Annotated in this window: 56 protein-coding genes, 2 tRNA genes and 5 pseudogenes (1 of these 63 cut by a window edge); 40 read left to right on the plus strand and 23 right to left on the minus strand. The window is 53.6% G+C overall.

Going from position 1 to position 56677, the window contains the following annotated elements; translation table 11 throughout:
* Window positions 1-70 precede the first annotated feature (70 nt).
* Window positions 71-147: transfer RNA gene (locus NKJ21_RS05690), tRNA-Val, on the plus strand.
* 4 nt (window positions 148-151) lie between these two features.
* Window positions 152-228 (plus strand) — tRNA-Val (locus NKJ21_RS05695).
* On the opposite strand, the gene NKJ21_RS05700 is transcribed toward NKJ21_RS05695, so the two are convergent.
* The 10 genes and pseudogenes from NKJ21_RS05700 to NKJ21_RS05745 form a co-directional block, all read right to left on the minus strand.
* On the minus strand, window positions 217-516 hold the full coding sequence (locus tag NKJ21_RS05700) for an EF-hand domain-containing protein (RefSeq protein WP_023297743.1): 300 nt from the start codon (window positions 514-516) through the stop codon (window positions 217-219). The genes NKJ21_RS05695 and NKJ21_RS05700 overlap by 12 nt on opposite strands.
* Before the next feature lie 232 nt (window positions 517-748).
* Complete coding sequence (locus NKJ21_RS05705; protein ID WP_080928565.1) at window positions 749-1282, minus strand: hypothetical protein; 534 nt, start codon at window positions 1280-1282, stop codon at window positions 749-751.
* Between the two features lie 201 nt (window positions 1283-1483).
* Window positions 1484-3643, minus strand: a complete 2160-nt coding sequence (locus NKJ21_RS05710; protein WP_254732757.1) for a pesticin C-terminus-like muramidase — start codon at window positions 3641-3643, stop codon at window positions 1484-1486.
* Window positions 3644-3661: 18 nt separating this feature from the next.
* Window positions 3662-3727 (minus strand): annotated as a pseudogene (locus NKJ21_RS05715) (type VI secretion system Vgr family protein); the annotation flags it as partial.
* Window positions 3728-3806: 79 nt separating this feature from the next.
* Window positions 3807-4631, minus strand: coding sequence for an FG-GAP repeat protein (locus NKJ21_RS05720; protein WP_239270488.1), 825 nt, complete (start codon window positions 4629-4631; stop codon window positions 3807-3809).
* A gap of 5 nt (window positions 4632-4636) precedes the next feature.
* Window positions 4637-5710: a hypothetical protein gene (locus NKJ21_RS05725; protein WP_239270489.1), complete on the minus strand. Its 1074-nt coding sequence runs from the start codon at window positions 5708-5710 to the stop codon at window positions 4637-4639.
* A gap of 109 nt (window positions 5711-5819) precedes the next feature.
* A complete protein-coding gene (locus NKJ21_RS05730; RefSeq protein WP_239270490.1) occupies window positions 5820-6239 on the minus strand; it encodes a hypothetical protein in 420 nt (139 codons plus the stop codon).
* Window positions 6240-6381: 142 nt separating this feature from the next.
* Window positions 6382-6765, minus strand: a complete 384-nt coding sequence (locus tag NKJ21_RS05735) for a hypothetical protein (RefSeq protein WP_254732759.1) — start codon at window positions 6763-6765, stop codon at window positions 6382-6384.
* A gap of 13 nt (window positions 6766-6778) precedes the next feature.
* Window positions 6779-8374 carry a hypothetical protein gene (locus NKJ21_RS05740; protein ID WP_254732761.1) on the minus strand — a complete coding sequence of 532 codons (1596 nt, stop codon included), beginning with the start codon at window positions 8372-8374 and terminating at the stop codon, window positions 6779-6781.
* Window positions 8375-8987: 613 nt separating this feature from the next.
* Window positions 8988-9740, minus strand: a complete 753-nt coding sequence (locus NKJ21_RS05745; RefSeq protein ID WP_039103684.1) for an SDR family oxidoreductase — start codon at window positions 9738-9740, stop codon at window positions 8988-8990.
* A 98-nt stretch (window positions 9741-9838) separates the two neighbouring features.
* On the opposite strand from NKJ21_RS05745, the gene NKJ21_RS05750 reads away from it, so the two are divergent.
* Window positions 9839-10765, plus strand: a complete 927-nt coding sequence (locus NKJ21_RS05750; protein WP_239270494.1) for an AraC family transcriptional regulator — start codon at window positions 9839-9841, stop codon at window positions 10763-10765.
* Here the strand turns inward: NKJ21_RS05750 and NKJ21_RS05755 are convergent.
* Window positions 10762-11646, minus strand: a complete 885-nt coding sequence (locus NKJ21_RS05755; protein ID WP_049155030.1) for a LysR substrate-binding domain-containing protein — start codon at window positions 11644-11646, stop codon at window positions 10762-10764. The genes NKJ21_RS05750 and NKJ21_RS05755 overlap by 4 nt on opposite strands.
* 156 nt (window positions 11647-11802) lie before the next feature.
* On the opposite strand from NKJ21_RS05755, the gene NKJ21_RS05760 reads away from it, so the two are divergent.
* Both NKJ21_RS05760 and NKJ21_RS05765 read left to right on the plus strand, forming a co-directional pair.
* Window positions 11803-12318 (plus strand): DUF4286 family protein, encoded by a 516-nt coding sequence (locus NKJ21_RS05760; RefSeq protein WP_049155032.1) that lies wholly within the window; start codon window positions 11803-11805, stop codon window positions 12316-12318.
* A gap of 7 nt (window positions 12319-12325) precedes the next feature.
* Window positions 12326-13162 carry an MBL fold metallo-hydrolase gene (locus tag NKJ21_RS05765; RefSeq protein WP_254732763.1) on the plus strand — a complete coding sequence of 279 codons (837 nt, stop codon included), beginning with the start codon at window positions 12326-12328 and terminating at the stop codon, window positions 13160-13162.
* A gap of 71 nt (window positions 13163-13233) precedes the next feature.
* On the opposite strand, the gene NKJ21_RS05770 is transcribed toward NKJ21_RS05765, so the two are convergent.
* Window positions 13234-13383 carry a hypothetical protein gene (locus NKJ21_RS05770; protein WP_012541503.1) on the minus strand — a complete coding sequence of 50 codons (150 nt, stop codon included), beginning with the start codon at window positions 13381-13383 and terminating at the stop codon, window positions 13234-13236.
* 401 nt (window positions 13384-13784) lie between these two features.
* On the opposite strand from NKJ21_RS05770, the gene NKJ21_RS05775 reads away from it, so the two are divergent.
* The 4 genes and pseudogenes from NKJ21_RS05775 to NKJ21_RS27765 all read left to right on the plus strand — a co-directional run bounded on the left by NKJ21_RS05775 (window position 13785) and on the right by NKJ21_RS27765 (window position 16440).
* Entirely contained in the window at window positions 13785-14219 is a 435-nt protein-coding gene (locus NKJ21_RS05775) for a winged helix-turn-helix domain-containing protein (protein WP_012968028.1), read from the plus strand.
* A gap of 45 nt (window positions 14220-14264) precedes the next feature.
* A complete protein-coding gene (locus NKJ21_RS05780) occupies window positions 14265-14981 on the plus strand; it encodes a hypothetical protein (RefSeq protein ID WP_130996763.1) in 717 nt (238 codons plus the stop codon).
* An 84-nt stretch (window positions 14982-15065) separates the two neighbouring features.
* The gene (locus NKJ21_RS05785; RefSeq protein ID WP_004202908.1) at window positions 15066-15275 is read left to right on the plus strand and encodes a YdgH/BhsA/McbA-like domain containing protein; all 210 of its coding nucleotides are present in this window, start codon (window positions 15066-15068) and stop codon (window positions 15273-15275) included.
* Window positions 15276-15423: 148 nt separating this feature from the next.
* A pseudogene (locus NKJ21_RS27765) lies at window positions 15424-16440 on the plus strand (NAD(P)-dependent alcohol dehydrogenase).
* A gap of 36 nt (window positions 16441-16476) precedes the next feature.
* Here NKJ21_RS27765 and NKJ21_RS05800 read toward each other — a convergent pair.
* Window positions 16477-17112 carry a carbonic anhydrase gene (locus NKJ21_RS05800; protein ID WP_008804599.1) on the minus strand — a complete coding sequence of 212 codons (636 nt, stop codon included), beginning with the start codon at window positions 17110-17112 and terminating at the stop codon, window positions 16477-16479.
* 249 nt (window positions 17113-17361) lie between these two features.
* On the opposite strand from NKJ21_RS05800, the gene NKJ21_RS05805 reads away from it, so the two are divergent.
* Complete coding sequence (locus NKJ21_RS05805) at window positions 17362-17991, plus strand: LysE family translocator (RefSeq protein ID WP_064160450.1); 630 nt, start codon at window positions 17362-17364, stop codon at window positions 17989-17991.
* Between the two features lie 4 nt (window positions 17992-17995).
* Here NKJ21_RS05805 and NKJ21_RS05810 read toward each other — a convergent pair whose 3' ends face one another.
* Window positions 17996-18766: a DeoR/GlpR family DNA-binding transcription regulator gene (locus tag NKJ21_RS05810; RefSeq protein WP_039103693.1), complete on the minus strand. Its 771-nt coding sequence runs from the start codon at window positions 18764-18766 to the stop codon at window positions 17996-17998.
* 90 nt (window positions 18767-18856) lie between these two features.
* Between NKJ21_RS05810 and NKJ21_RS05815 the strand changes: the two genes are divergently transcribed.
* The 13 genes from NKJ21_RS05815 (at window position 18857) to NKJ21_RS05875 (ending at window position 31283) form a co-directional block, all read left to right on the plus strand.
* On the plus strand, window positions 18857-19240 hold the full coding sequence (locus NKJ21_RS05815; RefSeq protein ID WP_012541498.1) for a VOC family protein: 384 nt from the start codon (window positions 18857-18859) through the stop codon (window positions 19238-19240).
* A 31-nt stretch (window positions 19241-19271) separates the two neighbouring features.
* Window positions 19272-19955, plus strand: a complete 684-nt coding sequence (locus tag NKJ21_RS05820) for a CatA-like O-acetyltransferase, family 1 (protein ID WP_012541497.1) — start codon at window positions 19272-19274, stop codon at window positions 19953-19955.
* A gap of 270 nt (window positions 19956-20225) precedes the next feature.
* The gene (locus NKJ21_RS05825; protein ID WP_012968024.1) at window positions 20226-21452 is read left to right on the plus strand and encodes an SfnB family sulfur acquisition oxidoreductase; all 1227 of its coding nucleotides are present in this window, start codon (window positions 20226-20228) and stop codon (window positions 21450-21452) included.
* Between the two features lies 1 nt (window position 21453).
* Window positions 21454-22128: a methionine ABC transporter permease gene (locus tag NKJ21_RS05830; RefSeq protein ID WP_008804593.1), complete on the plus strand. Its 675-nt coding sequence runs from the start codon at window positions 21454-21456 to the stop codon at window positions 22126-22128.
* 31 nt (window positions 22129-22159) lie between these two features.
* Complete coding sequence (locus tag NKJ21_RS05835; RefSeq protein WP_008804592.1) at window positions 22160-22936, plus strand: MetQ/NlpA family ABC transporter substrate-binding protein; 777 nt, start codon at window positions 22160-22162, stop codon at window positions 22934-22936.
* Between the two features lie 52 nt (window positions 22937-22988).
* Window positions 22989-24032: a methionine ABC transporter ATP-binding protein gene (locus NKJ21_RS05840; protein ID WP_032733145.1), complete on the plus strand. Its 1044-nt coding sequence runs from the start codon at window positions 22989-22991 to the stop codon at window positions 24030-24032.
* A 148-nt stretch (window positions 24033-24180) separates the two neighbouring features.
* A complete protein-coding gene (locus tag NKJ21_RS05845) occupies window positions 24181-25884 on the plus strand; it encodes an ABC transporter substrate-binding protein (protein ID WP_080923441.1) in 1704 nt (567 codons plus the stop codon).
* Window positions 25885-25929: 45 nt separating this feature from the next.
* A complete protein-coding gene (locus NKJ21_RS05850) occupies window positions 25930-26889 on the plus strand; it encodes an ABC transporter permease (protein WP_110199006.1) in 960 nt (319 codons plus the stop codon).
* A complete protein-coding gene (gene opp4C, locus NKJ21_RS05855; RefSeq protein ID WP_012541495.1) occupies window positions 26886-27836 on the plus strand; it encodes an oligopeptide ABC transporter permease in 951 nt (316 codons plus the stop codon). Before NKJ21_RS05850 ends, opp4C begins: the two co-directional genes overlap by 4 nt.
* Window positions 27833-28813, plus strand: coding sequence for an ABC transporter ATP-binding protein (locus tag NKJ21_RS05860; protein WP_032754557.1), 981 nt, complete (start codon window positions 27833-27835; stop codon window positions 28811-28813). The genes opp4C and NKJ21_RS05860 overlap by 4 nt, the downstream gene beginning before the upstream one ends.
* Window positions 28810-29781, plus strand: coding sequence for an ABC transporter ATP-binding protein (locus tag NKJ21_RS05865; RefSeq protein ID WP_032754559.1), 972 nt, complete (start codon window positions 28810-28812; stop codon window positions 29779-29781). The genes NKJ21_RS05860 and NKJ21_RS05865 overlap by 4 nt, the downstream gene beginning before the upstream one ends.
* Window positions 29782-30158: 377 nt before the next feature.
* Window positions 30159-30677, plus strand: a complete 519-nt coding sequence (locus NKJ21_RS05870) for an anti-virulence regulator CigR family protein (RefSeq protein WP_008804585.1) — start codon at window positions 30159-30161, stop codon at window positions 30675-30677.
* 117 nt (window positions 30678-30794) lie between these two features.
* A complete protein-coding gene (locus tag NKJ21_RS05875; RefSeq protein WP_012968019.1) occupies window positions 30795-31283 on the plus strand; it encodes a DinB family protein in 489 nt (162 codons plus the stop codon).
* Between the two features lie 36 nt (window positions 31284-31319).
* Here NKJ21_RS05875 and NKJ21_RS05880 read toward each other — a convergent pair.
* Both NKJ21_RS05880 and NKJ21_RS05890 read right to left on the minus strand, forming a co-directional pair.
* Window positions 31320-31575, minus strand: a pseudogene (locus NKJ21_RS05880) (transcriptional regulator).
* Between the two features lie 938 nt (window positions 31576-32513).
* The gene (locus NKJ21_RS05890) at window positions 32514-34046 is read right to left on the minus strand and encodes an MFS transporter (protein WP_032754566.1); all 1533 of its coding nucleotides are present in this window, start codon (window positions 34044-34046) and stop codon (window positions 32514-32516) included.
* Window positions 34047-34162: 116 nt separating this feature from the next.
* Between NKJ21_RS05890 and NKJ21_RS05895 the strand changes: the two are divergent.
* Window positions 34163-35099, plus strand: a pseudogene (locus tag NKJ21_RS05895) (LysR family transcriptional regulator).
* Window positions 35100-35910: 811 nt separating this feature from the next.
* Here NKJ21_RS05895 and NKJ21_RS05900 read toward each other — a convergent pair.
* Window positions 35911-36870: a hypothetical protein gene (locus NKJ21_RS05900; RefSeq protein WP_117108420.1), complete on the minus strand. Its 960-nt coding sequence runs from the start codon at window positions 36868-36870 to the stop codon at window positions 35911-35913.
* 764 nt (window positions 36871-37634) lie between these two features.
* On the opposite strand from NKJ21_RS05900, the gene NKJ21_RS05905 reads away from it, so the two are divergent.
* From NKJ21_RS05905 to NKJ21_RS05925, 6 genes are all read left to right on the plus strand, one after another.
* Window positions 37635-37901 (plus strand): DUF1778 domain-containing protein, encoded by a 267-nt coding sequence (locus NKJ21_RS05905; RefSeq protein ID WP_003026799.1) that lies wholly within the window; start codon window positions 37635-37637, stop codon window positions 37899-37901.
* The gene (locus tag NKJ21_RS05910; protein WP_075253142.1) at window positions 37889-38371 is read left to right on the plus strand and encodes a GNAT family N-acetyltransferase; all 483 of its coding nucleotides are present in this window, start codon (window positions 37889-37891) and stop codon (window positions 38369-38371) included. The genes NKJ21_RS05905 and NKJ21_RS05910 overlap by 13 nt, the downstream gene beginning before the upstream one ends.
* An 88-nt stretch (window positions 38372-38459) precedes the next feature.
* Window positions 38460-38759, plus strand: a complete 300-nt coding sequence (locus tag NKJ21_RS05915) for an S-(hydroxymethyl)glutathione dehydrogenase (RefSeq protein ID WP_213935494.1) — start codon at window positions 38460-38462, stop codon at window positions 38757-38759.
* Window positions 38760-38775: 16 nt separating this feature from the next.
* The gene (locus NKJ21_RS27700) at window positions 38776-38904 is read left to right on the plus strand and encodes a hypothetical protein (protein ID WP_258219206.1); all 129 of its coding nucleotides are present in this window, start codon (window positions 38776-38778) and stop codon (window positions 38902-38904) included.
* Window positions 38904-39170, plus strand: coding sequence for an S-(hydroxymethyl)glutathione dehydrogenase (locus NKJ21_RS05920; protein ID WP_239270497.1), 267 nt, complete (start codon window positions 38904-38906; stop codon window positions 39168-39170). Before NKJ21_RS27700 ends, NKJ21_RS05920 begins: the two co-directional genes overlap by 1 nt.
* Before the next feature lie 15 nt (window positions 39171-39185).
* Window positions 39186-39872 (plus strand): hypothetical protein, encoded by a 687-nt coding sequence (locus NKJ21_RS05925; protein WP_213935496.1) that lies wholly within the window; start codon window positions 39186-39188, stop codon window positions 39870-39872.
* Between the two features lie 292 nt (window positions 39873-40164).
* Here the strand turns inward: NKJ21_RS05925 and NKJ21_RS05930 are convergent, their stop codons facing one another.
* Window positions 40165-42321, minus strand: a complete 2157-nt coding sequence (locus tag NKJ21_RS05930) for a hypothetical protein (protein WP_239270498.1) — start codon at window positions 42319-42321, stop codon at window positions 40165-40167.
* Window positions 42322-42643: 322 nt separating this feature from the next.
* Here NKJ21_RS05930 and NKJ21_RS27830 point away from each other — a divergent pair.
* Window positions 42644-42904, plus strand: a pseudogene (locus NKJ21_RS27830) (transposase); the annotation flags it as partial.
* Between the two features lie 375 nt (window positions 42905-43279).
* On the opposite strand, the gene NKJ21_RS05940 reads toward NKJ21_RS27830, so the two are convergent.
* Complete coding sequence (locus NKJ21_RS05940) at window positions 43280-44293, minus strand: NAD(P)-dependent alcohol dehydrogenase (protein ID WP_040968534.1); 1014 nt, start codon at window positions 44291-44293, stop codon at window positions 43280-43282.
* Window positions 44294-44405: 112 nt separating this feature from the next.
* On the opposite strand from NKJ21_RS05940, the gene NKJ21_RS05945 reads away from it, so the two are divergent.
* From NKJ21_RS05945 to NKJ21_RS05965, 5 genes are all read left to right on the plus strand, one after another.
* Window positions 44406-45335, plus strand: a complete 930-nt coding sequence (locus NKJ21_RS05945; RefSeq protein ID WP_254732767.1) for an AraC family transcriptional regulator — start codon at window positions 44406-44408, stop codon at window positions 45333-45335.
* Between the two features lie 87 nt (window positions 45336-45422).
* Entirely contained in the window at window positions 45423-45722 is a 300-nt protein-coding gene (locus NKJ21_RS05950; protein ID WP_087653055.1) for a putative quinol monooxygenase, read from the plus strand.
* Between the two features lie 657 nt (window positions 45723-46379).
* The gene (locus tag NKJ21_RS05955) at window positions 46380-46790 is read left to right on the plus strand and encodes a hypothetical protein (RefSeq protein WP_254732769.1); all 411 of its coding nucleotides are present in this window, start codon (window positions 46380-46382) and stop codon (window positions 46788-46790) included.
* A gap of 24 nt (window positions 46791-46814) precedes the next feature.
* Window positions 46815-47174, plus strand: coding sequence for a D-Ala-D-Ala carboxypeptidase family metallohydrolase (locus tag NKJ21_RS05960; protein WP_087653054.1), 360 nt, complete (start codon window positions 46815-46817; stop codon window positions 47172-47174).
* A gap of 169 nt (window positions 47175-47343) precedes the next feature.
* Complete coding sequence (locus NKJ21_RS05965; RefSeq protein ID WP_087653053.1) at window positions 47344-48111, plus strand: 3D domain-containing protein; 768 nt, start codon at window positions 47344-47346, stop codon at window positions 48109-48111.
* A gap of 553 nt (window positions 48112-48664) precedes the next feature.
* Here NKJ21_RS05965 and NKJ21_RS05970 read toward each other — a convergent pair.
* From NKJ21_RS05970 to NKJ21_RS05985, 4 genes are all read right to left on the minus strand, one after another.
* Complete coding sequence (locus NKJ21_RS05970) at window positions 48665-49654, minus strand: isopenicillin N synthase family oxygenase (protein ID WP_087498287.1); 990 nt, start codon at window positions 49652-49654, stop codon at window positions 48665-48667.
* Between the two features lie 20 nt (window positions 49655-49674).
* Entirely contained in the window at window positions 49675-51093 is a 1419-nt protein-coding gene (locus NKJ21_RS05975; protein WP_008804574.1) for an amidohydrolase family protein, read from the minus strand.
* A gap of 11 nt (window positions 51094-51104) precedes the next feature.
* Window positions 51105-52094, minus strand: a complete 990-nt coding sequence (locus NKJ21_RS05980; RefSeq protein WP_166715792.1) for an ABC transporter substrate-binding protein — start codon at window positions 52092-52094, stop codon at window positions 51105-51107.
* Between the two features lie 293 nt (window positions 52095-52387).
* Entirely contained in the window at window positions 52388-53287 is a 900-nt protein-coding gene (locus tag NKJ21_RS05985) for a LysR family transcriptional regulator (RefSeq protein WP_004202952.1), read from the minus strand.
* 207 nt (window positions 53288-53494) lie between these two features.
* Between NKJ21_RS05985 and NKJ21_RS05990 the strand changes: the two genes are divergently transcribed.
* The 4 genes in view from NKJ21_RS05990 to NKJ21_RS06005 are tightly spaced (at most 11 nt apart) and all read left to right on the plus strand, a layout consistent with a single transcriptional unit that may run on beyond the window.
* Entirely contained in the window at window positions 53495-54463 is a 969-nt protein-coding gene (locus NKJ21_RS05990; protein WP_038422671.1) for a PDR/VanB family oxidoreductase, read from the plus strand.
* 11 nt (window positions 54464-54474) lie between these two features.
* Entirely contained in the window at window positions 54475-55758 is a 1284-nt protein-coding gene (locus NKJ21_RS05995; protein WP_038422672.1) for an amidohydrolase family protein, read from the plus strand.
* Window positions 55748-56227 (plus strand): RidA family protein, encoded by a 480-nt coding sequence (locus NKJ21_RS06000; RefSeq protein WP_166715788.1) that lies wholly within the window; start codon window positions 55748-55750, stop codon window positions 56225-56227. Before NKJ21_RS05995 ends, NKJ21_RS06000 begins: the two co-directional genes overlap by 11 nt.
* Window positions 56224-56677, plus strand: the 5' portion of a protein-coding gene (locus NKJ21_RS06005; RefSeq protein WP_016161231.1) for a creatininase family protein. The gene runs 428 nt beyond the window's last position; the window shows 454 of its 882 coding nt (coding positions 1-454); the start codon lies at window positions 56224-56226; its stop codon lies beyond the right edge, outside the window. The genes NKJ21_RS06000 and NKJ21_RS06005 overlap by 4 nt, the downstream gene beginning before the upstream one ends.

Below are 56677 nucleotides of genomic sequence, written 5' to 3' on the forward strand. Positions count from 1 at the left end.
TCAGTTGGTTAGAGCACCACCTTGACATGGTGGGGGTCGTTGGTTCGAGTCCAATCGAACGCACCATAATGCGTTTATAGCTCAGTTGGTTAGAGCACCACCTTGACATGGTGGGGGTCGTTGGTTCGAGTCCAATTAAACGCACCATAATGCGTCTGTAGCTCAGTTGGTTAGAGCACCACCTTGACATGGTGGGGGTCGATGGTTCGAGTCCATTCAGACGCACCAAGCTGTTTTCCCTTCCTGATTACACAGCCTCGTTCTTGTCAAATAACGCGCTTTGTTTATGAACTCCAGATCAGCCTGCCATTTCTCACAGTACTTCACTTCCAGCGAGTCCAGATCCTTATAAAATCCTTCCCAGCGCCCTGTCGCACGGCCCCCATACCACTCGCTTTGTTGCTTTACTATTAACCGGTTGACCACATTCTTCACCAGCGGATCCCGTACTGCCAGCGCCTGCCTGATTTCTTCTGCCGTCACTTTCCCGTCGCGGTTGCTGTCCATCTCCGCCATCAGGTCACGATAAAACTGTGTTACCAGACCGTACTGATACCCCGCGCCCTGTTCCGCTGTTCGGCTTATCGTCCCGAACGCCTGGGGGATCCAGGGCTGTTCATCACATCATCACCGCTATCTTCCTCCAGCGCCCGGAACCCAAGTAACCCATTGATAAAGAATCTATGAGAGTCTCCTGCATTGATTCAGCTTGTTGTTCGACCCTGAACTTTCATGCGGTAGATAAAAATCATACACCATACTTAACGCGCAAAAATTTCTTTATTTTCCCCGCATTATCCAATGGGAAGTTTTGAATGTTTCCGTTACTTTTGATTTGATAACCAGATAATTGAGAATCTTTTTCCCCATCCAAATTCTTTATATACCCTCGCCCTTCGTCATGTTTATATGATTTAACCTCATAATAATACGGATATTCGACACCATTGCCTTCATAATTTACATGCCATCGAAGAAGAACAACAACATTTCTATACCCATTTATTTGCATAAAGAAAATGGTCATTAATTCCACCGGGGCATCAGAGTAATAGAAGGTATCGACTTTAGAATTATATAACTTACCATTATTAATACAGCTTAGATAAAAATATATATCCCTTTTATCAGGCGCATATTGAAAACAAATAAATCCATTAGTAAAAGAGTTATCTTCAAATGGTCCCTGAACAAGGGCGTTAGGGTTATCACCGCACGCATAAATCATGCTTGAAAAGAAGAGTAACACAAGAACCAACATTCTTGTAATGCTATTTTTCATTTTATCCTCAATAGAAAATTTCATTTTCTATTAACTTTGCTTCGCCATCTCTACGTAGCCCAAGCCCTCGCTGATGGGGCCATAAACGCTTCATACTTCTCAAACGCTCAGGAATTTTTTTATATTACCCTGCTCAAAATCATCACGAATCTCTCTCATTTCACGACGTCTATCTATTAGATCTCCTGGCTTAGGAAGTGCTCATGATGGCCCACGATTATATACTAATGATAGTATGGCTCCGGCACTGTCTGGAGGAAGAATTATTGCCTGGGGATAAATATCAACAACGATCTGACAATATCGCTCTTTTAATACCATGGCCATATCTAATGCTTTATCTTTTTCGATTGTAATGTCAAACAACTCATGGACAATTGCTCGAGCCTCGTTACCTTTCTTACCAATTGCAGAAAGTAATCTTTCAACCTGTGAATTAGAGTAATACTCAGATAGCAATGCCCTTGCCGATGAAGTAGTTTGCTGCCCCAAATCATATCCATATCCGACAGTGACGCCACTTGATTGGTCTCCTTCTGGGACATATGGTTTAGGCATATATGCCTCCCAGGATAATATGAATTCTGCTGATTTCTTTGAAATTCTATAAACACCTAAAGTTGTTTGGAATTCAATCACATCTGTAAATTTATCAATAATAGCATCTAAAAACACCACCGGATGAAAATGCCATACCGCCTCATCCTTATCAAACGGCGGCACCTTACTCATCCATTCCAGATCCGCCTGCCATTTCTCGCAGTATTTCACCTCCAGCGAGTCCAGATCCTTATAAAACCCTTCCCAGTGCCCTGTCGATCGGCCCCCATACCTTTCGCTGTGATGTTTGACTACCAGCCAGTTGACCACGTTCTTCACCAGCGGATCCCGCACTGCCAGCGCCTGTCTGATTTCCTCTGCTGTCACTTTCCCGTCGCGGTTGCTGTCCATCTCCGCCATCAGGTCACGATATAACTGTGGTACCAGACCGTACTGATACCCCGCGCCCTGTTCCGCTGTCCGGCTTATCGTCCCAAACGCCTGGGGGATCCAGCTCTCATACGGGCTGTTCATCACATCGCCCCCGCTGCTTTCCTCCAGCGCCTGAAACCCAAGTTTCTCTAAATCGTACTGGTTAACTTCCTCAACATCATTTTGTGGTAACCAGCCACTGCCGCTGACCTTATACCACCATTTTTGTGACTCATCCGCGACGGGCGTTGCCGATTCCCGGGAGAGCTGGCACTGCGCGCCCAGCTTCGCCGATGTCGGGGTAAATACCGGCTGTCCAGCGGCATCCTGTCGGGTAAACAGGGATTTTCCCTTTGGCGCCAGCACTGACTTTTTTTCACCCTTTACACACGCCGGATTGGCTAAAAATCCGGGCATTCTGCTGTCCGTACTCAACACTTCCAGATGGACAAACCACTCCCTGTCCACAAGCTGATTCCCCTCACCCGGCGACTCCATACAGCCCATAAACCCGACGGGCGTTCCGGCACTGACCTTCCATTCTTCCGTTCCATCCGTCAGTTCCACGGCGTCAAAAGCACCTTTTTGTTTTGCCTTCTGCATCCATTCCGGCATCAGCCCCTGAATTTCACCATCCGGCTCCACCAGCACCGGATCCAGCGTGACCCAGTACTGTTCTTTGCCCGGAACGCTATCTTTCAGCAAACGGACCAGACCAAAGGTTGTCAGGGTCGCGTTTCCGTTCTTCGTGACATAAAAATGCCCCGTCCGGGAAGAGACAAAACGGTCGCCTGCGCTCAGACTCTTTTTCGTTTTTGCCGGAGCAGGATATGTCCCGGCCTCACCGTTGTCTGGCTCCCCCTCCGGTAACCCGTATTGTCCGTTTTTATACTGGCGTAACAGTATGCCACTGTGACCATCCCTGACTTTATAGCAGGGAGATTTCGGGTAATCAGCGACCGGCGCCAGATGCATATACAGGCTGTAAAACTCCAGCCAGCTCTTTTCCTTTTGCGGGTCAGGCTTGCACTGTGATTTCACCAGCACAAAGCTGCTGCTGTAGCGCAGTTGTTGTCCGCAGTATGGCGCTGTCAGGTATTCGTTGTTTATCCGGTACGCCACAATAATACCGTCCGCCATAAACTGGAGAGGCACAGGCTCTCCGGTATTAATCGCATCAGGATTCAGGGCGGAAAAAGGATTAGAGATATCGCTGATATGGATCCCGCCATGCCACATGCCATTCGCGCTCAGCAGCCAGGTTCCGTGCGCCTCACCGTCGATAAGTTGCATGACCTCATCGAGCGAACGAAATTCTTTACCGTCAGTATTTCTGATGGGGTAACTCTGGCTGTTGGCCCGGGTTATCCGCTCAACGGCCGGCATCATCTCCAGCCCCGGTCCCTACGCTTTCGCCTGTTCATCCGCCGTCAGGAAAAGCCCCTTGGCCGCACGGACCGCCCCGGACTCGTCCTAAGAACAGACCTTTTATCTGGTTATCACCTGATTGAATGCATGGCGTAATGAAATTCCCCTTACGAAGGGATACTATTTAGTAAGACTCGAACCTGTCCTTTGAAATATCACCACCTTTAGAATCTTTACCTTTGTTAGATGAATAATCAAAAAATATATCATCAACCCTCACAAATTTGCCATTATCAAAGGAGTAAATAACTTTTCTGAAATTATTACAGCAATCATCTTTTGAATTAAAAACGATGTTCTTTTTATAAGGGTCGTACACTATGGTGCCATTTTCTTTTGATAAATTATTATCTTTTATAAATTCATTATTACCTGAGAGATAAATGATTTGACTACCGTTATTTGGTCGATGATCTGTTCTGACTATCAAGTCGTAAAATCCATCGCCATTAATATCTACAAAATCTAAAGATGGTGGTTCTATGGCATCAGTAACAATTATGCTTTCATTTTTATTCTTAAATATCAAATCTACTTTATAAACGCCTGAATCAGAATCATCAACCTTAACATCCTTAAGTTCACCATCTTTGAATGAATTATTGGCTTGAATTGTTACAGGCACACATTTTTTATTGCACCACTGACCAGTATAACCATTGTTTGTTCGAAAAAGAGTTATAGTAGCAGTGCCGTTATTTGTTTTTTCTTTTAACTTAACAACATTAGAATCCATCACTCCGTTTAACAAAATTTTATTTTTATATTTGTTATATATATAACTACCAGAAACATTGTCATTAGAAATAACAAGATTCATTGTAATATTGCTCTTCCCAATAGTCCCACTGTACATCGAAGAAATGGAATACTCTGTTTTCACTACGTCCGAAGCATTACAAGACAATGATAATACGCCCACTACTAATAATAAAAATAAATTTTTCATTCAACTCACTCTAGCCCAAATGCGTTTTTAGCAATAGATAATTTATTAATCCGGTCATCCATATGATTCGGCTCTCTGGCTTTGTCTGGATAATAAGGATGCTCTTGCACAGCCCATCCATTGACATAAACTGAAACCCAATAAACATCATCCCTATCAGCTGTATCGTTTAACTTAGGTTTTATATACTTCCAAAAATACCCAGATGCCAATGCTGCATACCTTGGATTTTCTGATAACTGTTTTGCTTTAGATACTGACGACGTTATGTCAAACGTTTCGTCATTAAGTTTACCTCTGAGATATCCTTGGCACTTTGTGTAATTATCACGACCAGTAATCTGTAATAAACCTCTACCTTTAAATAATGGGCCATCACCAATCTGAGTATTGCCAAGATCACTGCGACCTTCATATACATTTCCGGAAGCAGTTTCCTCTGTATCTCTGAAAAAACTCGTTTCGTGGAGGATCTGGGCCATAAAATGTGATTTACGTAAAGGTGTATTGATTTCAAATAACCTCATAGTCTCATTCAACGGCTCTAGATAAGTATTAATTTCACTCTCTCGATTAGAAGGGAGCATTAATTTCAATTGCTCGTATGTAATAAGTTGATCACCATCGGAGGATAAGGCATTCAAAAACACCACCGGATGAAAATGCCACACCGCCTCATCCTTATCAAACGGCGGCACCTTGCTCATCCACTCCAGGTCCGCCTGCCATTTCTCACAGTACTTCACTTCCAGCGAGTCCAGATCCTTATAAAACCCTTCCCAGCGCCCTGTCGAGCGGCCCCCATACCATTCGCTGTGATGTTTGACTATCACCCGGTTGACCACATTCTTCACCAGCGGATCCCGTACTGCCAGCGCCTGCCTGATTTCTTCTGCCGTCACTTTCCCGTCGCGGTTGCTGTCCATCCCCGCCATCAGGTCACGATAAAACTGTGGTACCAGACCGTACTGATACCCCGCGCCCTGTTCTGCGGTCCGGCTTATCGTCCCGAACGCCTGGGGGATCCAGCTCTCATACGGGCTGTTCATCACATCGCCCCCGCTGCTTTCCTCCTGCACCTGACCCCCTGTTTTGCTAAATCGTACTAGTTAATGTTTTCCCCGGTACTGACCTTCCATTCCTAAATTCCTTTCGTCATATAGCGGTATTCGGCGCAGCTATTTAGTATTAATGTATTTTCCTAGTGCTTTGCCAACCTTCATTTCCCCAAGGGAATAAATCACTACGAATTAATATTTTTCCTGAAGATGATTTCTTTAGAAGTATTTGCGGAGAAGATATGTCACATTCATTATCTACATTAATTTCTCTGGACCAACTCAAAGTTACATAGTCTTTTTCATTAGATATTGCATATGAACCGTCACAAGTAAACGGTGCATGCCAGGATGATATAGTCACAATGGCATGACGGTTATTTTTCACGTTAACGTTCCAGGTAATGCTTGCTCTCTTCCCATCAATCAGCTCATCACCTTTTTGCGTATAAGAGTAGGTACCTGGTGGAATTAAATTTATTGACGCGGAAAATCCTGAATTACTGAGTAAAAGCGTCAAAGCCATTAAACCACGCATAACGTTTTTCATTCATAAACCCCTTCGGAACAGTTAGCTATGACCTCATACCCCAGGGAATAATACAAATGGAATTTTTTTGGGTCAGAGTAAATATGCACACCTTCATTACTTGCACATAAGGAAATACTATATTTATGCTTGTTAGCGGTTACTAAAATGTTATCCCCCCCCCAAAGGTAACATTAACTTTCCCCGTACTAGCTTTCGGATGGACAATGGCAATATCAATATCCGTTAACGATTTATCATCTAAAATAGAATAAGTGTAAATATTTTTACCTGTAGCTACATCCTCTACAGATTCATTTGCCCCTACGACAACTAAAGACTCACTCAAGATGGATTTGCACACTCTATTTACTGGGGAGCAAATTAGGACTATATCATCTCGTAAAGATTTTTTCGTTGTCGAAATCAGCAAGCTTGAGTTATCACGAGTCACAATACCTATTGCTAAGGATGAAGTTAATTCATTTGCATGAATCAAGTGTGGGGAAAGTAATAATAAAGTTAAACCCGTTAATAAGTAATACATATTTCACCATTTTTTAGTGGCCGTCATCTGACCAATGAGGAGGATCTGAAACTAATTTATAAACACCATATGTTGCCCCTACATTATGCAATTGAGACTGTGACCTAACCAGAACTTCAGTACCGTCAGCATTTCTTAATACCTTACCCATAATACCAGTTATCGTCATATCAATAGCACGTCTCTGAGTATGCCTTGATGTAAGCACTGGTTTGTAAACAGTATGATAACCTCTGACCATATCCTGAGCGGCCGTAACTGCGGCGGCATGATTTCCCTTATGGGTCCAGTCTATATTTACGCCTTCTTTCTCCGGGACTTCTGAAGGATTTAAACCCTCTCTGGCAATCCGCCACGAATAATGCATTAAATATGCTCTTTCTACCGGCCTGTAAGTCGCGGATATTCGAACATGGCCATTAGCGTTTTCGATCGAGTTAATAAAATTTTGAACGGATGTGGAAAACACAGGAAGTAAATCACCAAGCGCTGCACTTGTTGGGAATCTGTTCACCCATTGTGCACCACTAGGTTCTTTAGATATCTCCAAAGAGTCTGGATTGCAAATACATTTATTTATATATAGTTTTCCCTCTTCCCTTAAATTATTCAGTCGAGTTAACAACTCTCTTCTTTGAATGACACCATCATTATTGCCAGTATTACCGCGCTCAGTCGAGTCCAGGCTACTGTTAGCATGGTAATAATTTACATCTTCATCCTTATCCTTTTGCCTACTATATAAAGCAAAGTCATCATTTTCCCCTACACCAGCAGGGCAAAAAATATACAAATAAATATCATCAGCACTTTTTATCTTCTTGAAAAGTGACTCATTTGATGAAAAATAGATTTTTACATAATCAAGTTGCTCTATTTCATCCATCAACGCCAGTTCTTGCTTGGTTACTGATAATCCATGAGTTCTGTTTAACTGAGTAACGGCAGGCCCAGTAAATTGAATTAACCCCACTGCATTTTGCGCAGCTATAGATGGATCTGAAATTATTTCTTGCTTTGAAATTGGTCTGTACTCTCTTATTGGCTTTCCTTTACTATTTAATATCACATCTCCCTGTGAGTTAACTTTAGGCATCAACTTAACAACTGATGATGTGAACAAACGTGAAGTTTCAACTGCCATGCAAGCCATAAGAGAATTAGCATATTCAATTTTCTTTTCTTCACCCCATAGCTCAGCACAAATTTTGACAACTTTCTTCGTGAATGCACAAGCCCTAACCGCGCCTAGCCTCTGGTTTACAACTTCACCCCAAATTAATATTGCGCAGTCCTCTCCAGTGTTTAGCGCCTCCAAAAACACCACCGGATGAAAATGCCACACCGCCTCATCCTTATCAAACGGCGGCACCTTACTCATCCATTCCAGATCCGCCTGCCATTTCTCACAGTATTTCACCTCCAGCGAGTCCAGATCCTTATAAAACCCTTCCCAGCGCCCCGTCGAGCGGCCACCACACCACTCGCTGTGATGTTTAACTACCAGCCGGTTGACCACATTCTTCACCAGCGGATCCCGCACTGCCAGCGCCTGCCTGATTTCTTCTGCCGTCACTTTCCCGTCGCGGTTGCTGTCCATCTCCGCCATCAGGTCACGATAAAACTGCGGTATCCGCGTACTGCCGGAGTACGTTCAGTTTGAATTCAGCGGCATCTCGGTTCAGATCGGGAGTGACTGCGTAATGCTGAAAAAGACGATAAGCAGAATAAAACAAATAAACTGCCAATATTTTGTCAGACGAGAGAATGAAGCCGTCTGGACGCAGGGCGGAAGCGGTGGCTTCGCAACAACAATATTCCATACTGAAAACTATTCCCTGGCGTAAAAAAGCGAGCGCGCGGTACAACAGGGAGGAAACCATGCCACAGTAGAATAAAGAAAGTCCAGCCCCGAGCGGGCCAGACTAACTTTTTAAGATTAACGCCCGAATTACATTGAGAAATTACATATAAAAGACCTGAGCCATTGATCATGTCATAATATGGCGGACGGTTCGCACATATCCAGAATAGGCGGCGAAAACGCGCCATGAAAGACATTGGTATCCTGATTTACATCAGTAAGCGCCGCCTGACCGTTATTTCGTATAACCCGCTAATATTATCCAGTCGATACTGACAGGGATAATATTCCCCCGGCCATAAAGCGCAGCGGCAGCTTGCGCACCTACCGTCTGACAGACAAAACCCGCATATTGCCTTCAGACACGGCGAAGACTGGCCTGCGCCATCGCCAGGGCATCTTCCCCTGCCGGCAGCCGCGAAGGGGCATCAGGATCGTTCACCATCCGCCAGACGGCCTGAGCCACATCGACAGCCTGCGTCACGCTGGCGTTATCCTGGATGCTGTCGAGGATCTGCTGGCCGAGCGCCGCATAGCTCTCCGGGAGCTGGCCCATCGTTCGACGAGCGTTTTCCCCGAAGCGGGTCTGCGGGGCGCGTCCCGGCAGGATTAGCCCGACGCGAATATTAAAAGCACGGAGCTCCAGCGCCAGCGACTCCGTGAAGGCATTCACCGCCGCCTTACTCGCGGTGTATACCGCCAGCAGGGGCATCGGTTGCAGGGTGACCGCCGAGGTAATGTTAACGATGGTCCCGCTTCGGCGCGCTCTGAACCGGGGGATCACCGCCTGGGTCATGGCAATCGTTCCCAGGGTATTGGTGGCAAACAGGTCTGCTATCGCCTCGCGCGACGCGCCCTCCAGGGCATTAAGCATCCCCACCCCGGCGTTGTTAACCAGCACATCAATCTCTCCGGCTTCGGCAATGGCCTCGGCGATACTCTGCGCCGAAGTGACGTCAAGACGCACCAGCCGCAGACGGTCGCTGGCGGGCAACACACCTTCCTGCGGAGCGCGCATCGTGGCAATAACCTTCCAGCCTTGCTCGAGAAAATAACGCGCCGTCTCCAGGCCAAAACCCGATGAACAGCCGGTGATCATTATCGTTTGCATATCTCTGTCTCCGAATGGCTTCTTCCTTTTGATCATAGACAGGCCGTGTCGGACGATATAGGGTCAATAATCCATCATTCTTTAGCAGGAGTCCGGAAATGAGCGATCCGTTGGCGGAGGTTATTGCCATGCTAAATCTCAGAGCGGTGCTGACCAAAACCGTTGAGGGGGCGGGAAACTGGCGAGTGATACGCTCGGACCAGGGGTTGTCATTTTATGGCGTCGTGCTGGAAGGCGGCTGTCGGCTGGAAATAGACCAGCATGAGCCGCAGATCCTGCGCGCCGGGGATTTTATTCTGATCCCGGCGGCGTACCGCTTCGCGCTAACCAGCCTGACCCCGCCCCCTTCACCGGCGCTGGAGACCATCCCGGTGCAACTGGCGGAGGGACACTTTCGGCTGGGAGCCCTCGACAAGCCTGCGCAGATGCAGGCGCTGATTGGCCACTGCGCTTCCGGTTCAACGAACGCCAGCCTGCTGGCCTCGCTGTTGCCAGCCTTTGTGGTGGTCCGCAATCAACCGCGGCTGGCCACCTTTGTCGGGCTGCTGAAAGAGGAAGCGCAGGCGGATCGCGCGGGCAAATCTTTCGTTCTGGCGCGGATGGTTGAGCTACTTTTTATCGAGGCCATCCGTTCCTCCGGCACGCTCGCCACCCCCGGTCTGATGCGCGGGCTGAGCGACCCGCGGGTCGCCCAGGCAATCCGCCTGCTGCATCAGGCCCCCGCCAGACGCTGGACGGTCAACGCCCTGGCCGCCGACTGTGCGCTGTCTCGCTCGACGTTATTTGAACGCTTTACCGACCTGACCGGGATGACCCCGATGGGCTATCTGTTAGGCTGGCGAATGACCCTGGCCATGCAGTGGCTGAGCGAGACGGGCATCAGCATTGCGGATATCGCCGAGCGCATCGGCTATGGCTCGGCCAGCGCGTTCAGCGTAGCTTTTACCCGTTATACCGGGATATCGCCGGGGAAATATGCCCGCCAGCGGGCGACGCAGCCTCCCCCCGGGCCAGCCCTGACTTAACCGGCTGCAATTTCCGTCTGCAGCCAGCGCTCAAACACCTGCAGCGCCAGCTCTCCCTCCCCGCCACCGGGTTTGATCAGGCAGAAGCGCTTAGCCAGCGTCGGGGAGCCCGGCCACGGAGCGACCAGCGTCCCGGCGCGCAGCTCGCTTTCCACATACATCTTCGGCACCAGCGCCACCCCCTGCTGGCTCAGTACCGCGGCGATGGCCATCTCATGCAGATCGTAGCGCGGCCCCTGCGCCGGATTATCCAGCGCCAGCCCGCATTCCCGGGCATAGAGCAGCCAGGCGTCAGGGTTCTGCCGCCGGTGAATGCGCGGCAATCGGTTCAGTTGCCCGGGGAGATCGCCATTCGTCAGCAACGCCGCATGACAGACCGGCAGCAGATACTCCTCGAACAAAAACGTCACATCCATGCCAGTCCACGCCGGGTGATCAAAATGGATGGCGGCATCAAAACCGCTGCCCGGGAGGATGAAGGGATCGCTGCGGGCGGCAATATTGACCACGATATGCGGATGCTGCGCTGCAAAGCGTCCAAGCCGGGGGATTAACCAGCGGCTGGCAAAGGTAGGAAGCACGGCGATCTCCAGGCTATGTCCATCGGAGGGCATCCCGCTGACATCGTGGGTATCCCGCTCCAGACGGGCGAGGATCTCGCGGACCTGGCGGGCATAGCGGGCGCCAGCCGGATTGAGCCGCACCCGGCTCCCCGTCCTGTCGAAGAGTTTACTGTCGAGGAGCGCTTCCAGACGGGCAATCTGCCGGCTGATGGCCCCTTCCGTTAACGCGAGTTCCGCCGCCGCGCGGGCAAAGTTGCCGTGACGGGCAGCGGCCTCAAAAGCCAGTAGCGCAGCGCTGCTGGGGATTTTACGACGCATAGCCAATGCTCCTTGTGCAGGCTCACCGAAAGTCAGTGACAGAATATCACTGACCATTGAATTAACATCGTTTTTCAGCGCCATTTTTAGCCGATAGGATGATGAAAAGTCACTAAAGCGCTTTGCGCGCTCAATCATCTGTCCATCGAGGTCACTATGCTCTATGTCGTCGAATGCGCCTACACCGATCCCCAAAGCGAAACAGCGTGGAATACCTTTTACAATCAGGAAAAACTGCCGGCGCTGGTCTCTGTGCCCGGTTTTTACGCCTCTCAGCGCTTCCGCGCCCTCAGCGAGGAGTGCCCCCGCTACCTGGCGCTGCACGATATCCACGATGCTACCGTCATCGACAGCGACGCCTACCGCCGCAACGGTGGCGGCCATTTTGCCGGCTGGCAATCGGCGATCACCGACTGGCACCGCCACCTCTATGTTGCAGATAGCGGCGTGCGGGAGGTCCGGTCTGATGAGGTGCTCCTGCTGAGCGATTCGCCTCAGACGCTACCCATCTCCCCGGCAATCGTCCTGCTGCCTGGCGGCCTGGCGACACAACAAACCCGGTATGCCGCCATCGTCCCGCGTGACGACCTGCATCACCTGGCCACGGCTGCCGCCGTCTTTATCTATCAGCCCATCACCGCCCGGTTACGTAACCCGGCGCAACGCGCGTGAGGTCGCCATGACGCCAGTCCCCTTTTATAAGTTGACCGCAGGCGACCTGACGGTGACCGCCGTCAGTGATGGTCAGATGTCGGCGCCACTGTCCTTACTCTCGGGTATCACGCCTGAGGAGGCGGAGCGCCTGCAGCGGAACGCCGGGTTAGCCTCACCGGAGGCCATTGCGATCGGCGCCTATCTTATCCGCGGACGCGGGCACACCGTACTGGTGGATACCGGCGCCGGGGGAGTCAATGGCGTCGGCGGTGCGCTTATCGCCAATCTGGCGCTGCTCGGCGTACGCCCTGAGGAGATTGACACCATCCTCCTCACCCACGCGCACCCGGATCACATCGGCGGGTTGCTGACGGCAACCGGCGCCCCGGCGTATCCCAACGCCACGGTGTTCCTGCCTTCGCGGGAACGCGCTTACTGGCTGGCAGCATCCACACTGGACAACGCCAGCGATCGCGGCCGGCGCAACGTGCTGCTCGTCCACCGCGTACTGGCGATCTGCGCGGCGCAAATTCGCGAAGTTGATGGTGAAGAGACGGTCGCCGGGATCCACCCGTGCCCTCTGCCCGGCCATACGCCCGGCCATACCGGGTATCGTCTCGAGGCGGGCGATACCTCGCTGCTCATCTGGGGGGATATTGTCCATTTCCCGACCATTCAGACCACCCGGCCGTCGGTGTCGGTCGCCTTCGACGTCGATCCTGAACAGGCCCGACAAACCCGGGAATTTCTGCTGCGCCAGGCCGCCAGCGAACAATGGCTGATCGCCGGCATGCATCTTGGTTTACCCGGCTTTGCCAGGGTGGTGGAGACGTCTTATGGTTATCTGTTGCAGTCGGTGTAAAGGTCGCAGAGGTAAGCCCTGCTTGTCCGCAGGGACAAGCAGGGCTTTATGTCAGGGGGTTGGGCAGGCCGCTAACTGCGGCTTTTCCAGGCTTTTTTGCTTTTGCAGCTGGCTTTGGTGGCGACCCACGGGTGGCGTAGCTGAGTCAACTGAAGATCCTGGGAGGCCGGGCTGGCCGACCAGCGTTTGTTACACAGAGGCTTACGAGTTGCAATGACCATAAAAACGCTCCTGAAAAGTAATGAACAATTCCCTGGGTAGTTCCATAAGTTCAGAATCAGCTTATCATCGCGTAACGGAAGTTATTTCAATCTTTGTTTTACTATGTAAATGGTGAAAGCCTCCTGAAATGAGCAAAATTGATCTAGATCAATATAAGTGCATTTAGTTTTTCCTGACACCTATATATTCAACCGCTTACCAGCGGCTGACGTTTGTTTAAGACTTTTCCTATACCATACAATCCTGCAGAGCAATAATCATTTATCAGATTTTTATTCTACTTATGTATACAAACATGGTTATTTGTTTTGATTATTCTAACAAATAAAATTCACTTGGTCAGTCAGCAGCAGGCAGGTACTCTGCACCGGCAATAACTGGATTTGTCAGGGAGTGGTGGATGACTAAGGGCTATAAACTGCTTGGCTATAAGTTAGCAGATAATATTTTCTACTGCCTGCATCATCGGGAAATTATCGCGCTGCGAGGGACGCGAACGCAAGTTCAGCTACGCAGTACCATGGCCTGTTTACTGGAATATCTGTTGGCGCATGGCAGAGAACGGGTGGTCAGCGATGAAGAGTTGATGATTAACGTCTGGGAAAAAAATAACCTTCGCCCGTCTGCGCAGCGATTATGGCAGGTTATTCAGACGTTAAAATCCCGTCTTAGCCAGGCAGGCGTTGAAAGCGCATTAATTATTCGGGTCAAGTGCGCCGGGTATTATATTAACAATGCTGTCGTAGCCGAAATTTACTCATTCAAACCACCGGGCATGATGAATTATATTAATGCCTCGCCTGCTGATATGAATAAACTTCTGGTACGCAGCTAATCCCCTCTCCGCGCCGTTTACATCGCTTCTAACAGGGTTTATCCGTTGAATATTTTAATTCACAGCAATAATCTTTTTTTTAATATCGGCCTCGCCCAGTGTTTCAGAGATATTCAGGAGACCCTGCCCGGGCTGAACATTATTCATTCGCTGCCACTCAGCCATTTTCCCGATCCGGCTGGGCTGGATGTGATTATTTTATCGCTGGAAAACTTTCACGATTATCAGGCCGCCGCTGAATTAGCCCTGCGTTATCAGAGTCTGGTGATCGGCTTTACCTCGGCCGGCAACGTGAGGCGCGGACGCGCCTTTTTCGCGGATACCCTCCTGTGGGTTAGCCAGCGGGAAAGCGTTCCGGAGGTTGGCCGCCTTTTGCGCAGGCTGGCCGATCGTCGCTGGCCTCTGGTGCCGCGTCATCAGCGTCAGAGTACCTCTTCCCGTCAGCGAGCGCCCCTCAACCTTCTGGAAAGGCGGATAATCGCCGCCACCATGAAGGGACAGTCGGTGAATCAACTGGCGGCCACGTTGGGGATCAATCGCAAGCGAGTCTATAACGGACTGGAACGGATTAAGGTTAATTTTCACCTGGTCAGCCATGCTCATTTTCATCATTTTATGATCTCCGGGCCAACGTTTAACCCGCTCTCACCCGACCTTGCCAGTTATACGCCATGGGCAAAGCCTGCCCGACAGCGGCAGGCCGCGTTGCACACGGCGGAAAAACATTCATATTATTTGAACAAGATTCGCAAATTGTTTTGATTTTAGCCTGCAACATTCAAGCGTATTCTTTACCACATCAGGGCGAAAAGCCCTTTATCAGACACCAGATTAAGGAATACGACCATGAAATCCATCAAAACTTTCGTTGCAGTTGCGGCACTGTCTCTGTTCTCTTCTGTCAGCTTCGCCCAGAGCGTCAGCGCTACCGCCTCGACCCTGGACCGGGCTGAAGCAAAAATCGCCGCCCAGGCCGCGGAACAGGGTGCATCCTATAAAATCACCAGCGCCCAGTTTAATAATCGCGTCCACATGACGGCTGAACTGAGCAAATAATCCCTTTAGCCGTTAGCAATAAAAAAGCGCCGTTAAAAACGGCGCTTTTTTTACCCCTTCCCCTTTCTTTGTTTTGCCGACAGGCATGCTGTGGCGCTCGCTCCATTCCCGACCAATACTGACTGTATCCTCCAGAAAAGAGAGCCTGATGATGAAAGCCTGGACAGTCAAAAAACCCGGTTCGCTTGAGAACCTGCAGCTTGTCGATCTTGCTGACCCCGGGGCGCCCGCTGCAGGAGAGATCCGGGTGGCGCTGCACGCCACCTCGCTGAACTACCATGATTTGCTGGTCGCAACGGGGGTAATTCCCACCGCCGATCGGCGGATCCTGATGGCGGATGGCGCCGGCGTGGTGGAAGCGGTTGGCGCCGGAGTGAACGAATTTCAGCCGGGTGACCGGGTGGTCGCTGGCTTTTTCCCGCAGTGGCTGGATGGCCGCCCCGGTCCGCTGGTGAGCGACTTCAGTTAGACCCCGGGCGATGGCGCGGAGGGGTTCGCCTGCCAGTATGTCGTCAGGCCGGCCAGCCATTTTACCCATGCGCCTGAGGGGTGGAGTTTCAGGGAGGCGGCAACCATCACCACCTCCGGTCTTACCGCCTGGCGCGCGCTGGTCGTCGAAGGACGGTTAAAAGCAGGCGATACGGTGCTGACGCTTGGTACCGGCGGCGTGTCGATAACCGCCCTGCAGCTGGCGAAAAGTATGGGCGCACAGGTGATCGTCACCTCATCGTCAGATGAAAAACTCGCCCGCGCTCGCGCCCTGGGGGCCGATCATCTCATCAATTACCGCACCACCCCGGCATGGGGCGCCGCGGTGCAGGATATCACCGGCCATCGCGGGGCCGATCTCATTCTGGAGCTGGGCGGTCCGGGCACCCTGGGGCAGTCGTTCGAGGCGGTCAGTGTTGGCGGACACATCGCCCTGATCGGCGTCCTGACCGGCTTCGAGGGCCATGTCCCCACCCATCTGCTGATGAGTAAACAGGCCCGACTGCAGGGGCTGGTGGTGGGTAATAGACGGCAACAGCAGGACTACGTCAACGCCCTGAACCTGCAGGCGTCGCGGCCGGTTATCGATAAAGTGTTTGATTTTACAGCCTTACCGGATGCCTTTCGCTATCTGCAAAGCGGCGCCCATTTTGGCAAAATTTGCGTGGAGTGGTGAGGGGATGAACAGGGCCTCCGTGCCCTGAGAACGGCTTTATTCGAAGAAGACGTCCGGATTTTCCGACAGCGAAACAAAGGATTTCGTGTTTTTATCCAGCGCCTGAATGTCGCCGCTTTCAATGTCGTAGAACCAGCCGTGCAGGCGCAGGGTATGGTCGCGCAGACCGACCGCCACCGACGGATGGGTTTTGATGTTGTTCAACTGAGCGATGACGTTTTCCTGCACCATGCCGTTGACCTTATCGGTTTCGCTGGCCCAGGTTTTCTTTTCCACCACTGCTTTCGCGGCATCAGCATAGCGCAGCCAGTGGGACACCGCCGGCATCGGCTCAAGGCACTGGCAGGTGGCGATCGCTTTCATCGCGCCGCAGTTGGAGTGGCCGCAGATCACGATATCCGTCACGCCCAGCGCAACGACGGCATATTCGATGGTAGCAGAAACGCCACCTGGCTCCGGCCCGAAAGACGGCACGATATTCCCGGCGTTACGAATGACAAAGAGCTGTCCCGGCTCCTGCTGGGTTACCAGTTCAGGCACCAGACGGCTGTCTGAACAGGAGATGAAAAGCGCTTTGGGATTCTGGCTGGAGGCCAGGCTACGGAAGAGCTCTTTACGCTGGGGGAAGATCTCTTTCTGGAAGTTGAGGAAGCCCTCAATGATATGTTGCATAGCAGTGTCTCTTCTCTGTAGTTATTACGGTATGACAAAGATCACAGTTATTCAGTTTACCATTGATGACAAGAATGGGAATCGTTATTCAAACAGTTGCGCAGAAAACGCGCGCCGCCACCGCCCGCGCCGCCCTGCCTTATCCACACCTTTTTGACGTGATTTCCTGAACCAGTTTGCTACTCTGTCTACCCCAACCGTTCACAGGTTACCGACCGCCTGCCGGCGGCGGACATCACAGGAGTCGCTATGTTCTTATCCAGCCTGATGGCCATTGCCGCGGTGCTGATCATGGGCGTGATCAGTCCCGGCCCAAGCTTTATCTTTGTCGCGCGCAATGCCGTCGCTCGCTCACGCGTGCACGGTCTGGTGACCGCCCTCGGTACCGGCGCCGGTGCCGCCATTTTTTCCATTATGGCGATGCTGGGCCTGCAGAAGGTGCTCACCGCGGTGCCGGAGCTGTTTATTGGGCTGAAGGTGGCGGGCGGGATCTATCTGCTTTGGCTTGGTTATAAAATTTTCCGCGGGTCGGCGCAGCCGATGGACTTTTCCGCCAGCGGCATGGCTGACAACCATTCACTGCTGAAGACCTTCCGCGATGGGCTGTATACCCAGCTGAGCAATCCCAAAACCGCGCTGGTGTTCGCCTCAATTTTTACCGCCCTGCTGCCAGCGCAGATCCCCACCGCCTTTTACTACATCGTGCCGCTGATGAGCTTTCTGATTGACGTCAGCTGGTATTCGCTGGTGGCGCTGGTGCTGTCTGCCGATCGACCGCGGCGCGTCTACCTGCGGCTGAAGCGGCGGATCGACATCGCCACCGCGACGGTGCTGGGGGCGCTGGGCCTGCGGCTTATCGCCACCTCCCTCACCCGCTAACGGGTTACACGGTATGGATGCGAATATCGTGCTGCTGAAAGGCAACGCGATATTCGCGACTGATGTTCTCTTCCACCACCAGCACATCGATATCGCTGCTCGCGGCCACCACAAACCGTGCCACTGCCGGAATTTTATCCGAGGTCAGGCCGACGATAATTTCGCTGCACTGCTTAATCACCGCTTTCTTGAACTCGCAGTCGGCGTAGTCAAAACCGGTCAGGCCCGACTCTGGCGCCATGGCGCAGCCGCCGATAAAACCCTGGTCGAATAACATGCCCTGCACCTGAGCCACCGCCGCGGCGCCGACGCAGCCGCCGCTCGCCCGCTGCACCTGGCCGCCGAGGATCACCACGTCATACAACGGTTTTTTCACCAGTACCGCGGCGATCTCCGGGGAGTTCGTTACCACCGTCAGCGCCAGCTCAGCGGGTAGCGCCTCGGCCATCGCCAGATTGGTGGTCCCGGTATCGACGAAAATCGTGCCGCCGGGCTTCACCAGCCTGGCACACTGTTGCGCGATCCTGAGTTTTGTTGCTCGATTTTTATCTTTCCGTTCACTGTAGTCCCCGGCTTCCGGCAGGCTCAGCACCGCCCCGCCATACACCTTTTTACAGAACCCTTCGCGACTGAGTTCATGCAGATCGCGGCGGATGGTGTGCTCCGACACCTGAAGCCGCGCCGCCAGCTCCGCGCACACCACTCTGCCATTTTCCTGCAGGATCTGGCAAATCAACGCTTGTCGCTGTTGGGGAAAAGCAGCATAATCGAGCACGAAAACTCCTTAAATTATCAAAAACGAGCAACAGCAAGCATGATCGTCTGCGCTGCTTTGATTGTCAATGTTCCTGCCCGGAGGTTTACCATGAAAATTGCCCATTTCGCCCTGTGGACCCAACAGCTCGACGTCCAGGCCCGCTTCTGGGTGGAGTTCTTTGCCGCGAGCATCAATGAAAAATACCTCAGCCAGACCAACCCCGGCTTTGCCTCCTATTTTGTCACCATCGACGACGAGGTGGTGATCGAGCTGATGACCAAGCCTGGCCTGCAGCCGGCCAGCGCGGATAATAACCATACCGGCTGGGCGCATCTGGCCCTCTCGGTAGGCGGGGCGGAACAGGTCGATGCCCTCGCCCAACGCGCCGAGGATGCGGGGATACTGGTTTCGCCGCCGCGTACCACCGGCGACGGCTATTATGAGGCGGTGATCGCCGATCCCGATGGCAACCTGATTGAAATCGTCGCATAGTCAGCAGACCGCCAGTATTCAGGAGGCATTCATGGCACGTTACCGAATTATCGACACCGCGACCTGGCCCCGCCGGGACCATTTCACCTTTTACCGACAATTTGCCAACCCCAGCTTTAACCTCTGTGTCCCGATAGCGGCGCAGCGCCTGTACGAATGTGCGAAGGACCGTCGGGTCTCGTTTTTTCAGCTCGCGCTCTATGCGCTGCTGCGCGCGGCAAACGGAGTACCGCAGCTACGGCAGCGCGTGCGCAATGATGAGGTGATTGAATATGACAGCCTGGCGGTAATGACGCCGGTGATGACCGTCGAGGAAGGATTCCGCCAGGTATGGTGCGACAACGCCCCCGAGTTCACCACCTTCAGCGATGCGGCAACGCCGAAGATCGTCGCGGCAAGAGAGACAACGCCGGCGCCGCTCATCGTCGATGGCGAGCATTTTATCTGCGCCAGTTGTCTGCCGTGGCTCCACTTCACCTCGATGACCCATGCGGAATATGCCGTAGGCGCGGCGGTGCCCGCGCTTACCTGGGGGAAACTACAGAACGGCGTGATCCCGGTGGCCGGGCGGTTTAACCATGCCTTCGTCGACGGTCTCCACGCCAGCCGCTTTTTTGCTCTCGTGGAAGAGGGATTTAGCGACCCCGAGCGGCTCTGGCAACCGTTAACCGAGACCGCACCCTCACTGCTCGCCCCTGCGGCAAAGAAACGCTGAGGCCCTCGCCACGCTCACCGCCTGACTTCCTTCCTTCGGTCCGGCGGTCGCTTTCCTCTCCTGTTGCCTTTGCAACAGCCGGCGCAAAACGGCGCTGCATTTGCAGCAGTCCGCTCCATCAGCTGACATAGCCAACCCGCTTCCTATCACGACTGCGCCTTCCTCTCTCACTGGCACGTGTTTTGCTTACTCACACATATAACCCACAGGCATTATGAATTATTTATTTATCTAATTTGTGCATAAGCTATTCACTGAATAAGAGAGAAGATGATGTCAGCCAGTTCACCCGCACAGCCTTACACCCAGTCCACGCCGCAGGCGCATATTATTGCCAGCGATGCGGAAGCCCTCGCCATCGCCCATGAGATCGCCGCCGTGCTCAAACCCGGCGCCGCCGAGCGCGACCGGACGGGCATTGTCCCGGCGGAGATCGTCAACACCTATTCCAACAGCGGACTGTGGGGCATCACGGTGCCGCGCCGCTTTGGCGGCGCCGAGGTCTCGGCCGCGACCCTCGCGCAGGTTATCGCCATTCTCTCTGCAGCGGATCCGTCGTTAGGCCAGATACCCCAGAACCACTACTGCCTGCTGGAGGATATTCGTCTGCAGGGTAGCGACGACCAGCAGGCGTTCTTTTTCGCCCAGGTATTACAGGGCTATCGCTTCGCCAATGCCCTGTCGGAAACCGGGGGGAAAACGGTCCTTGATATTCGTACCCGTATCGAGGAAGGCGCAGACGGTCTGCGGATCAATGGCCGTAAAGGCTACTGCACCGGCTCGCTGTACGCCCACTGGATTGGCATTCTGGCGCTGGACGCCGACGACCGCGCCCAGCTCGCTTTCGTCCCCCAGAACAGCCCGGGGCTGACGGTGGTCAACGACTGGGCGTGCCTCGGTCAGCGCACCACCGCCAGCGGCACCGTGCTGGCCGATAATCTTCCGGTTAATCCTTTCCACCTTTTCCCAACCTGGAAGTCCTACGCCAGCCCGACTCTTGCCGGCCCCTTCGCCCAGTTGACCACCGCGGCAATAGATGCCGGGATCGCCCGCGCGGCGCTGGACGATACCGTGGCGTTTGTGCGCCACAGCGCCCGGCCGTGGATCGACGCCGGTGTGGCGCGGGCGAGCGACGATCCGCTGACTATCTACCATATCGGTCAACTGGACAGCCGCCTTGCGGCAGCCGACGCGCTGCTGGAGCGGGCGGGACGGGTGCTCGACCGCTATAAAAATGACCTCAGCGAGGAGCATGTCGCCGAGGCGTCGCTGGCCGTCGCCCGCGCCAAAATCTGGACCACCGAAGTGGCGCTGGAGTCCGCCAGCCGCCTGTTCGAGCTGGGGGGCACTCGCGCCACCGGTGAGTCGCTCAACCTCGACCGCCACTGGCGCAATGCCCGGGTGCACACCCTGCACGACCCGGTTCGCTGGAAGTATCAGCTGCTTGGCAACTGGGTGCTGAACGGCATTCGCCCGCAACGACATGACTGGAACTGATATGACGAGTCTGCTGGCGTTTTTCGCGGAAATCGACTGGAACGATGTGGCCCAGGCCGCCCTCGATACCCTTACCATGCTGGCCTGGTCGCTGGGATGGACCGTACTGCTGGGGCTTCCGCTGGGGATTGTGCTCTATCTCACCGGCGAGCCGCGTTTGCTGTACGCCCCGCGCCTTTACCGCCTGCTGTCATTGTGCGTCAACGTACTGCGATCCCTGCCGTTCATCATTTTGCTCATCGTGATGATCCCGGTGACCACGTTGCTGACCGGCACCTCGCTGGGGGTGGAAGGAACCATTCCGCCGCTGGTCGCCGGCTGCGCCCCGTTCTTCGCCCGGCTGGTGGAAACCGCCCTGCGCGAAGTGGAGCACGGCCTGGTGGAGGCCAGCTGGTCGATGGGCGGCAGCACCTGGCAGCTTATCTGGCACACGCTGCTGCCGGAGTCGCGGGCCGGGCTGATCGCCGCCGTGACCGTGACGGCCATTTTGCTGGTCGACTACACCTCGATGGCGGGGGTGATCGGCGGCGGCGGGCTGGGCGATCTGGCCATTCGTTTTGGTTATCAGCGCTTTCAGACTGACGTGATGGTGGTCACCGTCCTGATGCTGATTGCGCTGGTACAGCTTCTGCAAATGAGCGGCGACCGCCTGGTGCGCTACGTCAGCCGCAAATAACTTACCCTTCTCTGCTCAGGAAACCCTTATCATGAAAAAATCCATTATTGCCGCCGGACTGCTGGCCCTCTTCTCCACCGCAGCGCTGGCTAACGAGACGCTGATCGTCGGCGCCACGCCGGTGCCGCATGCGGAAATCCTTGAATTTGTGAAGCCGGTGCTGGCAAAGGAAGGCGTCGATTTACAGGTCAAGGTGTTTAACGATTTTATTCAGCCTAACCAGCAGCTGGCGGAGAAACACCTCGACGCCAACTACTACCAGTACCGGCCATTCCTCGATAACTACAACCAGACCCGCCACACCAACCTTGTACCGGTGGTGGGAGTGCATATCGAGCCCTTCGGCGCCTACTCCAGCAAATACACGACCCTCGCCGCGGTGCCTGACGGCGCCACGATCGCCATCCCTAACGATCCGGTGAACACCGGCCGCGCGCTGGTGATGTTAAGCAACGCCGGGCTGATTACCCTCAAGGATCCGCACAACCCGCAATCGGCAACCAAGGACATTACCAGCAACCCGCATCACTTTAAGATCCGCGAACTGGAGGGCGCCATGCTGGCGCGCGCGGTGAAGCAGGTCGACCTGGCCTTTATCTTTGCCAACTATGCGCTGGAGGCTGGTATCGACACCGATAAAGCGTTGCTGGTGGAAAAAGGCAGCGATCTGTACGTCGAATATCTGGTGGCGCGCCCGGACAACATTCAGGACCCGGGCATTCAGAAGCTGGCGCAAGCGCTGCATTCGGACGCGGTTCGTCAGTTCATTCTTACGCGTTATCAGGGCAAAATTTTACCTGGATTCTAATCACCGCGGGCAGCGGCGTCAGCCGCTGCCCGGGCTAACGGAGCGCATCATCGTGACGCATATCCCCGCCCCACCGACCCACATTGAGTTTGCTGGTATCAGCAAAGCCTATCCTAACGGCGTGCAGGCGCTACAGGACATTGACCTGACCATCCGTCAGGGCGAAATTTTCGGCATCATCGGCCGCAGCGGCGCCGGAAAATCCACCCTGCTGCGCCTGTTTAATCGTCTGGAAAATGCCGACAGCGGCGAGATGTTCATCCACGGCGAGTCAACCGTGCGCTACTCCACGCGCCAGCTGCGCGATCTGCGTCGGCGGGTGGCGATGATTTTTCAGCACTTTAACCTGATGGCCACCAAAACCGTGGCGCAGAACATCGCCTTGCCGCTGAAGATGGCTGGCGTCCCGGCCGGCGAACGCCAGCGTCGGGTCAGCGAGATGCTTGAGCTGGTGGGCCTCAGCGCGCTGCGCGACAGCTACCCGGCCCGCCTCTCCGGTGGCCAGAAACAGCGGACCGGCATCGCCCGGGCGCTGGTCACTCAGCCGGAAATTCTGCTGTGCGATGAGGCAACCTCGGCGCTGGATCCGGAAAACACCCTGTCGGTGCTAACCCTGCTCAAGGAGATTAACCAGCGCCTGGGCCTGACAATCGTGCTGATCACCCACGAAATGGAGGTCATTCGCACCCTCTGCGATCGGGTCAGCGTGCTTGAGGGCGGGCGCATTGTCGAACAGGGCGATGTCTGGCGCGTGTTTGGCAACCCGCAGCACCCGGTGACGCGCGCCATGCTCGGCCTGCAGCACCCCGATCGCCCGGAGGCCGGGCCAGCGCTGCGCGACGGCGAGCAGATCGTGACCTTACGTTTTGACGGCAGCAGCGGTCGCGAACCCAATCTGCAGCATATCGCCAGCCTGCTGGGAGGCGACGCCCGACTGCTGTACAGCAACTGCGAGCGCATTCAGGGCCGGGTGATCGGCCAGCTGCAGGTCCGGCTGAGCGGGCCGCTGGCCGCCAGCGCGCTGGCGCAGGATGGCTGGGTCGCAGACAGCATTCTGACCCACCATCATCAGACAGCGGAAACCACTGCTTCTTAGCCATCGAATGGGATTATATTCCCGATCCTTTGCTAAGGATAATTAGTTATAAATCATAGCGTTTCAGTGTTAGACAGGGCGAAGTGCGCCTCTTATCTTTCGTCATGAATTGTAAATAACCACGCAATTATTTGATGAGGTAGCACTTTTGTCCAGATTACAACAAGGATTAACAATCCGAAAAACCCGCTTCGCCCTGGCGCTAAAAGTGGCCCTGCTCGGCGGCGTGGTAGCATTTTCTTCTGTTGCCCATGCGGAAGGGATCCTGAAAGAAGGCATCACCCCGGCCACCGACGCCAGCCAGATCCCGGCCAGCGCCAAACTGCGGAAAGACACGGTGGTGGCCGGGATCTCCGAGCCGCAGGGGATCTTTAACCCCTACTTTTTCGTCAACGGCTGGGATGAGAACGTGACTAACGTCATTTTTTCACGCCTGATCGACTGGGACAGTCAGGGTAAACTGGTCCCGGGACTGGCGGAGAGCTGGACGGTCAGCCCGGACAGTAAAGTCTATACCATCAAATTGCGCCCTGGCCTGACCTTCAGCGATGGTTCACCGCTGACGGCGGAAGATGTCGCCTTTACCCTGACGGTCCTGCTCGACCCCAAATATGATGGCGATACCGACATCACCCTGGCCAATATCGCCGGCGGCGCGGACTACAAAGCCGGCAAGGCTGACAGCGTCAGCGGCCTGAAGGTCATCGACCCGCTCACCCTGCAGGTGACTACCACGCAGCCAGGCGCCACCACGCTGGCCAAAATTGGCGGGCCGGTGCTGTCGAAAGCCTGGTACGGCAAAGGATATCAGAGGGGAAATCTCGACTATCTGCGTTCACTGCACGGCAAGCCGCTGGGCAACGGCCCTTACGTGTACGACAAATACATTCCCGGTCAGGAAATACGCTTCCATGCCAATAGCCATTTTTACCGCGGAACGCCGCCAACACCGCGCTTTATCTACCGCGTGACCAATCCGTCGACCAACTTCCAGCTGTTCCAGACCGGGGAGACCGACTATGACGCCTTTACCTCACGCCCCGACGATATTGAGCAGCTGAAAATGCTCGGCTTCGCCAACATTAATCTTTACGGCTCCAGCGACTACAGCCAGGTGGAGTTCAACGTGCATCGCCCGGCGCTGCAGGATAAGCGCGTGCGCCAGGCGCTGATTTACGGTCTGGATCGGCAGAAGCTGATCGACGTGGTCTATCAGGGGTACGGCAAAGTCGCCATCGAGCCGATCGCCCCGATCTCCTGGGCCTTTAACGCTGAAGGCGTCAACCCTTACCCTTACGATCCGGCACAGGCCAAAAAGCTGCTGGATGAGGCCGGCTGGAAACCTGGCGCCGACGGTATCCGCGCCAAAGACGGCCAGCGCCTGGAGCTGACCCTGCTGGTGAGCAAGAAGGTGCTCAACGACGCTCTGATCCCCATCGCCAAGGAGAACTGGCGGCAGATTGGAGTACTGCTGAAGCCGCAGGTGGTGGATTTCAATGCCCTGATGGCGCAGCGTAAAGCCGGAAATTACGATCTGGCCTCCTTTAGCACCAGCACCCTCAACGACCCGCACGACGGGGTATGGGATTTTTACAGCAGCGAAGCTAAAGAGTCCGGCTACCATAACGCGGAAGTCGATAAGCTGATTAACGCCGGCAACGCGGTGCTCGACATTGAACAGCGCAAGCCGATCTACCACCAGCTGTATAAAGTGCTGGCCGACGATCCGCCGGTGATCCTGCTTGGCTATCGCAACATTCTTTCCGCCAGCAGCGCCCGCGTCAGCGGCTTTAAGCCGGATATCTACAACGGCCTGACCGGCAGCCTGCCGGATGTAAAAATCGTCAAGTAAATCCCCCTGGCCGCCGGGTTAACCGGCGGCTGATGTGAGACCATCATGAAAAATTTCATCCTGAGGCGCTTGCTGCAAACGCTGCCGATGCTGCTGCTGGCCTCCTTCATTATTTTTATGCTGTTTGCCAAAACCCCCGGCGACTTTATCGATGGCAATGTCACCCTGACCGCCGCCCGCGCCGCAGAGCTGAAGGCGATTTACGGCCTCGACCAGCCGCTGTTCACCCGCTTCCTCCACTGGCTGGGACAGCTGCTGCGCGGTGATTTAGGCTTTTCACTGCAGTATCAGATCCCGGTCAGCCAGTTGCTCAACCAGTACATCTGGAACTCTTTTCTGCTGGCCAGCGTCGCGCTGGTCTTTTACTGGGGCATTGGCCTGGCGGTCGGCGTGGTTTCTGCCCTGCGACCCGGCTCCTGGTTTGATCATCTGGTGAGCGTCGCGGTGTTTGCCGCCATGTCGTTCCCCACCTTTTTCCTCTGCCTGCTGCTGATTAAATGGTTCGCCGTCGATCTCCACTGGCTACCGGTAGGCGGGATGACCAATACCGGCAGCGACGAGAGCGGCTGGCAGTATGTGCTGCAAGTGGCCGCCCACCTGGCGCTGCCGGTGCTGGCGCTGGTGATGCTGCAGGCGGGCAGCCTGACGCGCTATGTGCGCGCCAGTATGCTCGACGTGGTGAAAATGGATTTTATCCGTACCGCCCGCGCCAAGGGATTGCAGGAGCGCACGGTGATCCTCAAGCATGCCCTGCGCAACGCCCTGCTGCCGATTATCACCCTGCTGGGCTTCGAGCTGCCGGGGCTGTTCTCCGGGGCGATCATTACCGAAAAGGTGTTCAACTGGCCAGGGGCAGGCCACATCCATATCGACTCGCTGGCCGCCCGCGACTATCCGGTGCTGATGGGGTTTACCCTGTTTCTGGCGGTGCTGACGATCGTCGGGAATTTGCTCGCCGACGTGCTGTACGCCTGGGCCGATCCGCGTATTCGGGTGAGGTCATGATGATCCTGTCTTACTTTGCTTCCCGTCGCCGCCAGCGGCAGGCGGCTATCCCGGCGCTGGCGCATATTCCCCCCTCTCCCTGGCGCCAGGGGTGGCGACAGCTGCGCCGTAACCGGCTGGCCATGTTCTGTCTGATCCTGCTGGCGGTGATGGCGGTATGGTGCGTGCTGGGGCCCGTCTGGTCGCCATGGAGAGATGATGCCACCGATGCCCTGAGCATCAACCAGCCGCCCGGGGCGGAACACTGGCTCGGGACCGATTTTCTTGGTCGCGATGTCTACACCCGCCTGCTGCTGGCCGGGCGCATCTCGCTGATTATCGGCCTGCTGACCATGGTGATGTCGGTGTGCCTCGGCTACCTGCTCGGCGCCCTCTCGGGTTATGTCGGCGGGTTAACCGACAAACTGATCATGCGGGTGGCCGACCTGGTGATGACTATCCCCGGGTTACCGCTGTTGATCGTCGCCGGGGCGATGCTTTCTGAGCTCGATTTTTCCCCGGACTCGCGCATTTATATGGTGGTGGTGATGCTCAGCCTGCTGGAGTGGCCCCGACTGGCGCGGCTGGTGCGCGGACAATGTCTCTCCCTGCGCGAACGCGATTTTATGCTGGCCACCCAGGTGCTGGGCCTGTCGGCGCGTCGCCGGCTGTTTGGCCACCTGCTGCCGAATACCATTCCGATTCTGGTGGTGATGGCGACCATGGCCGTCGCCAACGCCATTCTCAGTGAATCCGCGCTGAGCTATCTCGGCCTCGGCGTGGTACCGCCGACGCCGTCGTGGGGCAATATGATGGATGCCGCCAATAGCCTGATCGATTTCCAGCGCCGCCCCTGGCTGTGGATGCCGCCGGGCATCGCCATCTTTATCACCGTGATCGCCATCAACGTGCTGGGCGATGGCCTGCGCGATGCCATGGATCCCAATATGAAACCGAGGCTGAAATGACCACGCCGTTAGTCGCCTTTAATCATCTCTCCGTCTCTTTCGCTGGCGAACGCACCCGCGTGCGCGCGGTGCAGGAGGTCTCTTTCACCATTCAGGCCGGTCAAACCGTTGGCGTGGTGGGCGAATCCGGCTGCGGCAAAAGCGTCACCGCCATGGCGCTGATGGGTCTCCTGCCACCGCAGGCGGCGCGCATCGACGGCGGCGAGATCCGCTTCGCGGACCGCGATCTGCTGCGGCTGAAAGCCAGACAGATGGCCGACCTGCGCGGCCACCAGCTGGCCATGATCTTTCAGGAACCGATGTCGGCCCTGAACCCGGTGTTGACCATCGGGGAGCAGCTGTGCGAACCGCTGATCCGCCACCTCGGCGCCACGCCGAAAGCCGCCTGGCAGCAGGCCATCCAGCTGTTAAGCGAGGTCGGCCTGGCGCGCGGCGACAGCCTGATGACCCGCTATCCTCACCAGCTTTCCGGCGGCATGCTGCAGCGGGTAATGATCGCCATGGCGCTGAGCTGTCAGCCCAAACTGCTGATTGCCGACGAACCCACCACCGCGCTCGATGTGACCGTGCAGGCGCAAATCCTGCGCCTGCTGCGTGACCGGGCGCGGGCCAGCCAGATGGCGATGATGCTGATTACCCACGATCTGGGGGTGATCGCGCAGATGGCCGAGCAGGTAGTGGTGATGTATGCCGGACGGATCGTGGAACAGGGCGCCACCGCAGAGGTGCTACGGCATCCGCAACATCCTTACACGCGTGGGCTGATCGCCTCCCGCCCGGTGCCGGGTGAGCGGCGTCGGCGGCTGTACTCTATTCCCGGCCAGGTGCCGGATCTGGCCGCTCTGCCGGCGGGCTGCGCCTTTGCCGGGCGCTGCGAGCGGGCGACGGCGCGCTGTCGGGAGGCGATTCCGCCGCTGCTCGGTGAGCGCCAGCGGGCCGCCTGCTTTTACAGCAAATTTGCGGAGGCGACAGCATGAGCGAACGCTATGTTATTGAAGTGGATGGATTGAAAAAATATTTTCCGCTGCGCGACGGCCTGTTTGGCCAGCAGACTGGCGAGCTTCGCGCGGTGGACGGCGTCAGCTTTAACATCCGTCCGGGCACCATTTTTGGCCTGGTGGGCGAGTCCGGCAGTGGTAAAACCACCGTCGGCCGGACCCTGCTTGGCCTGTATGAGAAGAGTGCTGGCAGCGTGAAATTTCACGGTCAGGAGCTGGCCGACCTGACCGCGCCTGCCCTGCGCGCCATCCGGCCCAGAATGCAGCTGGTGTTTCAGGACCCCTATAGCTCGCTGAACCCGCGGCTGCGTATTGGCGACGCGATTGGCGAGGCCATGCTGCAGCACAAGCTGTGCACCCGCGATGAGCTGTATGACCGGGTGATCGCCGTGATGAAGATCTGTGGCCTGGCGCCGGAACACTATGCCCGCTTCCCGCATCAGTTCTCCGGCGGCCAGCGCCAGCGGATCGGTATTGCCCGGGCGCTGATCCTCAATCCGGATTTTATCGTCGCCGATGAGCCCATCTCGGCCCTTGATGTGTCGATTCAGGCGCAGATCATCAATTTGTTTTCCGACCTGCGCGACGAGCGCGGCGTCACGTTCCTGTTTATCTCCCATGACCTCGGGGTGGTGGAACATTTATGTGATGATGTGGCGGTGATGTATCTGGGACAGCTGGTGGAAAGCGCCAGCCGCGATGCGCTGTTCAGCTGCCCCCTCCATCCCTATACCCGCGCCCTGCTGGCCGCGGTGCCAACCCTCGATCCGCACAGTGAACCGCAGGCGCTGATGCAAGGTGAGATCCCGGATCCGGCCAATCCGCCCCCCGGCTGCCGCTTTTCATCCCGCTGCCCGCAGGTCAGCGAGCGGTGCAGGAGAGAAGCTCCGGCGCTGCGCGAGGTGGCCCCGGGCCATCGGGTCGCCTGCCATGGGGTCGCGTCCTGAGCACAGTCGATGGGGTTATTTATTTCTAAACAACCGTCCGATTGTGCACGGCAGCGCCAGGATTTACTATCCGCCCCGTCTTGTGAGACGCGTTATGAATGAAGCGTAATATTTTTGTTCATTTTTGCCCGATGGCTTCGGGCATATTTTTCTCTACGCCCGGGAGCGATCCTGTCGGCAACACATTTAGCGGGGCGCGGTCGCCCGTCTGTCAAAACGCAGCAATGGAATTGCCTGTCCGCGCCCCGCTATCCCTTTCCCTTTATCTTTCCCGCCGGTGATTAAAAACCGGCAAAAAATAAGAAATGATGAGATTGCCAGGGGTATAGCTTTCTCTTATGTTTTAAGCGTGTACTCCCCATTAAGGAAACAACATCATGCTTAAGCGTCGCACTCTTAAAACAGCACTGGCGGCGGTTATTTCTCTTGCCGTCATGGCCGCGCCGGCGTATGCCAACCCGGGTAATGGCAACGGTAATGGCGGTGGTAATCACGGGAACAGTGGTAACCATGGCAATAGCGGCAATCATGGCAATAATGGCGACCATGGTAATAAAGGCCAGAATAAAGGTCAGTCTGCTGACGAGCATGGCAACCGCAAAAACTATGGTAAACCCGACCACGTCGACAGCGATATTAGCTTCTCACGGGCGCGCTCCCTTGCCGTGAACTACGGTCTGGTCGGCTATCAGGCGCTGCCTCCGGGTATCGCCAAAAATGTTGCCCGCGGCAAACCGCTCCCTCCGGGTATCGCGAAAAAGACCCTGCCGGCTTCCATGATTAACGACCTGCCCTATTATCCAGGCTATGAATGGCGCGCGGTCGGCGATGACCTGGTGCTGGTCGCCCTGAGCACTGCCATCGTGACCGCCGTGATTAACGGTGTGTTTGACTAAATCACCAGCTTATTGAAAAGCCTCGCCCCGGCGAGGCTTTTTTGTGCCTGGCGCTGGAGAATGACAACTCACTGGCATAATCGCTAAGATAATGGCTCAACCAACCCGGGACAGACTATGGACAAAGACACAGTAGTGACGCTGTTGAAATACAAGCGCTGGATTGACCTTGCCACCTTACAGGCGATCCGCGCAATTGACGGTACGGTATATGGCGAAAAACGTCACCTGACCATCAGGCTGATGAACCATATCCATGTCGTTGACATGATTTTCCGGGCGAACCTGCGCGGCAGGCCGCACGGTTACACCGCGCTGAATACCCCCGAGACGCCAACCGTTGATGCGCTGGAAACGGCCATGACCGCTTGTACGGACGAATACATTCAGTACGTCAGCGCCATGACCCCCGCCGATTTCCACGAACGTATCGCCTTCAAATTTGTCGACGGCGGTGACGGCAATATGACCGCGATGGAGATGCTGAACCACATGCTCTTTCACGGCGCCTATCACCGTGGGGCGGTGGGCTGGATGATTGGCGAATGCGGCGGTGTGCCGCCGAAAGAGGTGCTGACGGTTTTTCTGCGCGACCATCATTCCTGAGGATGCGAAACCATCAGCCGTGAATCGCGCGGAGGATCAGCAGAAGTTCTGCCTGATGACGAGTATGGGTTTTCCGGTACAGGGCGCTGAGGTGGGTTCTGATGGTGGCGATGGATACGCCCAGATGTAAGGCGCATTCATCCGGGGTCATGCCCCGCACCAGCAGCTCCGCCACCGCATTCTCGGCGGGCTTGACGTTAAACAGCTCCATCAAGGCGCTGCCGGTGAGAAACGGCTCGGGAATAATCACGCAGGCGACCCCGGCAAGACGGGCCGCCGGGATCACGAGGATCGGTTTCGGCTGACGCCCGGCGGTATAGCACAGCCCTGCCTTCGGCGGCTCTGCCGTCCGGGTGGCCTGCTCGATGGCGCGTTTCAGCTTTTTACTGTCGGTATCGAGGCACAGCGTATCGCCCCCGCTATACCAGGAGAGGCGGGCGTTGGCGCGCAGGTAGCGTTCGGCATGCGCGCTGGCGTAGAGAATTTTACCGCCATGATCCACCAGCCATACCGGGTAGATCCCGTTGTCCATCACCGCGCTCTGGTATTTTATGGTGTCCCGCAGCTGTTCAAAGCGGGCGTGAAGCTGGCAGGCGGTTTTTAACGCCGGGATCAGGCGCCTGAACAGTTCAAACTGCACCGGCTGCGGATAAGCCGCCGTATTGGCCGTCATCAGTGACAGATAGGTGGCATAGCCATTGATGGTGCACAGCTTGACGCTGGTGAGATGATTCAGGTCGTTGGGGTGATGAAATTCATTGTAATAGACGCTGCCGGCAATAAACTTATCGCCTAAATATTCCCGGTCCCGATATATTTGCCCGACCGGTAACGCGGTCAATATTTTTTCGGCGGGATCGATAGCCAGAAATACATCGCGATAGGCGGTAAAGACCTTCTCCTCGAGCAGGAGTGAATCAGTCAACAGATGGGCATTGCCTTTGTCGTAAAACAGAAATGCCGCGTACTGATGGCCGGTCAGTAACGCCAGTTTCTGCAATGCCGATTTCCACAAATCGGGATCCAGGGTGGCCGTCAGCACCGTTTCCAGGATCTCGATGTAAATCAGTTCCGGATCAATCGCCATACCGCCACCTGTGAGTCACTGTTTCCGCGGCCGGGGCGGCGCATGTGGCCGCTCTAATCAGCATAGTTCCGCCAGTGAAACAATGACAGTTCAGGTTCGCTGAGCAGCCCGGGAAGCGTGACGCCACCGCGCTATCAAGGGGTTCAGGATCCACTGTCGCGGGTTTGGATAGCGCCCGCCTTCCGGCATAGCGTCCGCCAGACCATCAGGGCGCACACCAGGGTGACGACCGCCAGCCCGCTAAACAGTAGCGTATAAGCAGAGTCATAGCTCTCGCGCAGCGCCCGGAGGGAAAAGTCAGGCAAAAGCGCAGCCGCCTGCGGCATATTGCCAGCCCCCAGCCAGCCTGCGGCGCGGTCAATCACCTCGGGGGCATACCCGTGAACGCGACTCTGCAGCGTCAGGGTATTGCTTGCCGTTAATATCGCTGAAACGACCGCCAGGGCGATCCCCTCGCCGGCAACGCGAACGGTATTGAACAGGCCTGCCGCCATACCGGCTTTCGCCATCGGCACAGCGGAAATCGCCAGGCCGTCCATCAGCCCCCAGGGAAACGCCGCCCCAGCTCCACAGAGGATCAGCGCCAGCACCAGCTGCGGGAGATGGTGGCTGTGAAAAGCGTTCCCCAGCAACAGCAACCCGACGGAGGCCATCATCAGTCCCGCCGTGGACACGTGCCCCGGTGAAAACCAGCGGGTGAGCAGGGCCGCAACGGATGGGAAAACCAGCATCGGCGTGGTCAGCGCCATCAGATACAGTGCGCTCTGCGGCTCACTCATCCCCTCTCCGCCCATAAAATGCAGGGGAACAATAATCAGCAGGACAACGTAGCAACAGCAGGTGGCGACAGGCAGCAACAGTACGCCGACAAAACGCGGATGACGCAGCAGGGAGATGTCCAGCACCGGGTTGTTCACCCTCCGGCAGCGCACGACAAACGCCACGAACAGCCCCCCCGACGCGATGAGCAAGGCCAGCGTGGTCAGGGATAAAAAACCGCGGGCCGGAATGACCATGAGCGATGCAGTAAACAGCATCAGGGCCAGCGTAAACAGGAGTAAGCCGAGGTTGTCGGGTGTCCGCGGCTCGCTTTTTTCTGCCGCGGGCAGATACGCCAGTCCGATAAGCAGAACTATCGCCGAGAGCAGCGCAAACAGGGCGTATACGCCGCGCCAACCCACCGCGTCGGTCATGAAGCCGATCAGCAGCGGGCCAAACGCCAGGCCGGCGCCGAACACCGTGCCCAGGATGCTGAATGCCCGCGTCCGCTGAGCGCCATCATACAGCTGGGCCAGCGCCGCACTGCCGCTGGCTAAAATCATCGCCGCGGCCAGGCCCTGCAGAGCCCTCAAAACGCCTGACAGCAAGAGATTGTGCGTCAGGCAAAACAGCAGGCTGCTCAGGCAAAACAGCGCGGCGCCGGCGATAAAAATACGTTTTCTGTCGATGGCATCCGCCGTCACCCCTGCGGCCAGCAAAAAGCTGCCGAAGGTCAACATAAAGCCATTGGTCAGCCACGACAGCGCAGCGGGAGAGCCGCCCAGCGACTGCTGTATCGCGGGGGTGGTCATGACGCCGCCGGTAAAACTTAACGGCAGCAGCAAGGCCGCCATAAAGACAGAAAGCGCGGCCAGGGCGCTGGCGTATCGGGAAGGTGTTCTGGCGGTGAGTAACATCGGGCGGCCCTCATCAGTCGGCAAGGAATGAATAAACTGTCGCCATCCTATTGCGGATGTTAATGCCGATAAATAGACTGAAAATATCTTCTTAAGAGACATAAGGTTTATAATCGATGGACAGCCTCACCTCGCTGACGTCCTTTGTCCGCACCGCCGAAACGCTAAGCTTTGTTCAGGCCGCCAGGCTGCTGGGCATATCTGCCTCGGCGGTGGGTAAGAATGTCGCCCGGCTTGAGCATAAACTGGGGGTCCGGCTGTTCAACCGCAGCACCAGAAACGTCAGCCTGACGGCGGAGGGGGCCGCATTTCTGACGCGCTGCCAGAGTATCCTGGAGCAGATCCAGGAGGCCGAGTCAGAGCTGACCAGCAGTCTCTCACAGCCCACCGGCAAACTGAGGATTTCACTGCCCGTCATTGGCTACCGCCTGTTGCTCCCCGCCCTCACCGCTTTTACCCGTCTTTATCCGCAGGTTGAACTGGATCTCGACTTTAGTGACCGGCTGGTCAATCTGATCGATGAGGGATTCGATGTCGCTATCCGCAGCGGTGAATTAGCGGACTCCCGGTTGATCGCCAGAAAGCTGGGAGGCTTTCGTTTTGTGCTCTGTGCCAGCCCGGCCTATCTGGCGGAATACGGCGTCCCCGGCTCGCCAGCGGAATTGGCGGCGCACAAGTGCATTTTTTTCCGCTTCCCCTCGACGGGGCTGATCCAGCCCTGGGAACTGCGCGATATGCGGCTGACGGGAGATTTCAGGGCCGCTGCCGTTATGACGGTCAATAACATTGAGGCCGCCATTCGCTTAAGCGCGGCGGGGATGGGGATCGCTTATGTGCCTGATTTTGTCGTGCACGAGGCCATCAATGAGGGACAACTGCAGGAGGTGTTGCCCGGCTGTTGCGTCAAGGATGGGCATTTCTCGGTCCTGTGGCCCGCCAGCCGCTACCTGTCACCGAGAATACGCTGTTTTATCGATTTTATGGCTGCGGCAGAGATCCCCTTGTCACCCGCATCGGCAACCCCTATCCCTTGTGTCTAACAATTTGTGGTGATTAGCTACCCCCACTGAAGCAGAGTGTGCCGCCCCCTTCCCCTAAGGTCAGAAAAGTCTGCACCGATGAATCTTGATTTGCAGCACATGGCTCTCCGCTTCACCTTTCACACCAGCTCATCTGGGTGAACGGTTACCTGAGTTGAAGGTCCGCTGCGAGCGAGGAGCGGACTCTGAGGGGGACACCGAATTAATACTCAATGAAGACAAATAATTTCACTGCGTCAATCAAGCGAAATTGAATTACGGAACAATGTGCCATTTCAATTGTTACATCAGTATTACCGACATGTCGGAAAATCCTAACTCCAGGATGGATGCTCCTAACTTTGTGAAGATTACCGAACCGTTCATTGTTCTGTTCGAATCTAATGACAAAGCTATGACGGGATGCCCACTAAACAATATAACACTTCATAACGACTGATTTTCGTTTAAGCTGAAATCACCATAGGTCACAGCCAAAACAGAAAAAAAACAACAGTAATGTATTTTCCTTCAAACACTTGTCCAGGAGTAGCAATTCGCCGACTACCAAACCTTAACTCATTGTATAAAGGAGCCTCAAAATCTTTCTCTTCAAATTCTGTTTTCATAGATATCTATAGGTTCATTATGCTAGATTCATCCTTCCTCATTATCTGTCACTTTATCCGCAACTCAGACACCAAGGACTTGAAGTTGAATTTGCTATATTTCTAATTATATGAAGATCCATAACCAGAATATACATATACCATAAGTAAAAATTGAATACACTTCAACTCAGCGAAGTTAGAACCGTATATTCCCCATACCAACTTCGCAATGCGCTACCAATTGATAAAATCAGTGATGTTATTCAACCTTGTTACAGTAACTGCCCGTCCCAACAAACTTTTCCAGTGTGTTTCACGGGCATTTTGTTCACCTGCGCCGCTCCACTCAATTATTCTTAAAGGCTTAGAGGTTAGATAAGGCCGAATAAGCATGTTTAGGTGAATGTCGAGACCAGAATAACCAAATAGTATTATTTCTTCTGATTCAAATAATGCAAACTGCAAATAGTCCCAGTACGTTGAAAGAACATTAGATGCTGCTATAACTGACGGTTTTCTTTTTATATGAGTTAATACAATATGTTCGCTAGGCTCATCTCTGTCAACCGTAAGTTGAGAGCGTGATAGTTTTAAAACATTTTCACCCTGATTAATAAATAGTGGTGAGCCATGCAAATGCAAATAATAACCAAACCTACGATCGTATTTCCGTTCGAGCGCTGCAGAGGAAAATCCGTGACCTAACATCCCATCAACTAAATACCCATCATACCCGCTGAATATATCATTATCTATGAACGAGTTGTATAATAATTTGTCATAGTTTAATGTCGCAACATGAGTACGTGTAGTTTTTACAAATTCCACAAGCGCATCTTCGAATATTTTCGGCAAACCTTCATCGTAATTATGCAACCTGGTTGCAACTTTGTGGATATAAGTGGCGGTGATTTCGGGAAAACTAAGGCCATCTTCAGTAAGCCAATGCACGTTTCCTTCTCCAATTCGAGCGAGAGCTTTACAATATGTGATAGCTTGGTGAAGGGTATCCAACTCATGTTCCCCTGCTGGTGGACCTTGCCGCTGAAGACAACGCTCAATAAGTTGCTTGTGGATATCGGTTAAAAAATTGGGACGATACCAAATATCTGCCAACGCCCTGTCTAAGGAGAAGTGAGCAGGATCTAAAGCCATACCGAGACCGTTACCAAATATTATTAATTTTCGTGCCATATAAGGGGACTCATGTTGGAATAACCTTGGATAGCGTAACGCGATACGCTGCAGTTTGTGGGCAGTATACATTCCGTTTGAATACACTCGATATTACAGACTTGCATGCAAAGAAATCCAAGCTGTTAGGTAAACAGAGGCCGCAGTGTATAGCCTATAAGGCCAACAAATAGCGGCATGTATTCTGTGACTCCAACTTTACCAAAATAGCGCTTAACTAGTAATAGTTCAATGACGCATGGCACAATATTTCATGTGGATTGATATCGATAAGTATTTGTCTCGATTGATTAACAAATCTTGAGCCTCAAAATGTCCGCTTCTGGCACAAAGCAGACGTCAAAATCTACAACATCGGGAAGCTTCTGGATGCCGCGTAAGTGGCATGGAGGCGCCAGATGATGCTGCATGTGTCTGAGGAGTCAAATGGCGCCGAAAGCCCGGCGTTGCCTGTTACTGGTTCATAAATTCTGCCTGTCTACCTCCTGTCCTGGTACGATGTCCAGGCTGCCGGCCCTCAAGCCAGCGGGTCTGTACTTCATGAGTTGTTCTGTTCATAACCTTTGTCCTTAACTCGTTAGTGGGTGACATCCCTGACTTTGCTGTCACGACACGACAAGCATATCAATTCATGATAAATGAATAATATAATCAATTTATTTTAAACATAAAATGAATTGTCGGCACTTTAATGTGTATATCATTTGCTATACATTCATGTTGTGTTATTCTTGTGTATCAATTGCTATACAAGAGAGGTGTGTATGAAATCAGATGTTCAACTCAACCTAAGAGCTAAAGAGTCTCAGAGGGCACTCATCGATGCCGCTGCAGAAATCCTTCATAAATCGCGAACCGACTTCATTCTTGAGATGGCCTGCAAGGCTGCGGAGAACGTGATCCTTGATCGTCGTGTTTTCAATTTTAACGACGAACAGTATGCAGAGTTCATTGATATGCTCGATGCACCAGTCGAGGATGAGCCTGCCATTAATAAACTACTGGCAAGGAAACCTCAGTGGGATGTATAACTGCGCCCGAGCCGTTATCCAGCGCCCATCAACTGGCAGAGTTCGTCAGTGGGGAAACGGTACTCGATGAATGGTTAAAACAAAGAGGTTTAAAAAATCAAGCTCTTGGCGCTGCACGAACGTTCGTTGTTTGCAAGACGGGTACGAAACAAGTAGCTGGTTTTTACTCTCTGGCCACCGGTAGCGTTAACCATACGGAAGCGACAGGTAGTCTTCGGCGTAACATGCCAGATCCTATACCGGTGATTATACTCGCTCGCCTGGCGGTAGATGTTTCATTGCACGGAAAAGGGGTTGGCGCCGATTTACTTCACGATGCGGTTCTACGCTGTTATCGCGTAGCTGAGAATATTGGCGTTCGTGCGATAATGGTTCACGCGCTTACTGAAGAAGCCAAAGGTTTCTATGCTCACCATGGATTTAAGGCATCGCAAACTCATGAGCGGACTCTGTTCCTTAAGCTTCCATGACTGGTTACTGGAGTGGATTAGAAACAGTACAAAAGTCATCGAATGAGCAAAGCGGTCAACAAAAAAGCAGCAATAAAGGTGATAATAAGTGAATAAAGAAAATCTGCTTTACCTAAAAAACAGTCTCGAAATAATAATGGGAATAAGTAGCTGGCAGCCTACTTACCTACAGCTTGAACAAATACAAATAGAACTCATCGCATCATCCGAAACGTTGGATGCAAGAAACATATCAAAAATCGTACACAGAATTTATGATAAGCCAATAGAATTAATCATCCTTAAAGGCCTAAATACAGCCGCAGCAATGCTGGCTCTTCTAAAAATACAAGAACTCGAAAATGAGTTAAAGAAAATAAAAAACCAAAATGATAAAAAAACAAAATAACCAATCTGGAAAAGATATGAATCCGCGTATTCATAAAGAGGTATCTCTAAATGATGGACTAGATACTTCAAAAGCCAAGCGATTATTAGAAGAAGCACTAAAAAAACCAACAGTTATAGATAATAAAAAACAGGACAACAAATAATGCATATATCATTCAATTTATTCCTTTTCAAGAAGGCGATTGAAGAAGAGCTTAACATCGTTGAGTGGAACCCAAATACAGAGCAACTTGGGGAAATGAGGAACGAAATTTTAAAACTGAATGGAGATGAAGATATTTTTGTAGTAAAGAAAATCGTTTTCAGTATATATAAAGAACCAATAAAACAAATGATTTTCAATGGGTTGGATACATCCAAGGCTAGCTCACTTCTTGCAAAGATAAATGCTCTTCCAAACCAAAAATAAAAGAGAAAAACATGAATGCATGAGATCATTGAAGGTCAGAAAAAGGAAATTAATGAGCTATATAGTAACTACACTACTATGCTCATCTCCTTCTTAAATGAAGAATGTCTCTTTGATGATGTTCACTCTGCCGGAGAGTCATTTTTTAGTTATCTTGAACAATGCACAGCACAAAATAATTCAACAGAAAACCTCAAGGAATCCACATGGAATCAATGGCTTGCGGAAACATGCATTGATGTTCTTGAGTTAATATCCCAGCATTATAAGACCTATAGAACGCAAAAGAATGATAACACGTTATCACCGAGTTCAACGGCTTTTGCGGCGATGCAACGACTGGTCAAACGTTATGATCCTGAAAAAGCAAAACTTATTCGAGAGCAATTTAAAAAAATGAATCTGCCAGTCTATGGATTCGATAAAAAAGGAAAAAGTCATATGACAAAAACACATGAAAGATGGGCTGCATTTTGTTTTGGGATATTTTTCATTGTATTTTTACTAGTTGTAGCAATATTTATCCCAACCCCTTCGCAATTTCAATATACCCTTTTCAGAATTGTACTATCGCTGGCTGCCGCAGGGTTCACAACTTTTGTCCCTGGTTTTATTGAAGTTAAGTTTTCAACCTGGTTAAGAGCCGGTGGCGCCCTTGCAATATTTGCTGTTGTGTATTGGATAGCTCCAGCTGCGTTATAAAATATGGTTCGCATAATGACGTTATACTAAAGAGGCCACTGCGGGAGAAATTTTCGCAGTGGCCTTTTCTACATATGGATATTTCTAACAAGCCAGTAATTAGACATTTTCACTGAGCTTTGACAGATTGGTTAGGTGAAACTGATAAGTTCCGAACTAATTATTTAATCTTGCCGCAAGATTGCAGCAAGGTAGTTGGATTGCAATTCCGATGTCAGTCTGGCACTTACAGGTCCAGAAATGTGCTTGTGAAAGTAGACTCAGCCAGAAACGAGTTTGAAACAGTAATTCATCACTTATTGTCCTGATAACAATAGCTAACAAAACTGGGGTTGTTGTCAGTTTTATAATATTGCAGATAACCATCCCTGGAATTGAAAAGGACCTGGAACGACATTGAGGGAAAACCATTAAAGACCATTGTCAGAGCAAGCATATGGGCACTAGTACCCTTCGGCTTATCTGTTAGTATTTCGCGCTCGGAGGCTATTAATTGACTCATTCGCCAACGCTGTGCCAGATCGGACTTCAGCGCGCTGATTGTTTCCGGAGCATCCCTCCCCTCAGTCGTACCGTACAGGATGTTATTGATACGATTTCGCAATTCTTCAGCTTCGGGAGAGTTGAGTTGACTATTAAGACTCAATGCACAATGTAGTTTGGTTGTATTTTTAAAATGTACTGATGTGTCCGTTATGATGGTGGATAGGGTGAAATCTATTTTGAGTACGTCATCGATAGCCTGCTCCATAGTTTGAACGTGTTGCCAGCGGTCATTTTCTACCTGTGTGATGACAATGAGCGGATTAGATAGTTTGCTTAACCGTACAATCAGCGGTGTAAGCAGTGTTGTCTCAGGCATCATCGTTACAGGCAGAGGTGCTGGATCTTGTTTCTGGACAGATGAGTTCATTTGCCAGAGCTTGAGTACAGGCGCGTTTTTCGCTGGCTTGCCATTCTCTATCCGATTAAGATCGGACTCGGACCACGCCATGCTAATCAGTTCGCTGTGACCTGTGCTATCAGTACGTATCAGAGAGAGAGGTTCATCTGTCTCTTTAACATTCAGTTTAAAACGTTGCACATCATCGGCATGATTGTTTCCCAGTCGCTGACGAGCAACAGTAATATAATCCGAATAGTTCTTACCGCTATCATCATCGCCGAAGGTATTATTATTGGTCAACGGAGTCCCTCGAGCAAAAACCCATGCCCAGCTGGCCTCTCCTGCAGCATTTTTTTCCAGAAGCATATCGTGAGACAGGAAACGGTATGGATTACGGACCACCACGCCAGCGCCATTGATAGGATAGTCCGTCATCAAATCTTTTTCTCGCTCTTTAGGCTTCAGCATCTCTTCCTGAACAATCTTGACCGTCCTTATTTCCCTGGTATCGCCTGTTGTTCCTCGATGGGTCAGGGAGACGATTGTCGGTTTCCCATCTATGACTGCAAATTTTTTTAAAGAAGCATCCGTCACTGACGTACAAATATAACCAGAAGGACAGAAAGAAAGCGTTAAATTCGGATGAGTTGTGCTCGATATCCAGTTAAAGCGAATAAGACCGATGTCTGTACTGGAGGCTCTATTACGTGAGAGTGATACCAAAGAACCAGGGGTTGTTGGCGTCAGGCTTTCGCTGTCAGGCATACTGGTTAATATCGGTGGTGTGGCAGGCCAGGCATCCGGGACTGGAGTAAAAACTTGTTCGTTCGGTCCGTTTTGTCCCAACTTTCTCATCTTAACCTGGTTACGTTTGAAATAAAAAGTACGTACACCATAATCGGCATTTGGATCAGTGGCCTGATTTTCTGGAGTTGCCCGCCCAACGACATAATCGTCAGCTCTGACAGGCATAGGATCGTATTCAAAATATGTGGAGCGGGTACGGTCTTGAAACGAATTTGCACCCCCTAATGATACCCCCAGTAGTACCGTTTTGGCCTCCTTCTCGCAGGATTGATACATCGTCCTCACATCAGTCAGTGTATTCGCTTTTTGCCTCTGAAATTGCCGACATAGGCGAAACGCTGACTGTTGCAGCTGGAGGTCACAATCCGCTTGAGTATACCTGTAGGTGGCATAACCATGACGATAGCAAAGATCGTGCATAACACAAGCCTGACGAAAACGTAGTGAAATGTCGGAGCCACCAACGCTATGTTTAAAAGCCAGCCTGTCGGCAAATACGGGGATAGAACAGTTCAACCCTGTAGCCTGACCGCCGAGAATTGCTTCTGTTGCAGCAGAGGAAGGATATGAAGTGAACGTAACTGGAGCCTCAATCTCTTCTGGTTGAGCCAGTGCCGGATACACGCTTTCAGCTACTTTTCCGACGATGGGATGGCATCCACTCAATAAAACAAGCAAACCCAACGCAGCACAAAATAAAAATGCTATTCCTTGCCATTTAAAACACTTCGCGGACCGACTCAGTTCTCGAGGCATAGCTTTTCCTCTCTACCGATTGCTGACCCAAAAACACAGATAAAACGAAACGGCGGTACTGAGTTTATCGTAGCTGAAGTTATGAAAACTGATAACAGTGTTATCTAACGGTTTGTGGTGATTAGCTACCACCACTGAAGCAGAGTGAGCCGCCCCTTTCCCTTTAGGTCAGAAAAGCCAGCAACGCTGAACCTTGTTTAGCAGCACATGGCCCTCCGCTTCACCTTGCACGCCAGCACATCAGGTTGAACGGTTACCGGGAGCTCGACTCCGTATGTACAAGGCGAACAGGCTTGACGGTTTATGTGAGAGGAGTTTAACCATGTTTCCAGTCGGCATTGACGTAAGTAAAAACACCCTGGATCTTTGCATGCTTTATGAAGGTATCAAAGGACGCACAAAAACCCGTAACATCCAAAATAACAGACATTCAGTTGAAAATATTCTTCGCTGGCTCAGGCTCCAGCACTGCGGTCCGGAAGATGTTCATGTTGTGATGGAAGCAACCGGTGTTTATCACGAACGGCTGGCTACTAAGTTACATGATGCCGGTTTCCGGGTTTCTCTGGCCAACTCTCATCGCTGGGAACCGTCAGCCCCCGAAAATTTACGATGAGATGTGCCTGCGGGGTAAACCTAAAATGGCGGCCATTTGCGCGCTGATTCGGAAACTTGTGCACTGGTGTTATGGCGTCCTGAAGACCGGAACCGTTTTTAATGACGAAGGCCTGAAACAAGTACTATCAACCTGACTGTACCAGGCTGGCATTAAACTCAATGTAACGCTCACAGCAGTAAGTGAGTATAGTTCCGCTATGAGTGAAAAACGGAAGTTCGTAAAACGCAGACAATATCGAGGTGAGGCGTTTAACTGCAGGAAATCATCATCGACGAACAAACCTGTCTGCTCTTATGGCATAAGCCCCGGCCTTTAGTGGGCACCAGGGCTCTTTCTGCTTCAATTCATCGTGATGACCACTTTGCCAGTATGTTGCTGGCTTTCAAAATATCGCCATGCTTCAACAGCATGTTCAAACTCGAATACCCTGTCTATAATCGGCTGAAGCTGACTTTTTACCAGCGCCCGATTCATAGCGATAAAATCCTCGCGGCTGCCAACACTGAAAGGTCTTACAGTTGCGCCACTTTTGAACAAAGTCATAAAATCGACTGATGCACTTCCCTGTGCAACAAAGCCCAGCAGAGCAATTTCCCCTCCCGGCGCTGCGGAGAGTAAAGACTGATTTAAGGTTCCCGGCCCGCCAATTTCCACAATACGGTCAACCCCCCTGCCTTGTGTCAGTTCCCGGACTTTTACTGACCATTCAGGATAATGTTGGTAATTGATGACATGATCGGCACCAAGCGCCGACAATAGCTGTGCTTTTACATCATTTGACGTTAACGCAATAACGCGTGCCCCCATGATTTTGGCGAGCTGCACCGCAAACAGTGAGACTCCACCGGTGCCCTGGGTAAGCACAGTCTCTCCCGGTAATACAGACCGCGACTGTTGAAGGCTGTTCCATGCTGTAACTGCTGCGCAAGGGAGAGTGGCAGCCTGTTCCCAGCTCAGGTAATCAGGTACTGAAACCAGAGACTCTTCATCAACCACCTTGTATGAGGTTAACCATCCATCGGCCTGAGTGCCATAAGTTCCTCTCCCTGCAGCGGCATCCCGTGCTCCACCAAACCAGTGAGGAAAGAAGGTTCCCACAACCCGATCCCCCTTTTTAAACAGGCTCACAGAATCGCCTGTAGCCACGACCTCACCAGCCCCGTCCGATAAAGGGATCAGCCCGGCTTTAGGGGTTAATGTGCCTGTTCCGTACAGAATGGCCAGATCACGATAATTAAGACTACAGGCGCGGACCTTTATCAGAACCTGATTACGCCCGGGGACTGGCCGCTGTTCCTCAATTAACTTCAGTCCTTGTAAACTTCCGAAACTCTCAAGTCGATAGCTATGCATATTGCTCTCTTTGGTTTTGTTGAGTACGTCGCTACCTTAAAATTTTTTTACTGGATGTAGAATGACTGAAAAGACATTATTACTGACTAACCGTCCATGAAAGAGGGAAAAAATGGATCCTCTCGATGATGTATTTGCTGCTATGCGTCTCAAAAGCGCACTTTATTCACGCCTTTTACCGCATGCCCCGTGGGGGATAAGCTTTGTAAGAAGTGCTTCAATTCGCTTTGGATTCATGGTTTCTGGACATGGAATTCTTATAGTGGAAGGCGTTGAAAACCCCATTGAACTGCGGCAAGGAGATGGGTTCCTGGTGAAGCCTGAGACCCTTTTTTCTCTGGTAGATATCCCTTCTACTCCAACACAATGGTGCGAAGATATCTTTGCTGAATGTTCAGGTAATAGTCTCAGTTTTGGAGGTGATGGCGAAGTGGCCAATATTCTCTGTGGCTATTTCTCCTTCGATACTACGGGAGCAGAACCGTTGCTTTCACTGCTGCCCTCAGTCGTGGTCATCCCCTCTGACGCTGCCCGTTCACCACTTTTGGAAGCGACGTTAAAACTACTGGCTATCGAAAGTACCGAACAGCACATGGGGTCGCGTATAGTCGTGAGCCGGCTTGCAGACGTATTTTTTGTACAGGCTATCAGAGCACATTATTTACGCGAGCAAACACATAAAAGCTGGATAGCCGCCCTTGCCGATCCCCGTCTTAGCCGTGTGGTGAAACAAATACACAGAGATATCGGGAGACCATGGAGCCTCAAACTGCTCGCTGCAGAAGCAGGGATGTCGCGCTCCGCGTTTGCAGTTCATTTTAAGGACATAACAGGAATCACTCCCGGGGATTATCTCACTCACTGGAGAATGTACCGTGCTCGTTGTTTACTGAGACATCCACAATTGACCCTGGCTAAGATTGCAGAGATGGTGGGCTACGATTCAGGAATTACTCTGGGCCGCGCATTCAAGCGTTTCACAGGAGTGACAGCGGGGGAATATCGTAAACGGTCCGGACAGGGATCTGACAGTCAGCTTTGAGCGAGGAGCGGACCTTTTGTTTGAAATAGCTATTCAGACTGGCACTATCTCTCAAAAGCCCTAGCCATTTTTAATGAAGGAGTTCACATGCTAAAGGTCATCGCCGAAGATTTTATCAAAACCGAGTGCGTCGACACGGTTCTCCCTTTATACCGCGAGCTCATCGCGGCAACGAAGCGAGAGCCTCTGTGTATTGCTTATGATTTGTACCGTGATGAAAAGGATCCGGGGCATTTTATTTTCATTGAAGAGTGGACTGACCATACGGCACTTGATGCGCACTGCGCCAGCGAGCATTTCACTCGGCTAGCACCTTTGATTGACCAATATGCGCGTAAAGCTGCGCAGTACATCCTAATGAATAGTTTGGTGGATCCTGAGAGATAAAGCCCGTTTCTGACGCAGAAAGGACAAACTAGAAGAGCTTAAGGTCCGCTGTGGGGGAGAAGAGGAAGTAGAAGCAGGCCCGAAATACAGGCTTTTCAGTAAAGCTCGTCAACACCTGCGGTAACTGCAAATCTGGCCGCTAAAGATAGGCGCAGCGTCAGGCTGATACCGATTTGCAGCAAATCATCTGTCTTCAAACCAGACAATAAACCTGGAGCCACCTGAATTCGGGTCACTATTGATGGTGTTCAGTATGCGTCTGCGCGCGATTCTTCAGGCAAGCTGGTCATTGCTCTTTCCACCCATAACAAGGCAAAAGTATCAAAATTCATGCTTAGCATCACCTGAAACACTTGCTAGATGATTCAGGCTGTTGTTTTATGCTGTTTTGGGTTTTAAATCATCATGTGTTTAACTGATGTGATGCGTTTTTTTCGAGTTTTATCGTTATTTTGTTTATTTAAAATAATTCCTCTTGGTGTTGCCTACACTAGGAAAAGGGTAGTTGGGGATAATTTTAATGAATAAACAATCATATTTTTTGCTAATTCTTGCATCCTCTATTTCTGGGTGTTATACAAAAAATCCTGTTGGACCAATTACGCCAGCTCAGCTAAACAATTATCCAACTTTAGTTTCAGCGCAAAAAAACCTTTAATGGCTGCGCGAAGAGATTTGATTGAGGCAAGTAATAGATGTAGGGATATCCACAATAATTTTGAAATGAGTTCTAAGCAAGCTGAAGCAACAAAACTGGCTCTTGGTACTGTAGGGGGCGTTTCAGGCATTACAGGCTCGGCTCTGATAGCGGCAGGTACCGGTGGTGTGGTTGGGGGGATTGCTGCAGGTTTGGCCGGGGTAATTAGTTTGACTCTGGGTAACACTGAAAAAGGCCCGCTTTCAACTTCTTATTACACAAAGCAAAAAGAAGGGATAGAAACACTAATTAAGAATACAGCGAATGATGCAAAAGATGAAACTGATCCAGAAAAAATTTATGCAATAGCATCTAGTCTGGCAATGTCCTGCTTAGCTGATGATCTGGATGCAAATGCTCCGCAAAAATAATAGCACTTAGCCTGGTGGTGACATATGGGTGACTTATCTCAAAACTTTGATAGAAGTGAGTTTGCTTGTAAGGATAATTGTGGCTTCGATAACATATCTCCCAAATTGATATCTCTGCTTGAAGAAATTAGAGCAATGTATAATTCACCAGTTATTATTTACTCGGGTTGTAGATGTGAAAAATATAATAAACTGGTTGGAGGGGTGTCGAATTCACAACATTTATATGGTAACGCTGCTGACATCTACATAGTCGGTGTTCATCCGCATGATTTGGCTGATCATCTTTCTAGTTATTACCCTGACAAATATGGGGTGGGAAAATATGCGAATTTTACGCATATAGATGTAAGGGATAACGGCCCAGCTCGATGGGGATTTTAGAATCTAAATTTATGAATCCTCGCGGTGCGGTTTTATTTTGATGTATTTAAAGGTAGGTGGGTCTGTTTGAAAAACGTAAAAGGTCTTACACTAAGCCTGTTTTTTAAGCAGCATCAAGATAGAACAAGCTTATAATTTAAATTTTTGATAAAAAAATAGTGAGGCAGCTATGCAGCGCATACTATGGTTTTTGGTATCTATATATATTTATTTCCCCCTCTTAAGTTTGGGTGCAGAACAAGCCCTGGAAGATCAAGCCGGCTTCAACATCCCACCTCCGGTTAAGTCGATTGCACGATATCAACTATATGCTACGAACTATTATGTGTATCCGGCAAAATCCACTAAGGATGGTGTTCGAATCAGAAGTATTAAAGGGGATGTATTATCAGACCCAATTTCTTCCCTGGACTATTGTTTTGGCGGTGTTGAAGGCTCCATTCTCACTACATTAAATGGGAAGGCTGAAACTTTAAATTTCCATAAAGTAAGTAATATTCAACATACAGACTGTAAGGTCGCTTTGAAAGGAAAAGAGGGCAAGTTGTCGCCGGAGGCTGTACGAGCCGCTGGATATATGGTTTATTATCCTGCTAAAAATACTTACGGTGATGATGTTAAATCAAGAGCACTAGTTCCATATAGAACAATTGCAGTAGATCCAAGTATTATTCCTATGGGGAGTATAATTTATATCCCTGCGGCTAGAAAACAATCTATTACACTACCGAACGGAAAAAATGTCTTCCACGATGGCTATTTCATTGCTTATGATAATGGTGGAACTAAAGGTGTATCGGGAAACCATATTGACATTTTTTGTGGATTAAAAAAACACTGCCTCACGAATATTGCGGATACTGGAAAGACATTTGAAGCTATGACGGTAGAACTATTAGATAAAGATAAGAAAATGTTAACCACATGGACTTATTAGCCTCATACATGAAGGATGTAGGTATTGACTCCAATTTATTGATAATGGCGTATAGTCAGACAGTGCCCAATTGACCTGCTCCCATTAAACTAACATAGCACGATGTAAGCAACTTCCGCTCTTTGCACAGAGCAGACGTTAACACCTACAGCATCGGGAAGCTTCTGAATGCCGCGTCAGCGGCATGGAGGCGCCAGATAAGGTTACATGTGTCTGTGGAGTCAAATGGCGCCGAAAGCCCGGCGTAGCCGGTTACCAGCCTATAAATTCTGCCTCCGCCCTGCCCTGGTTAGCCTGAACCCACTAACAGCAATAAAGAAGTTAAGGTAATCCCTTTAACCCCGGAGCGCTGGCTTCACGGCGTTCACGACGTAAAGGGCGTGATTTCCAGGTCCTTAGTCGAGGTAGCTTGCTGCTGACGCTTAGGGGGATGTTCTTCAGTTATTTCAACGACACCAGGGAACTTAACACGGTAGCTGAAAAGCTCAGCGCCGGAGATCCTGCCGCCGCGTCAGCGAAAGCCGGCGGCAGGAATACCACGCAAGGGAGCATCCTACCCTTTGGCAAAATTGGCCTGGATCCGCTGCTGCAGATAATCCTCGGCGCTGATGGGCGGGTACTTTCTCTGCGGCCCGAGGATCTCGACATCTTTATTGGCCTGGCAGAAAAACGCCAGGCTGTAGCGCGGCCCCTGATATTCGTGCGGCAGCGGGTTTCTCACCCGGTGGAAGTTAGACGGCAGCTGGTCGTCGCTCCAGCGCATCAGCATATCGCCGATATTGCAGGTGATCACCTCCTCCCGCGGCTCAATACTGGTCCACTGCTGGCTTTCGCGGTCTTTACCGGGACAAACCTGCAGGCCACCCTGGCCGGGGCGCTGGAACAGCAGCGTCAGGCAGTCAAAATCGGTGTGCGCGCCGGCCCGCCACATCCCCTGCTGCGACTGCTCGGTTGCATAGTAATGCAGCATGCGCAAGGTGCTCTGATAGGTGTCACGCTGCGGATCGTGCGCGGTGGTGAAAAACGATTCCGGAAAACCGAGCTTCAAAGCAAAGCAGGAGAGGATCTTCATCCCCAGCTGCCAGCACTGCGATTCAAACCCGAGCATCGTCTGCTGGAATGTTGGCAACTCCCGGTCGCTGGGCCAGCGCCCGGCCATCAACGGCCGGGTTATCTGATACGACTCTTTTTGATCCGGCGTGCGGGTCGACGGCCGAACCTGCGCCTTGCTCTCCCAGCCGGCGTTGCCGGCCAGCGGATACTGGCGCTTCACCTCGTCGGGCAGGTCGAAAAACGCCTCGGTCATGCTGAACGCCTGGCGGATATCCGCCAGCGGAATACCGTGGTGGCTGACCTGGAAGAAGCCGATCTCCACCGCCGCCTCCCACAGTTGTTCGGCAATGTCATTTTTTCTTTCGGCAAAGTTCGACAGGTCGATACAGCGCACTTCGCGGGCGAAGGTCTCTTCGCCCTGGGCGCCCATCAGCGCCTCTTTTTCCAGTTCCTGTAAGGCGTAGCGTTGATTCTGGGTGGTTGCGTTCATCGTCATTATCCTGTTATCAGTTAAACAGCGGCGCGCTGCTGGAGGGTACGGACGGCCGCCAGCGCGTCGTGGCGCATTGCGTCAAGGTCGAGACCGGGAATGGCGTCGTCTTCCACGATGGGGCGGCCATTGAGCAGCAGCGCCTTCAGCGCGGCGCGCCCACCGCAGGCCACCGGCCCAATGGCCATATCATGCAGGCCGAAGTAGCGCGGATCGTCCAGCCGGTAAATAGCGAGGTCCGCCTGCATCCCAACCTGCAGGGTGCCGGTCTGCGCTAAGCCAAGGATCTGCGCCCCGCCGGCGCTGCCCCAGCGCACCACATCCTCCACCGTGGCCGCATCGGCCCCCCCCTCGAAGGTGCCCCCGGCGTAGCGCGGCTGCGCCAGCATCCCCTTGCGCGCGCGCTGTAGCAGCCATGCGGCATGGGCTTCGCTTTGCATATCCGCCGCTTCATTGGAGGCAGCGCCGTCCACCCCCAGCGAGACCGGGACCCCGGCCTGCTCCAGCGCCAGCAGATCGGCGATGCCGCTGCCCAGCCGGCCGTTGCTTTGCGGGCAGTGGGCGATGCCGGTTCCGGTGCGGCCCAGCAGGGCAATCTCCTCCGGCAGCAGCTTCACCAGATGGGCAAACCACACGTCATTTCCCAGCCAGTCGTGCTCCGCGCAGAACTGCACCGGCGTCATGGCGAATTTCTGCCGCGCGGCGTCGAGATAATCGACGGTTTCCGATAAATGGCTGTGCAACCGGATCCCCAGCTGGCGGGCCAGCTTCGCCATCTCCCGCAGCTGGGCGCCCGGCGCGGAGTGCAGGACGGTAGTGGGCGCCATCACCACCCGGCGCAGAGAATCGGGCCGGGGGTCGTGATAGCGGCTGACCAGCCGTTCGATATCCGCCATATAGCCGTCGAAGGTTTCCGGACGCAGCGCCACAGGCAGATCCTGTTCCACCGCCCGACCCTGGGTCGCCCCACCCCGGCACAGAACGATGCGCATCCCCAGCGCTTCCCCTTCGCTGAAGACAATCTCCGAGGTATCGAAAGGCATATCCGGCCAGTAAAGGTAGTTGTGATCCGCCACGCTGGCGCAGCCCGAGCGCAGAAGCTCCACCAGGCCGATGCGCACCGCCAGACGAAAGGTATGTTCATCGAAAGCCGCGCGAAAGCGGTACGGCGTAGCGCTCAGCCAGGCCGTCAGGCTCTGGTTCAGCCCCTGCGGCTCGCCCTTCAGCAGCGACTGAAAAAGATGGTGGTGTGTGTTCACCCATGCCGGATAGATCACGCAGTCGCGCGCATCGATCTGTCGCTCTTCCGGCAGCGGCGTCAGGCTGCCGATGGCGGCAATCTTGCCGTCGCGGATGCGAATATCCGGCCCGGCCAGCCGCGCCGCCTCTCCGGGCAGACCGCTGAGGATGGCATGGGCATTTTTAATCATTAATGACATGGCGTCGCTCCTCAGGGTTTAACCTGCATGGCCTGAACAAATTCGGTGGTGTAGGCCTGTTTCCAGTCGGTGGCCGCCGCCAGCAGACCGGCGCTGACCATAAAGTCGCGGGTCTTCTGCCAGCGCGCGTCGGTCATCGTCCCCCAGCCCTGGCTGGCGGCATCCCCGCCGTCGATCAGGTGATGCTCACGGATCTGGGTCACGCCCCAGGCGAGCAGATCGTCGGTCATTTTCGGATTGTCCTGCTTAATCAGCGCATTTCCCGGCGCCGGATCCTTGAGATAGCTCACCCAACCCTCCATTGAGGCGCGGACGAACTTCGCCATCGCCGCTTTCCGCTCGGCGATGGTGTCCGGGCGGGCGATAAGGATGCCGCCATACGGGGGATAGCCGTGCTCGGAAAAGAGGAAGAAGTTCGCCTTCACCCCGGCCTTCTGCACCTGGAACACCTCGGAGCTGACATAGGCCTGCTGGGCGACAGCGTCATCGACGACAAAGGGTTGAATATTGAAGGTATAGGGGCGAACCTGAGCGTCGCTCAGCTGGTATTGCGCCTTCAGCCACGGCCACCACGTCGCCTGACCGGAGCTGGAGACCAGAAGCGTTTTGTCTTTCAGCCCCTGCAGGGAGGTGACATCGGCATGGGTCAGCAGCCCCTGGGGATCGTACTGAAAGGGCGCGGCAATGGCTTTCGCCTGGAAGCCGCGCTGAATGCCTTCCAACAGCTGCAGGTCGTAACCGATGATCACATCGGCCCGCTTCGACAACAGCAACTGCATGCCGTTGACCTGGGGTCCGCCGGAGCGGATCTCGACGTCGAGACCGTATTTTTTGTACAGCCCAGTGGCCTTGGCCTGATAATAACCCCCCTGCTCAGCCTGAGCGTACCAGGAGGTCAGCAGAACGATTTTCTCCTCGGCCTGAACGGCCAGCGAGACACCGCCGAGAGCCATCAGGCCCAGCCAGCGAAAGCCCCGGGGAAGGCGTGCACGACTTTTCATTATCCCTCTCCTCTTCATGCCGGGAGAGGGGCGAGCAAACCACGGCTCAGCCTCCCATCCCGGTCAACATTGAACCGCGACATGGTGACTGAGCAATGTCCCGTATGGATAACCCGTACTGACCGCTTCTACTCACACTCAGCTATACAAAAACAATGCCAGATTTGATCGCCCGCGAGCGGCCGCGAGAAATCGCCTGCGCCGCCGCCCACGGGTATGCAACCTTTGATTCATGCACATCAAAAACGCACCATCATGGTGCGTTAATGAATGATTTTAGTGCCTGCCCGGTCTCACAGCTGACTGAAGAGCATCTCCAGCTGGTTCAACATCATCGAGGCGGCGAGGGAAAGCTGGCGGGCGGGCGAGACGCACAGCGCCAGCGTGAAAGGCTTAAGCTGCGGATCGGTTAGCGGTACAAACGCCAGCTGGCCGGACTCGATCTCATCGAGAATATCCAGCCGGCACAGGATGCCGATGCCCATCTGCTCTTTGATCAGGGTGCGGATCATGTGAATGTTATTCGACACCGCCACCTCCTTCACCTCGTTGCCGCTGATATTCACCAGCGCCTCCACCGGCTCGCTGATCATCAACGGGGCGGACGGCAGGATAAACGGGTAGTCGATGCACTGACTAAAGCGCACGGCGCTGCGGCTGGCCAGCGGATGGCCGGTCGGCACCACGATACCCATATTCATCTCGGCAAACGCCCGCACCTGCAGTTCGCGGGAGGTCTGGGGATTGAGCATGATGCCGAAATCCGCCTCGCCGGAGATCAGCGCCTGCTGAATGTGGATATTGTTGATGGTGGTCAATGTAAAAGAGATGTTGGGATAATGTTTATGCACCTCTTTGAGCATCGTCGAAAAAAAATGCCGGTTAATGGCATCGATGGTAGCGATGCGCACATGCCCCCGCCGCAACCCGCGCAGGTCATCCAGCTGTTCGCAGACCCGGGTAAAGTCCTTTTTCCAGTTATTGGCCGCGTGCAGAAGCAGCTCCCCGGCGGCGGTCAGACGCAGCCCGGTGGGATGGCGCTCGAAGAGCGGCATCGCCAGCTCCTGTTCCACGCGCAAAATCTGACGGTCGATGGAAGACGCCGACACATGCAGCGCCTCTGACGCTTTACGAAACGATCCCTGACGGGCCACTTCGGTGAAATAGAGCAGAAATCGGGAGAAGGCAAACATGGTTTGGGTGCTCTCTTTTTTGCAACGGGTTGTGCGAATCAAAGCTCTGGACGCAACAGTTTTATCACAATACCGTAGCATTCATAGCGGAGAAACGATCGTTTCACCCATTTTCTTGCACGCCGGACAGTTTACCGCGAAGAGGAGTTATCTCTTCGCCGACCCTGGCCGCCCTGCAGACAGCGGAATGAGGGAGAGTAAACGGTAATGCACAGCCACGATCTTATTTCGGTCTCGGTCGGGGAAATACGCCCCAATGGAGAGGGAAATCTATCATTAATATTGCAGGCGGCGGCCGGGGAAATATTACCGGCCTACTCTGCCGGGGCGCATATCGATATTATTATTCCCGGCGTTGGCCCCCGGCAGTATTCCCTGTGCGGCACGCCTGACCGCAGTAATACTTATGAAATTTGCGTCAGACTGACGGACGCGTCCACCGGCGGCTCACGCTATTTGCACCAGCAGGTGAAATCCGGCGATCGGCTCGCCATTTCGCCTCCGCGCAACCATTTTCCCCTGCCGGAGGCCGGGCGCTACCTGCTGTTTGCCGGCGGTATCGGCATCACGCCGTTGCTGGCGATGGCTGAAGCAATTGCCGCCAGAAAGGGGGCGCTGGAGCTGCATTATTATGTCGCCAGCTCGCGCCAGACGGCCTTCTCCCCGCGCCTGACCCAGCTGGCTGCGGGCGGCACGGTGGCGATCCACTGTAGCGAGGAAGGCGCGTCGTTTCGCCAGCGGATCCCCGCCTGCTTAACCACACCCGATCCTGATACCGCAGTGGTCGCCTGCGGCCCGGAGGGTTTTATTCAGCGACTGCAGTCGGTCATGGAGGAATATCGCTGGTCGCCGTCGCAATTCGTCTTCGAGCGTTTTACTCCCGCGGCGGAAAATAATACTGCGGCGAAAAATGCGTTTTATATTGAACTGGCCTCCAGCGGGCGGCGCCTGCAGGTCGCCGCGGATCAAACCATTGCTCAGGTATTACAGCACGCCGGCGTGGAGGTGATGCTCTCCTGCGAACAGGGAATGTGCGGGTCGTGTATTACCGGGGTCCTCGACGGGATCCCCGAACACCGGGACAGCGTGCTGACGGCGGAAGAGAAAGCGGGCAACGACCAGATCACGCTCTGCTGTTCGCGGGCGAAATCGCCGGTTCTGGTTTTGGATCTGTGAGGAGACTGACGATGACCTTCCCCTCCTCTTCCGCACAGCTCGCCGGTATCAGCCGCGCCCGACTCCCGGCCTGGGCGCTGCCCGACGGCTGGCCGACGCAGGCCAACGGTGAACCGCAGCTGGCGGACCTGGCCTTTCGCGATGGACGGATCGCCGCCGTGACGCCGTCCGTCGAGCCGGCTCCCGGCCTGTGGGACCTGGCGGGGGCGTTGACGCTCCCCGGCCTGGTGGAACCCCATGCCCATCTGGACAAAACCTTTACCATTGAACGCTGCCGTCCGGCGCAGGCCGGGCTGCTGGCGGCGATCCACGCCATGCACGAGGATCGCCAGCACTGGACCAGGGCGGATATTCAACGTCGGGCGTCCGCCGCGCTGGCCCGGGCGGCAGCAAATGGTGTGACCCATTTGCGTAGCCATATCGACTGGTTTACCGCCGACGCACCGGACGCCTGGCAGGAGATCGCCCGCCTCGATACCGTCGGCATCACCCTGGAGCGGGTGGCGCTGGTCCCGCTGACCCTGTTTCGCGATCCGGCGGACGCCGGGGCCATTGCCCGAACGGTCGCCACCAGCGGGGAGGGCTGCCTGCTGGGCGGCTTCATCCACTCCTCCAACTGGGACGCCGCCGCCATGGCAAACCTGCTGGATAGCGCGGCCCGCTGGGATCTGGATCTGGATTTGCATATTGATGAGGAGCTCAGCGAAGTGTCTCAGGGGCTGACCTGGCTGGCGGACCATCTCTCCCGCCACCCTTTTCCCGGGCATATCTGCTGCAGCCACGGCTGCGCGCTGGCCGCCGGCAGCGACGAACAGGCGGCGCCGATCCTGCGCCAGCTGGCGGCGCACGGCGTCACCCTTATCGCTCTGCCGATGACCAACCTGCTGCTGCAGGATGCGACGTTCGGTCGCACGCCGCGCCAGCGGGGGATCACGCTGCTGCACGAGGCGCAGGCCGCCGGCGTGGCCACCCTGCTCGGCTGCGACAACGTACAGGATGCCTTCTGCCCGGCGGGGAGCTACGACCCGCTGGACACCCTGGCCTGCGGCCTGTTCAGCGCTCAGCTCAGCGACCTGTTCGACCGGCAGTCGCGGCTGATCTGCGATCGCGCGGCGCTAACCGGTTCGCCGGCAGACGCGGCGCCCTTTGCCATCGGCGCGGCGGCCAGCGTGGTGATTTTCCCGGGTAGCGACCGTTTTACCTGGCCTTTAAACAGCGCCGCCCGTCTGGTGGTTAACCACGGCAGGTTAACCCACCGGCGCGTGTGGCAAGAGGAGATGGCACATGAGTCTTGAAGCAGGCGCGGGGGTGCCGCTGGCGCGGTATGCCGCCTGGCGCAGAGCCGGCGATTTTATCTTTCTCTCCGGCATTATTCCGGTCAATCCCCTGACCGGCACCATCGTCAACGGCTTTCAGGATGTGCCTGAGCCGGTGCGGGAGCTGCTGGGGGCGACCGGCGAATTTTCGACCGATGCGAAACAGGGCCCGATCCTCGCCCAGAGCTGGTACGTCCTGGAAAGCATCCGCCACACCGTGGCGTCCGCAGGAGGGCAGATGAGCGACGTTATCAAGCTGGTGCAGTACTTTCGCAACCTTGACCATTTTCCCTATTACAGCCGGGTCAGAAAGCTGTTTTATCCCGACCAGCCGCCCGTTTCCACCGTGGTCCAGGTCAGCGAAATGCTGCCCGACGCCACGGTATTGATTGAAGTTGAAGCGACCGTCTGGTTACCCCAGCCAATTCACTCCGAGGCACCGCGATGATTAACGGTTACATTCCTGCAGCGCGCTTTCTCCCTTTCCTGAGCTGGACGGACGTGGCCGCCCTGCCGGATAAAAGCAATACGGTTATCGTCCTCCCCACCGGGGCGATCGAACAGCACGGCCCGCATCTGCCCTGCTCGGTGGACAGCGTGATATCTTCCGGCGTGGCGGGCCATGCCCTCGCCCGGCTGCCGGCGGCGATCCCGGCCTACGCCATCCCGCCGATCGTCTACGGTAAGTCCGAGGAGCATCTGCATTTTCCCGGCACCCTGACCCTCAGCGGCGATACGCTGCTGCATACCCTGCTGGAGATCGCCGAATCCCTCTATCGGGCCGGTTTTCGCAAGCTGCTGATGATCAACGGCCACGGCGGCCAGCCGCAGATCCTGCAAATCGCCTGCCGGGAAATGCGCCTGCGCCACGGGGATTTCATCGCCATCCCGCACGATG

Source organism: Klebsiella sp. SWET4, from assembly GCF_024296565.1.
In the GTDB taxonomy this organism is placed as follows: Bacteria; Pseudomonadota; Gammaproteobacteria; order Enterobacterales; family Enterobacteriaceae; genus Klebsiella; species Klebsiella variicola.

Coding starts and splice junctions, on each gene's coding strand:
- NKJ21_RS05700 (WP_023297743.1), bottom strand. CDS start 516: ATGGCGGAGATGGACAGCAACCGCGACGGGAAAGTGACGGCAGAAGAA.
- NKJ21_RS05705 (WP_080928565.1), bottom strand. CDS start 1,282: ATGAAAAATAGCATTACAAGAATGTTGGTTCTTGTGTTACTCTTCTTT.
- NKJ21_RS05710 (WP_254732757.1), bottom strand. CDS start 3,643: ATGATGCCGGCCGTTGAGCGGATAACCCGGGCCAACAGCCAGAGTTAC.
- NKJ21_RS05720 (WP_239270488.1), bottom strand. CDS start 4,631: ATGAAAAATTTATTTTTATTATTAGTAGTGGGCGTATTATCATTGTCT.
- NKJ21_RS05730 (WP_239270490.1), bottom strand. CDS start 6,239: ATGAAAAACGTTATGCGTGGTTTAATGGCTTTGACGCTTTTACTCAGT.
- NKJ21_RS05735 (WP_254732759.1), bottom strand. CDS start 6,765: ATGTATTACTTATTAACGGGTTTAACTTTATTATTACTTTCCCCACAC.
- NKJ21_RS05740 (WP_254732761.1), bottom strand. CDS start 8,374: ATGGCGGAGATGGACAGCAACCGCGACGGGAAAGTGACGGCAGAAGAA.
- NKJ21_RS05745 (WP_039103684.1), bottom strand. CDS start 9,740: ATGCAAACGATAATGATCACCGGCTGTTCATCGGGTTTTGGCCTGGAG.
- NKJ21_RS05750 (WP_239270494.1), top strand. CDS start 9,839: ATGAGCGATCCGTTGGCGGAGGTTATTGCCATGCTAAATCTCAGAGCG.
- NKJ21_RS05755 (WP_049155030.1), bottom strand. CDS start 11,646: ATGCGTCGTAAAATCCCCAGCAGCGCTGCGCTACTGGCTTTTGAGGCC.
- NKJ21_RS05760 (WP_049155032.1), top strand. CDS start 11,803: ATGCTCTATGTCGTCGAATGCGCCTACACCGATCCCCAAAGCGAAACA.
- NKJ21_RS05765 (WP_254732763.1), top strand. CDS start 12,326: ATGACGCCAGTCCCCTTTTATAAGTTGACCGCAGGCGACCTGACGGTG.
- NKJ21_RS05770 (WP_012541503.1), bottom strand. CDS start 13,383: ATGGTCATTGCAACTCGTAAGCCTCTGTGTAACAAACGCTGGTCGGCC.
- NKJ21_RS05775 (WP_012968028.1), top strand. CDS start 13,785: ATGACTAAGGGCTATAAACTGCTTGGCTATAAGTTAGCAGATAATATT.
- NKJ21_RS05785 (WP_004202908.1), top strand. CDS start 15,066: ATGAAATCCATCAAAACTTTCGTTGCAGTTGCGGCACTGTCTCTGTTC.
- NKJ21_RS05800 (WP_008804599.1), bottom strand. CDS start 17,112: ATGCAACATATCATTGAGGGCTTCCTCAACTTCCAGAAAGAGATCTTC.
- NKJ21_RS05805 (WP_064160450.1), top strand. CDS start 17,362: ATGTTCTTATCCAGCCTGATGGCCATTGCCGCGGTGCTGATCATGGGC.
- NKJ21_RS05815 (WP_012541498.1), top strand. CDS start 18,857: ATGAAAATTGCCCATTTCGCCCTGTGGACCCAACAGCTCGACGTCCAG.
- NKJ21_RS05820 (WP_012541497.1), top strand. CDS start 19,272: ATGGCACGTTACCGAATTATCGACACCGCGACCTGGCCCCGCCGGGAC.
- NKJ21_RS05825 (WP_012968024.1), top strand. CDS start 20,226: ATGATGTCAGCCAGTTCACCCGCACAGCCTTACACCCAGTCCACGCCG.
- NKJ21_RS05830 (WP_008804593.1), top strand. CDS start 21,454: ATGACGAGTCTGCTGGCGTTTTTCGCGGAAATCGACTGGAACGATGTG.
- NKJ21_RS05835 (WP_008804592.1), top strand. CDS start 22,160: ATGAAAAAATCCATTATTGCCGCCGGACTGCTGGCCCTCTTCTCCACC.
- NKJ21_RS05850 (WP_110199006.1), top strand. CDS start 25,930: ATGAAAAATTTCATCCTGAGGCGCTTGCTGCAAACGCTGCCGATGCTG.
- opp4C (WP_012541495.1), top strand. CDS start 26,886: ATGATGATCCTGTCTTACTTTGCTTCCCGTCGCCGCCAGCGGCAGGCG.
- NKJ21_RS05860 (WP_032754557.1), top strand. CDS start 27,833: ATGACCACGCCGTTAGTCGCCTTTAATCATCTCTCCGTCTCTTTCGCT.
- NKJ21_RS05865 (WP_032754559.1), top strand. CDS start 28,810: ATGAGCGAACGCTATGTTATTGAAGTGGATGGATTGAAAAAATATTTT.
- NKJ21_RS05870 (WP_008804585.1), top strand. CDS start 30,159: ATGCTTAAGCGTCGCACTCTTAAAACAGCACTGGCGGCGGTTATTTCT.
- NKJ21_RS05875 (WP_012968019.1), top strand. CDS start 30,795: ATGGACAAAGACACAGTAGTGACGCTGTTGAAATACAAGCGCTGGATT.
- NKJ21_RS05890 (WP_032754566.1), bottom strand. CDS start 34,046: ATGTTACTCACCGCCAGAACACCTTCCCGATACGCCAGCGCCCTGGCC.
- NKJ21_RS05900 (WP_117108420.1), bottom strand. CDS start 36,870: ATGGCACGAAAATTAATAATATTTGGTAACGGTCTCGGTATGGCTTTA.
- NKJ21_RS05905 (WP_003026799.1), top strand. CDS start 37,635: ATGAAATCAGATGTTCAACTCAACCTAAGAGCTAAAGAGTCTCAGAGG.
- NKJ21_RS27700 (WP_258219206.1), top strand. CDS start 38,776: ATGAATCCGCGTATTCATAAAGAGGTATCTCTAAATGATGGACTAGAT.
- NKJ21_RS05920 (WP_239270497.1), top strand. CDS start 38,904: ATGCATATATCATTCAATTTATTCCTTTTCAAGAAGGCGATTGAAGAA.
- NKJ21_RS05925 (WP_213935496.1), top strand. CDS start 39,186: ATGCATGAGATCATTGAAGGTCAGAAAAAGGAAATTAATGAGCTATAT.
- NKJ21_RS05930 (WP_239270498.1), bottom strand. CDS start 42,321: ATGCCTCGAGAACTGAGTCGGTCCGCGAAGTGTTTTAAATGGCAAGGA.
- NKJ21_RS05940 (WP_040968534.1), bottom strand. CDS start 44,293: ATGCATAGCTATCGACTTGAGAGTTTCGGAAGTTTACAAGGACTGAAG.
- NKJ21_RS05945 (WP_254732767.1), top strand. CDS start 44,406: ATGGATCCTCTCGATGATGTATTTGCTGCTATGCGTCTCAAAAGCGCA.
- NKJ21_RS05950 (WP_087653055.1), top strand. CDS start 45,423: ATGCTAAAGGTCATCGCCGAAGATTTTATCAAAACCGAGTGCGTCGAC.
- NKJ21_RS05955 (WP_254732769.1), top strand. CDS start 46,380: ATGGCTGCGCGAAGAGATTTGATTGAGGCAAGTAATAGATGTAGGGAT.
- NKJ21_RS05960 (WP_087653054.1), top strand. CDS start 46,815: ATGGGTGACTTATCTCAAAACTTTGATAGAAGTGAGTTTGCTTGTAAG.
- NKJ21_RS05965 (WP_087653053.1), top strand. CDS start 47,344: ATGCAGCGCATACTATGGTTTTTGGTATCTATATATATTTATTTCCCC.
- NKJ21_RS05970 (WP_087498287.1), bottom strand. CDS start 49,654: ATGAACGCAACCACCCAGAATCAACGCTACGCCTTACAGGAACTGGAA.
- NKJ21_RS05975 (WP_008804574.1), bottom strand. CDS start 51,093: ATGTCATTAATGATTAAAAATGCCCATGCCATCCTCAGCGGTCTGCCC.
- NKJ21_RS05980 (WP_166715792.1), bottom strand. CDS start 52,094: ATGAAAAGTCGTGCACGCCTTCCCCGGGGCTTTCGCTGGCTGGGCCTG.
- NKJ21_RS05985 (WP_004202952.1), bottom strand. CDS start 53,287: ATGTTTGCCTTCTCCCGATTTCTGCTCTATTTCACCGAAGTGGCCCGT.
- NKJ21_RS05990 (WP_038422671.1), top strand. CDS start 53,495: ATGCACAGCCACGATCTTATTTCGGTCTCGGTCGGGGAAATACGCCCC.
- NKJ21_RS05995 (WP_038422672.1), top strand. CDS start 54,475: ATGACCTTCCCCTCCTCTTCCGCACAGCTCGCCGGTATCAGCCGCGCC.
- NKJ21_RS06000 (WP_166715788.1), top strand. CDS start 55,748: ATGAGTCTTGAAGCAGGCGCGGGGGTGCCGCTGGCGCGGTATGCCGCC.